Here is a 57,427-nt window from a genome sequence, read left to right as displayed (position 1 = left end):
GACGCTAAGAAAGTAGTAGTGAAGAAGAAGGATGGTAAGACTGATGAGTATCCACTTACGTCACTCCAGCGCACAAACGACTTCTCTGCGTTTGCACACCGTCCAGCGGTCGCGCTTGGTCAGAAGGTAAAGCGAGGCGACTTGCTTGCTGATACAACCTCAACTGACAATGGTCAGATTGCAGTAGGTCAGAATGCACTCGTGGCATTTATGTCATGGAATGGTGCTAACTACGAAGACGCGATTATTATTTCTGAGCGTCTCGTGAAGAAGGCAAAGTTCTCAACCATCCACATCGATGAACTCGAAGTGGCGGTGCGAGATACTAAGCTTGGCCCAGAAGTAACTACTCCAGATATCCCTAACGTATCTGAACTTAAGCTCCGCAATCTCGATGAAACCGGTGTTATCCGCATTGGTGCGGAAGTACGCCCCGGTGACATTTTGGTGGGTAAGGTAACTCCTAAGGGAGAAACCCAGCTTACACCAGAAGAGCGTCTTCTTCGCTCAATCTTCGGCGAAAAGGCAAAGGATGTGAAGGATACGTCACTTCGTCTTGAAGCTGGAAAGCGTGGTCGTGTGATTGGGGTAAAGATCTTCTCGCGCGAAAACGGTGATCAGCTTGAATCAGGCGTGATTAAGCGCATCCACATCACGATTGCTCAGGTACGTAACGTATCAGTCGGTGACAAGCTCGCTGGTCGTCACGGTAACAAGGGTGTGATCTCACGTATTCTTCCAGAGGAAGACATGCCGTACATGGAAGATGGTACGCCAATTGATGTACTGCTTACTCCGCTTGGTGTGCCATCACGTATGAACCTCGGTCAGATTCTTGAGCTTCACCTTGGTATGGCAGCAAGCACGCTTGGCTTCCAGGCTATTGTGCCACCATTTGCTGGTGCCAATGAAACTGACGTAAAGAACCAACTCACTGAAGCCGGTCTTCCAACCGACGGTAAGATTCAGCTTCGCGACGGTCTTACTGGCGAGCCATTTGCGCAGAAGACAGCGGTTGGATACATGTACATCTTGAAGCTGCACCACATGGTGGAAGACAAGATCCACATGCGTTCGATTGGTCCATACTCACTTATCACCCAGCAGCCGCTTGGCGGTAAGGCGCAGGTTGGTGGACAGCGTTTCGGAGAGATGGAAGTGTGGGCGCTCCTTGGTTATGGTGCGGCCTATACACTCCGAGAAATGCTTACTATCAAGTCAGACGACATTGTTGGACGTTCAGCAGCCTTTGATGCGATTGTGCGCGGTGAACAAATCAGTCACCCACACACGCCAGCTGCGTTCAACGTACTCCTCAATCAGCTTCGTGGCCTCGCTCTTGATGTGAAGCTCGATAAAGAAGAGACGCGTCGTAATTATGAGAACAACTAACGCTTCTGCCTATGTCTAACGAATCAACATTCAAGAAAACAGAATTCAAGAAGCCTGCACCAGTGCCAACCAATTACACTGGCGTAAGCCTCAAGCTGGCTTCTCCAGAACAGATCCTTGACTGGTCATGGGGAGAAGTGACCAAGCCAGAAACCATTAACTACCGAACGCAGCGTCCGGAAAAGCATGGTCTCTTCGACGAGCGTATCTTCGGCCCGGTCGAAGACTACGAGTGTTCGTGTAAGAAGTATCGCGGTATCCGTTACAAGGGTATTGTGTGTGAAAAGTGTGGGGTGGAAGTCACCCGCGCGATCGTTCGTCGTGAACGTATGGGTCACATCGATCTCTGTGTGCCGGTAGCACACATCTGGTTCCTTCGTGGCGTACCAAGTCGTATTGCGATGATTCTCGACATCACCGCATCATCAGTAGAAAAGGTGATTTACTTCGCTGGCTACATTGTGACGAAGGTGAGTGAACAGGATCGTACGCGCATCCTTGGTGAGCTCGATACTGAATTTAAGACGAAGCTTAAGGCACTTACGAACGAAGAAGCCCGTGACGCACTCAAGCTTCGCATGGATGAGGTAAAGAAGGAAGTAGAGGGTATTAAGCAAGGTGTAGTACTTGATGAAGCGAGCTTCCACAAGTTCTCAATCAAGTACTCAACGCTGTTTGAGGCTCGGATTGGTGCAGAAGCTATCTTCGAACTCTTTAAGAATCTTGATTTGCCAACGTTGGCAGATCAGCTCGAAGACCGCTACACCAAGGCTGGTGCTATGGAACGAGCTAAGCTCGATAAGCGTTTGGCGCTTATTCGCGGCATGATCAATGCTGGCGTGCGTCCAGAGTGGCTCTTCTTGACTCGTCTTCCAGTGGTACCACCAGCGATTCGTCCAATGGTGGCACTTGAAGGAGGACGTCACGCGTCTTCAGACCTCAACGACCTCTATCGTCGTGTAATCAACCGCAACAACCGTCTTAAGAAGCTGATTGATATCCAGGCTCCAGACGTAATTTTGCGTAACGAAAAGCGTATTCTCCAGGAGGCGGTTGACGCGCTCATCGACAACTCTATCCGTCACGGTGGTGGCGCGTACTCAGCTATGAGTGCTGCGCAGCGTCGTCCACTGAAGTCTCTCTCTGACTACCTAAAGAGCAAGCAGGGGTACTTCCGCCAGAACCTGCTCGGTAAGCGTGTAGACTACTCAGGACGTTCAGTGATTGTGATTGGTCCTGAGCTCGCGCTTGATCAGTGCGGTCTCCCGAAGCATATGGCACTTGAGCTCTTCCGTCCGTTTGTGATTGCTGAACTCTTGGAACAGGAGCTGGCGTACAACATTCGCGGTGCCGGCCGACTCATTGAAGACGGCGTACCAGAAGTATGGGCCATTCTCGAAGATATCATTAAGAGCAAGCACGTAATGCTCAACCGTGCGCCAACGCTGCACCGTCAGGGTATCCAGGCATTCCGCCCAGTACTGATTGAAGGTAATGCGATTCAGGTGCACCCACTCGTCTGTCGTGCGTTCAACGCCGACTTCGACGGTGACCAGATGGCGGTACACGTACCACTCTCTGAAGAAGCGCAGATGGAAGCTCGTACAATCATTTCTGCTAACAAGAATATTTTGAAGCCAGGTTCGTCTGAGCCGGTAGTGTCAGAAAAGTTGCTTGATATGGCACTCGGTGCATACTGGATGACGAAGGTGGTAGAAGGTGCGAAGGGTGAAGGAAAGTATTTTGCGTCACCAAACGACGCTATCAATGCCTACGACTACGGCGTGATTGATTTCCGCGCGAAGGTAAAGGTGCTTGCAACTGATACTCCTAAGTACCAGCAGTTTGAAGGAAAGATTTTCGAAACAACCGTTGGCCGCTTGCTCTTCAACTCAGTGTTGCCGAGTGATCACACGTTCATCAATGACGTGATTGTTCAGAAGACACTCTTCCAGGTAATTATCGACATCATTGATGATCGTGGGGCTGAAGCGGTACCGCCGATTGTAGACCGACTCAAGAAGTTTGGTTTCCGCTACGCGACACTCTCAGGTACGACTTGGGGTATTGATGAAGTGGTGGTTCCTGAGCAGAAGGCTGCGATTGTAGCAGCTGCTCGTGAGGAAGAGCGCGATATTATCGAACACTACGAAGAAGGTCTCCTGTCTCGTGATGAGCGTCGCCGTATGATTGTAGAAATCTGGCACCGCGCTAAGACTGAGATTGAAAAGGTGCTTCCTGAAACACTCTCAGATGATGGTTCTGCGTTTGAAATGTGGAAGTCTGGCGCTCGAGGTTCGCTCGGACAAATTGCGCAGATGGCCGGTATGAAGGGTCTGATTGTAAACACTCGTGGTGAAACATTGGAGACTCCAGTTATCTCATCAATGAAGGAAGGTCTCACACCGATTGAGTACTTCAACACCACTCACGGTTCACGTAAGGGTCTCGCCGACACGGCGCTCCAGACTGCAAAGGCTGGATATCTTACTCGTCGTCTCTTCGTAGTAGCGCAAGACGCTATCGTGACTGAGGCTGATTGTAAGACTAAGGCTGGTACAAAGATTAGCCGTATCTCAGCTTCAGGTATCGAAATCTCATTTGCGAAGGCAATCAAAGGTCGCATCTTGGCTGAAGATGCTGTCGACACGAAGGGTAACGTGATCTTCAAGAAGGGTCACTTGCTCTCACGTCGTGATGCAATTGCGACTGAAGAGTCTACGTGTGAACACGTAATCGTACGTTCACCAATGACCTGTAAGACGCTCCGCGGTGTGTGTCAGCACTGTTACGGTATCGACCTTACTACCAACGAACTCGTTGATATCGGTGAGGCAGTAGGTACGGTAGCAGCGCAAGCGATTGGTGAGCCGGGTACTCAGCTTACGATGAACACGAAGCACGCCGGAGGTGCGGCGTCAGCTGGTGGAGACGTAACACAGGGTCTTCCTCGCGTAGAAGAAGTCTTCGAAAAGCGTCAGCCAAAGATTCCAGCAGTCGTTGCAAAGCATACAGGTGTAGTAACCGAGATTCGTCGCGAAGGTCGCGAGCAAATCATCGTGGTGGCGCCAGATATGACGGCTCCAGGTGCACCAAAGAAGAAAGGTACCAACGACGAGTACGAAGTGCATTATCGTCGTACGGTGCTTGTCTCTAAGGGCGACACAGTGATGGCTGGTCAAATCCTCACTGACGGTTCAGCGCTCCTTCCAGAACTCTTTAAGTTCGGTGGACAGGAAGTAACCCAGGACTACATCATTTCTGAAGTAAACAAGATTTACGAACTCCAGGGTGTGACAATTGCGCGTAAGCACATCGAACTCATTGTGAAGCAGATGATGTCACGGCTTAAAATTACTTCACGAGGCGAAAGTCGCTTCACGGTTGGAGAAGTGGTAGAAGAATGGATTGTGGTAGAAGAGAATGAACGCCTGAAGGCAGAAGGAAAGGAGATTGCTAAGGGTGATCGTCTCATTCTCGGTATTACCGAAACGTCACTTTCACGTAAGTCATTCCTCTCAGCAGCGTCATTCCAAAACACGACTCGCGTGCTTATCAACGCGGCGGTAAAGGGAAGTCATGATAATCTTGCTGGTCTCATGGAAAACGTGATTATCGGTAAGCTTATCCCTGCTGGTTCTGGCTTCAAGGGAAGCAAGAAGTATCAGCGGATTGAAGAATTGCAGGCAGAGAAAGAGTAGTGTGTATCTGCAAAAAGACCCGTCAGGGTCTTTTTGCTTGGTGTTTGTGTTTGAAAAGGCCGGCCCTTTGGGCCGGCCTTTTCAAATGCGCATAAAAACACCCCGCGTGTGCGGGGTGTTTGTCAGCGCGGTATCAATCTGGCAACCGCTTGTTCTTGTAGTTTGCGTGCAATGACAATCAGCGCTTTCCGATAGATTTCGTTCGCCTTGTCTGAGTGTGTGAGTCGACCGTTATAGCGAACTTCGTCAACCGAGCCATCTTGCAGCTCGTCAGTTAGCTGCAGGCTTTCTATGCGTGTTTGATTATGCTCATCGATAAAGACCGATGTTACAGTGAGCGTGATGACTTTCTGACATAGATTGTTGGGCTCTTTGCAACTTGGACTGAGAACGACGTATTCAGTGCTTTCGATGAGCACTGTCAGCGGACTTCCTTCGTGCTGGTTTGCTTGTCCATAGACGTACGCACGGCTCTCATCTGCTGCAGCCGGTGTCTGTGATTGTAGCAAGATAGTGCATAAGGCAATCAAAGCGCGGAAGAAAATAGTACTCATGACAACCTCCTTCAGTTAGTCTGTGCTGCATACTACATTTTTGTAGGCAAACTGCAAGACTGTTTGTTACTCACTCGACTAGAAAAACGGCATGCTAAAATGTGAAGACTATGGAGATGTTAACTGAGTTTATTGATTCAGCGTTCTTTACATACTTTCTATCAGTATTAGTAGCAGCGCTTGTGGGAGGGATTATAGGTGTTGAGCGAGAGTTTCGTGATAAGAGTGCCGGGTTTCGCACAATGATACTGATTTCGGTTGGCTCGTGCTTATTTACTATTTTCTCGTTTATTATGGGTAAGCCGGATGGAGAGACGACGCGCATTGCGGCGGCAGTCGTGTCAGGGGTTGGCTTCTTGGGGGCGGGTGTGATTCTGAAAGATGGTATTACCATCCGCGGCCTCACGACTGCCGCCTCTATTTGGCTCGTAGCGTCTCTCGGGGTGGGGGCGGGTATTGGAGAGTATGAGCTTGTTGGTGCGGTGACAGTGCTGGTTATGTTAGTGCTCTTGCTTTTGCCCCCAATTGAGTATTGGCTTGACAGCTTACACGATTTTCCAGAATTTAAAATTACGATTAAAAATAGTGACAAGGCTGAGGACGAAATTCTCGATATTTTTGATGAGTTTGGAGTAAAGATTGTTCAGGTTAAGCGAACACGGGTAGAGAAGGGAGAGCGTATTTTGCACATCAAGGCGAAGATGAACACGACAACCCATGAAGAGCTTGGGGCGGTGCTGGTTTCTGAAAGCGTGGTTATTTCAGTCACTGAAGTTTAAGTATATTCTGTGCTATAACTTGCTGCGACACCGCAGGATATGGGTAGCTACTTTACCCTAATGCGGAAGAGAGGGTATACTACCTGCACTATATGAGCGATGCTGTCCAGCAGATTAAAGACCGATTGAATATTATTGATGTGGTTTCCCCGTACGTGGAGCTTCATAAAGCGGGTAAGAATTTTAAGGGAAAGTCACCTTTTTCGGCTGAAAAAACGCCGTCGTTTTATGTCTCACCTGATCGGGGGATGTACTACTGTTTTTCGACCTCGCAAGGGGGAGACATTTTTAATTTCATCCAGGTGATGGAAGGTGTGGATTTTAAAGAAGCGCTTAAGATTTTAGCTCAAAAAGCTGGGGTGGAGTTGGTGCCAGAAGATCCAAAACAGAAGGGAGAGCGCGATCAGCTCTATGCTGCGATGGAAGCGGCGACGGTCTTTTATCAAGACGCATTACTGAGAGAGTCTGAGGCGGTGGAATATGTAAAGCGTCGTGGCGTTAAGGAAGAGACGGTGGCGAAGTGGCGCATCGGGTTTGCTCCTGGTCCACCAAAGTCTGGCTGGCGTGAGGTGAAAGACGCACTCGAAGCGAAGAGTTTTTCGAAAGAAATTCTTCTTAAAGCCGGTCTCATTAAACATGCTGAGAGTGGCAAGGAGCCGTTTGATGTGTTTCGTGATCGAGTGATGTTTCCGATGAGTGACAGTAACGGTAAGGTGGTGGCATTCTCAGGGCGTATTCTACACCCAAATGATAAGGCTCCAAAGTACGTAAATTCACCTGAAACAGCACTATATAAAAAGTCCGAATTGCTTTTTGGGTATGACAAAGCTAAGAATGGGATTCGTAATCTCAAGTTTTCATTGATTGTAGAAGGGCAGTTTGATGTGGTGATGTGTCATCAGGCGGGGTATGCCAATGCGGTGGCGGTGTCTGGCACAGCCCTCACTATTCATCATGTACAGCTTTTGGAGCGACTTTCTGATAAGGTGGTGCTTTCCTTGGATGCTGACCGAGCGGGTATTTCGGCAATGAAGAAGGCGGCCGAGGTAATGCTTCGTCGCGGGCTTGATGTGAAGGTGGCTGAGCTGCCGCTCGGAAAGGACCCGGCAGATATGATTGTCGAGAATCCAGCTGAGTTTAAAAAGGTAATCGGTCACTCAGTACATGTGATTGAATTTTTGCTCCATGTACTGAGGCGTGAAATTGAAGATGAGCGATCATTTAAGCTTAAGGTAAGTGCTGAAGTGTTGCCGTTTATTTTGTTGCTTCCAAGCCGTATTGACCAAGAGCATTTCTTAGGTAAGGTAGCGGAAGCAATTAGTACGACTGTCGACTCGGTGCGCTATGAGCTTGATCGGTTGCGCGAGCAGCAGGCTCCGGCAGGAGTTATTAAAGCGCCACCCAACACGGCGGTAGCAGATAATCGTGCCCAAGCAAAGGTGAGTTCTGATATGGCACAGAAAGCATATGTGTATCTGCTGGCGGCTGCAGAGGTGTTGTCGCCTGACTTTGCTAAGAAGGTAGAGTTGGAAGTGGCTGCTATAAAAACAATTGGTGAGGTGGGGGATCCAGATGAATCTGAGCGGGCGGGTGTGCTTTTTACACTTGAGCAGCATTTCACAAATTTGCCAGAACTTGCGCTTCAGGAAGAGATTGTTGCAAAGCTAAATCAGTTTAAGACCGCACTTATCCGCAAGCATTTGGCTATGTGTCGGTCAGAGCTTGGTGCTGCCGAGGCTGCTGGTGATGATGCACGAATATTGCAAGTGCTTGAGGAGATTAAGAAGTATGAAACAAAACGTCGTGAGCTTGCGTATGATGTAGAGAGCTTCACAGCTTCGTAGTTTTGTATAACGAACAAAGGGACTAGACAAATTAAGGTTTTTCTGTATATTTGGAACATTATGGCTACCAAAAAGGCCACAAAAAAAGTAGCAAAAAAAGCGGTAAAAAAGACCGTTACAACAGTAAAAAAGACAGCCCTAAAGAAAGCTTCTACAACAAGTAAAAAAGCGGTGGGCGTAAAGAAAACTGCAACAAAGAAAGTCACCCCCAAAAAGGTGGCTAAAACTGCTGCAAAAAAAGTAGCGAAGAAGGCGACAGCAAAAAAAGTCGTGGTCAAAAAAGCTGCACCGAAAAAGACAGTGCCTAAGAAAGTGGCTGCTAAGCCAACTTCTCCAAAAGCTGTCGCACCTAAAAAGCTAACCAAAAGCGAACGAGTCCTTGAAGCAAAAGCGGCCGAGTTGATGCGGCTTGGGAAGGAGCGTGGGTATGTAACCTACGATGAGCTTTTGCGTGCGTTTCCTGAGGTTGAGAAAGATGTCAACTTTTTAGATACGCTTTACGAACGATTTTCTATTGCTGGGATTGATGTGCTGCAAAGTGGCGGTATGTTGGGCGAAGACCCTAGTGCTGAGGTATTGGCCCAAAAAAATGCGTTCAAGCGCAGCGACAGCGGTTACGATTCTATCCAGATGTATCTTCGCGAGATTGGTCAGTATCCACTCCTTAATGCGCACGAAGAGCGAGTGCTCGCGAAGCGTATTGTGGAAGGTGATGATGAAGCACGCAACTTGCTCGCTCGCGCCAACCTACGTCTCGTAGTTTCGATTGCGAAGAAGTATGTTGGTCGCTCACCAGACCTTACCTTGCTCGACTTGATTCAGGAAGGTAATCTTGGTCTCTTTAAGGCAGTAGACAAGTTTGACTTCACAAAAGGATTCAAGTTCTCTACCTACGCCACGTGGTGGATCCGTCAGGCCATCACACGTGCTTTGGCTGACCAGTCTCGTACCATTCGTATCCCCGTGCACATGGTAGAAACCATGGCGAAGTACAAGCAGGTATCACGTCGTTTAGCGCAAGACCTGGGTCGTGACCCAATGCCAGAAGAAATTGCGACTGAAATGCAGGTAGAGGTGGAAAAAATCTATCAGATTGAAAAGATTTCTCAGGACACCATTTCACTCGAACTTCCAGTTGGTGATGATGACGATCGTTCACGTCTCTCAGACTTTATTTCTGATGACAAGATTGTTTCACCAGACCAGGAAGTGGCACACAGTATTTTGACTGATCAAATCACTGAAATTCTCGATACGCTCTCTGAGAAGGAACGGAAAATTCTTGAGATGCGTCACGGACTTCTTGATGGTACGTACCATACACTTGAAGAAGTGGGTAAAGAGTTTGGCGTAACGCGTGAACGTATCCGTCAGATTGAAGCCAAGGCCCTTGAGAAGATCCGCCAGCACGAAAAAGCACGTCGTTTGAAGTCGTACTAGCGTATAATTGGCTTCCGCAAAAAACGCGCCAGAATGGCGCATTTTTTGTGTTACATATACATAATTTGGTCTTTTAGCCACATGATGGCATCAAATCCAGTAATCATAATCCAAAGCCAGACGGCTACCCAAGCAAAAGCGATGGGCACTTCGTAGATAATAAATTGTTTAAACGAAATATGGAGCGCTCCGTTAATGAGGGCGTAAATAGGACGAGTTAGTGTGATGAAGCGACCAAATAAGACAAATAGAAAAAGCCCGCGCGTTCTTAAGAACGCGCGGGCTTTTTCTGCGGCTGTAGACTGTAGTGTCTTCGCGACAACCTTGGTTGTGCCAAGATGTCGGCCAATGAAAAAGTTCAGCATGTTGCCGGTTAGTGTGCCGAGAAAGGCAAACCACGCAATTTCAGGTGCAGAGAGAATACTGTTGTTATACAACATCAGTATTGTCGCTGTAGTTGTTGCTCCGTACAGTAAATAACCGGTCAAAAAGAATATGTCCAAAATAGCTGCTGTAAATATACCGAGCGCGGCATAGTCAGATAGTGTGTGCAAGAGCTCTACCATAGAATAGCATCGCTATTCGTTCATGAATTTAGCCAGAATTTGCTTTAATCCTTGGCGAGAGATGATGCCAATCGGATGATTGTCTTCGTCCACTACTGGAATACGAGCACGCTCATGCGCAATTGCAGTGCTGGCAATGGCCATTAGGTTGTCTTTGAGGGTAAGGGGAGTGAAGTCGAAAGACATAAACTCACCAACCGGCAAACTGCGCGCCACATCGATAGAGGCGATAAACGCATCATCAGTTTTGAAGTGGTTAACCACTTCATCGCCAGATAGGGTGTCGGGTACAATGGCGTTTAGTAAGTCGGTGACCGTTACTTCGCCTGTAAGTTCACCGTCTTCATCGGTTACGAGTAATGTATTGGTGTGCTGCGTAGTCATTGCCTTGAGAGCGGTCTCAAAGGTGTCTGTCTCGGAAACGATTACCGCAGGCTTAACGATATCCTTGACTTGCATATGTCTATACTATACACCCGGCATTTTGGGTTGTCATTAGTCTTTGATGACGCCAAGTTCTTCTTTGAGGGTGATGTATAGTTTTGGTGTAATGAGCTCTTTCTTAAAGATTTCTTCGAGAACATTTTCTTCAATCGTATGTACACCATGACGAGCAAGCGAGATAGCAAGTTTATCTGCCGCTACTTGATTGTTGGCGCTGTGGTCCTGCAGCTTTTTTTCAGAGTTTTCGCGGAATTCGGTATACAGTTCGTATACGTGCGCAACAGCTTCATGGGTAAAGATGTTGCCTGAAACTTTTTCAAGCTGCGCTAGTTCCTTAAGGACCTTGCGAGAAATAATCGACTGCGCGCGGTAGTACATATACAGTTCAGGGAAAGAGTGTTTGGTGTCCTTAAAGCCAAACAGGTTTTTGATGGTGATGAAAAGTCGGTCAAAAATGTCACGACCGTCAGCGTGAATGGTGAGATCTGGCGAGAGGTTGCCACTTTCAATTGCTTCAAGCTGTAAGCGTAGTTTTCCGACAATGCGACGGTAGACACGTTCGGTGACTTCGTTATGAATGAAAAGAAGCTTGAGGTGACGCTTCTCAATACCGATAGCATAGATACGTAGTACGCGGAACGCAAGATCGTTACGTGTTTCGTTATTGAGGGTGCTGGCTTGCTTACAGGCGCGTTTAAAGGCGGCGTCATGCTCAGCACGAAGTTGCGAACCAATAGCAGCGTCTATGTAGCCACGACTTTCGTAGGTTTCGAGACGATTGGTTACTTGGTGGTGAATGAGTGCTTGCGCTTCCTGGTATTCAATTTCTTCTACCGCAGTGAAGCTGTCGAGCTTAAAGCGGCGCACAAAGTGTTTGATAGTAGTAGCTTTAACAAAGAGTGTTACAGCAATACAGCCAATTGTCAGTGAGAGGAGAAAGTCTCGTGGTGAGATGTCGAGGTTCCAGCCAGGAAGCGCGAGGTCCTCTGGGATTAGGAACACCATGGTGACGGCAAGCGCGCCGCGAAGTGAGCCCCAGGCGAGGAGGTGTTGCCATGTTTGTGGAATGCGGCGAGCTTTAGTTTGGAATAGGTTATACAGTCCTACGACAGGGTAGATTGAGATTGCGCGCGCTGAAGCAACAACAAGTACTGTAATGGCAATAGCGCTGAGCATGAGTGGGTCAAAGAGTGGGGTTTGGAACATGAGCACACCAATCAAGATGAAGATAAGTGAGTTGGCCATGAAGGCAAACTGTTCCCAGATATTGGTCACAATAGATTCGGCGTGCGGATTCATCTTGGTACGGCCGTAGTTGCCCATAAGGAGAGACGCAATAGTGGTGCTGATGATTGGAGAAATATGAATCTGGAATTCGCCAAACCAGTGCACTTCAGACACGACTTCGGCCAAAATGAAAGTGATGTGAGCAAGTACAATAGTGAGTGTAATGCTAGCTACTTCACTGTCGCGCGATTTGCCCACCAGGTAGGCAAAAATGCCACCAACTAAAATACCAAAAATAACACCAAAGACGAGCATTGAAAGGAAGGTGAAGCTCCCCGAAAGGGTGGTGAAGATAGTAACACCGCCGCTCTTAATGACTTCAAGTGTAATCAAGAACAGTGCCACTGCAGTCGCGTCATTAAAAAGACTCTCACCTTCAAAGATAAGTGAGAGTCGGCGGGGGACTCCGTACTCTTTAAAGAGTGCGAGTACGGCGACTGGGTCAGTGGCAGAAATGAGTGCACCAAAGAGAAGGGCAAGAGTAAATGGCATACTAATGCCAATAAAGCCTAGCCCGATGTGTAAGAGCCCGGCAATGAGAATGGTTGAAATTAAAAAGCTGCCAATCGCAAGAGAGAGTACCGCGGTGCTGTCAGCGACAAGCTTGCGAATATTCATATTGTAGGCAGATTCAAAGATGAGCGTAGGGAGGAGGAGGTAAAAGAGTAGCTCTGGCGTGAGCTGGAACTCTTCAATAAATGAGAACGGATCAAGGAGAGAGAGGAAGCCAAGACCAATGCCAATAAATACCAAGAATACGGTGTGAGGAATATTGAGACGCTTAGCCCAAAAAAGCGCGAGACTTGAGATGCCGAGCATTAAAAAAATGGCGAGTGTGGTGCCAATGGTTAACATACATGAGTTATTTATCCTGCAAAATCACAGGGCGCTACTATACAACGAAAAACCTTTATTTACAAGGTTTATTGTGGACACCTATCCCCCCCCCTCGCATAGCATATTTCTCACATGCGCTGATGTATGCCGAGCTCGTACAGCCTGTAATCCCCGCGGATGCTCGAAATATGCGTCTATCATTCTGCAGATTGTGGGTACTGAAACTCCTTAATTTTTTTGTTGTAGAGATGTGTAGGCGAAAACAGTTAAAAAGATAATGCCCTGCACGAAGACAATGGTTCCGCCTGTTTCGATATCGAAGTAGTAGCTGCTGTACGCTCCGACAAGTGAGCTAATAATGCTAATACTCACTGCAATTTGCAGCATGCTGGGAAATTGCTTGGTGAGTAGAAAGGCGGTCGATCCAGGTGTAATAAGCATCGCGATAACTAGAATGATGCCGACTGTCTGGATTGAGCCAGTAATGGTGATGCCTAGCAGCGCCAAGAATATGTAATTGATGAATGTGATAGGAAGTCCCACTGACTGAGCATGTGTAGGATCGAAGCAAAAGACCATAAAGACTCGTCGATAGATGAGTATGATAATTGATACGATGGCGAGTGTAACGGCGGTGTACCAGGCTGACTCGTCTGAAATACCGAGAACTTGACCAAAGAGCACATGAGTTAGGTCAACTGAGCTCGTTACTTTCGAAATCATCATCAGTCCTAAAGCAAACAAGGTGGTGAAAACGATACCCATGACAGCGTCCTCTTTAATCTTGCTGTTGCTTTTAATGAAGCCGATTAGAAAGACAGCAAGCATGGCAAACGCGAACGCACCGATGCCAAAAGGGATGCCGAGGAGATATGCGATGACCACGCCAGGTAACACAGCGTGTGAAATGGCGTCACCCAACAAAGACCAGCCCTTTAAGATAAGGAAACATGACAAAATCGCACAAGTAATGCCAACTACAACAGAGACAATGACAGCCTTTGTCATGAAGGCATATTGTAGCGGTTCAAAAATGAATGTGAGTATATCCATACTTAGTTGAAAGTAACATGGTGAAGCAAGCCATCGAATGTTTGTGAGACGAGCTCCTTAGTAAAGACTTCTTTGGTTGGGCCGTAGGCAATGATGCCGTATTTGACTAGTGCTACATGATCACAGGTGTCTGGTAGCGACAGTAGGTCGTGAGTAGCGAGGATGACTGTTTTCCCTTGCTCCTTAAGCTGTATGAGTAGCTCTATCAGTGAACGTTCGCTGGTGGCATCAAGACCAGCAAAAGGTTCGTCTAGAAGAAGGATGTCAGCACCTTGTGCGAGTGCTCGAGCGACGAATACGCGTTTCTTTTGACCCCCGGACAATTCACCAATTTGGCGATTAGCAAAGTCGGTCATTCGCACCTGTGCTAGTGCATTCATGACCTGTTCGCTGTCTGTAGTATTTCGCTTTAAAAACTGGTTTTGGTGTCCAATGCGACCCATCATCACTACATCGTAGACAGAAATAGGGAAATGCCAGTCAACCAATTCAGTTTGAGGTACATATGCGACGTGGCCGTGCTTCTGCGCCACGTCAGTTGGGTCGCTGCAAACACTCACGAAGCCGCTTTCTGGCTTAACTAACCCCATAATGACTTTAAATAATGTTGACTTGCCGGCGCCGTTCATGCCAATGACTCCAGTAAAGGTGTGGTAGGGGATTTTGATGGAAGCATCCGTAAGCGCTCGCTTGGTGCCATAGTTTACAGTGACACCACGTAGTTCAATAGCAATATTTTCCATAGTTGCAATTATTCAGTTTCGGTTAATCCATGCTTGATAGTGTCAGCGGTGTGCTTAAGTAAGTTAAGATAGGTAGATGCGGGTAAATCTGGAGTTGAAAGTGAGTCAACATACAGCGTGCCCCCGAGCCGTGCATTTGTTGCTGCTACTACTTCGCGTTGAATGTGTGGCTCAACGGTGCTTTCGCAGAATACAGCCGGAACCTGCTTCTCCTTCACAAGGTTGATGACCTTAGCAACCTGCTGTGGCGAACCCTGTGTGTCTGAATTAATGGCCCACAAATAGACTTCTTCAAGGTTGTAGTCATTCGTGAGGTAGCTAAAAGCGCCTTCGCAAGTGACCAAGATGCGGTTATTCTCTGGGAGAGAGTCGAGGGTAGTGTGTAAGTCTTGGTCAACCTGCATGATTTGCTGACTGTAGGTTTTAGCGTTAGCAGCGAAATAGTCCGCGTACTGTGGAGCGACCTCCGAAAGTGCTTGGCGAATATTTTCGACATATATCAGACCTTGTTTGGGCGACATCCACGCGTGCGGGTTTGGTTTGCCGGCATATGCATCTTCGGTGATGTACTGTACTTCGACATCTTTACTCACCGTGTAGGTGGGAACATCAGGAATGCCAGCTTTAAGCTTTTCGGTCCAAAGTTCGAGATTCATGCCGTTTTCAAAGATAATGTCAGCCCGTGAAGCTTGGACTAGATCGCTTGGTGTTGGCTGATAGCCATGGATTTCTGATCCGATTTTGGTGAGTGAAATCGAGTCAACTTTATCTCCACCGACATTAGCTACCATATCTGCAATGATGGTAAAAGTGCTTAGGGCAACAATTTTCTCGGGTGTGTCAGGAGTTGATTGAGGGCTCGAAAGTCTTAGTGCCGTTACTGTGATTGCTGCTATGAGCAAGATGAATACAAGAGTTTTTTTCATGTTGAATAAAATTTATTGGTGCTATTTTTACCAGCGGTTTGGTTTAGTAATCACTGTCCCGTGCGGGTCAGTGGTTGGGTGGTTTAGAAAAATTGCGAGACGTTTTATGACATCATCACTACATGCGTGTTCTAGTCTCTCTGCTTCAGCGTGAACCTGGCTTGCTGGAACTTGTAAGATTCTGTGTAGAAAAACTTCAATAATGCGGTGTTTGTAGGTGAGTTTCTCAGCACGGACGGTTCCGGCTTCGGTAAGTGTGACTCCTGCGTACGGGGCAGTGGAGGCTAGTCCGTCCGATACCAAATCTTGGACACGTTCAGAAACGGTTGATTTGCTTAGATGTAGACGCTCGGCGATTTTCGTTACGCCAACCGGTTTGTTGGTTTTTATATGGAGCAAGTAAATTGCCCGTAAGTAATCTTCTTTAGTTGAACTGAGTTTGGTTTCTTCGCGAAATGTTCGCATATACGAACTTTATCAAGATAGAACTATTTTGCAAGTATGCACCTAGCTGTTGCGTTGATAACTTGTTTTTTACTCGTTTGGTATACTGGCAGCTATGGAAAAGACTTCAGGTATGGCGGCGTTTAAAGAAGCGTACGCTTCTTTAAACGCCGCCCAGAAAAAAGCGGTGGATACAATAGAAGGGCCGGTGATGGTCATTGCTGGGCCCGGTACCGGCAAGACGCAGATTCTTACCCTGCGTATCGCCAATATTTTGCTCCAGACCGATGTAAATCCTTCTAATATACTGGCGATTACCTTTACCGACTCCGGCGCTAAAGCGATGCGTAATCGTCTGAAGTCACTCATTGGCGATGCTGCGTACGAAGTGACCATCACTACCTTCCATGCCTTTGCCGACAGTCTGGTGGGTCGCTATCCTGAAGCGTATGCCAAAATCATTGGCGGTAAAGCCGCATCAGAAATTGAGCGCGTTCAAATCATTGAGCAGATTCTTACCGACACGAGCTTCAAAGCAGTGCGACCATCGGGCGATCCGTCATACTACGTCCGTCCGCTGCTGCGAGCCATTCAAACGCTCAAGCAAGAAAATGTCACACCAGACGCTTTTGCACTGGCGATTGAAACCCAGGTGCAAGCGCTCGGCAGTATCGAGCAGTATCACCAAAAAGGCGCACATAAAGGCAAGGAGCGTGGTGAGTATAAAGATGCGGTAAAGCATCTAGAGCGCAATCAGGAGCTTTTGGCAGTCTATCGTCGCTATGAAGAACTGATGCGTGACCAGAGGCGCTACGACTTTGATGACATGATTCTTGAAACCGTTCACGCACTTGAGACGAATGAAGATATGCTGCGGGACCTGCAAGAGCAGTATCAGTATGTGCTCGCTGACGAGCACCAGGACGTAAACGGCGCGCAAAATAAAATTCTGGAGCTCTTGGTTAATTTCCATGACAGCCCCAACATATTTGTGGTGGGAGATGAGAAGCAGGCGATTTATCGTTTTCAGGGCGCGTCACTCGAAAACTTTCTCTATTTTGAAGAGGTGTTTCCAGAAGCTGAGCTTATTTCGCTCACTGAGAATTATCGGTCGGGCCAGCCGGTTCTTGATGCAGCACAGGCTGTTATCGCGACTGAGGATGAAACTCTCGCGAAGCTTCGTGTACCACTGACTGCCGCCGCAGTCGATACAGCAGCGGTAGAACTGGCGGAATTTCCGCATACCGCAGTGGAGAAAGATTGGCTGGTGGCAGCGGTGCGTAAGGATATAGAATCCGGCATAAAGCCAGAAGAAATTGCGCTCATTGTGCGCACTAATCGCGAAGTGGAGGAGTTTACCGCCGCACTGCGAAAGAAAGGGGTGTTGGTAGCACCGTCAGCTGATAGTGATATTCTCGAGCATCCATTGCTTCAGAGAGTTTTACGTCTTATGCGGTTGCTCGAAAATCCGTCTGATCGTGTGCTCCTGACTGAAATGTTACATGAACCATACTGGCAGATTCTGCCAAAAGATTTAGGACTTGTGCTGCAGGCGGTATCTCGCACAGTGCCGCTTGCTGAGCTTCTAGGTGAAGCTGAAAAACTAACGGCACTTGGGGTGAGTGAAGAGTCGCGTGTTCGTGCCATCATGCCGCTTTTCTTAGGACTTAAAAAGCGTGCAGTGACCACACCGCCACACCGACTCCTAGAGCTTCTGTTGGTAGAGAGTGGGTTAGTGCATCATGTATTGCAGGCCGACCCAGAGGAGGGTGTGCGTGTCTTGCGGCGACTGTATGACGAAGTGGAGGGAATGGTTGAGCGGCGCGAAGCAGTGACACTAAAAGAAGTGGCGGAGCGATTTAAGCTACATACCCAGTATGGCGTGCCACTGCCGGCGCCGTTTATTTCCTACGGTGGTAGTGCGGTGCAGGTTCTTACTGCGCATAAATCAAAAGGTCTTGAGTATGAAGTAGTGTACGTGCCGCATGCGACCGACAAGGCGTGGGGTGCAAAAACCGGACGAGAAATCTTTCAGTTGCCAATCATTAAGTTCGATACTAAAAATGCGGATGTGGCTGAAGAGGATGAGCGGCGACTCTTTTATGTGGCAATGACGCGCGCAAAGCGAAAATTGGTCTTTACCACATCGCAGACATCAGTAACTGGTAAGGAGCAGCTAGTATCTCGCTTTATTGGGCAGATGACAGCTGAGGAAATTGTTTCAGTAGATGTGGCAGATTTTATTGCTGCGTTTTCACCGCTCGATAGTCTTGCAGGTGTGTTGCCGGCTCCAGAAACTAAAACAATTATTATGTCGGTGCTTGATGGGCGTGGCTTCTCACCAACGGCCCTGAATAATTATCTGAAAAGTCCGTGGGAGTATTTCTTCCGGAATGTGCTCCATGTGCCGCAGATTAAGACGACGGAGTTGCAGTTCGGCACTGCCGTGCATGCTGTGCTTGACCAACTAGTACGCTTTCATTCTAGTGAGAGTCTGGATGAATGGCTCACTAAAGCGCCGCAGCTCCTCCGGCAGTCGCTCGAGAAGGAGGCAATTTCGGATGAGGAGTATGTCCGGCTCCATGAGCGCGGCATGAATGCTTTGGTGGCCTACTTACCACAGGTGCACGCTGAAGGGTTGAAGGAAAGTAAAACCGAGTATCACATTGAGGCGGTCCTAGAGACGGGGATTCCTGAATATCCAGAACTAAAGCTAAACGGTAATCTCGACCGGGTTGATTTTAAGGACGGACTAGTGACACAAGTGGTTGATTATAAAACAGGAAAGCCAAAGACGCGCAATCATATTGAAGGGAAGACGGCTGATAGTCACGGTGACTATAAGCGACAGTTGGTGTTTTATGCATTGTTGCTCTCACTCCAAAAAGACACTACGCTCCATAGTCGAACTGGAAAGCTTTCGTTTGTAGAAGCGGATAAGAATGGGGTAATTAAAGAAGAAGTGTTCGTAATTACTGATGAAGAAATTGCCGGGCTGAAGGCTGAGCTGATTAGAGTGACGAAGGAGATAGTCTCTGGCGAAGCACTTAAAAGCGCTTGTGATAGCGACATGTGTCACTACTGCGACTTGGTGTCGGTGTGGGTTGAATAAGGAATTACAAAAGGCCGGCCCCGAAGGGGCCGGCCTTTTGTAATTCCTTATTCAAGAATCGGTGCACCGTATTCGTTGGTTGGAACCTGTGTTTCAACTGTTTCTGTTTCAGGGTCGAATGTCCCATCCAGTTGGTCTACCAAGTTTTTCACAATGCCTTTTACGACATCATATGGCTGAGCACCGTTGATGACGGCCTGTTGGTTACCAACAATAAGTACGGTGAACGGTGTGCCACGAGCGCCAGAGTTGAAGCCATCGGTGATTTGTAGTTTCACTTCTTCTTCCATTTCGCTGTCATCCATACATTCAAAATATGCCGAACGCGAAACCCCTGCTTCTTCAGCAAACTCTGGAAGCTTAGTTACGTTGGTTGCTTCATCAACATCACGCGAGTCAAAGACCGTTTTAGTGAATTTCCAAAATGCGTCATTTTTACCTATTTTACCAACACAAAGTGCAGCTTTAGAAATCATTGGTGAGTTTGGGTGAAGTTGTGCGAGAGGAAACTGTCGATACACCCACGCAACTTGCCCTGTGATGCCGTACTCATCCATGATTTGGTGCAAGGTGGTGTGATATTGTTTACAGAATGGACAGTCGTAGTCAGAGTACTCAACCATGACAATTGGGGCATTGGGATTTCCAAGAATGTAGTCATTTTTGGACACTGCCCGCGGCGTACTATTTGTTGTCTGTGTAGTCGGCGTGGCTGAAGTGTCTTCAGTATCTTTGTGGCTGCTCGTAAAAAAGATTGCTATTGCGATCATCGCAAAGCCGCAGATAATTGCAATTGGTACAGCTGGAGATGATGGCTGTGGGCTTGGTTCCATACAACGCTCAATGTTATTCGTAATATGAAAAGTATAGCATAGGCAGTTACGTGCTATACTCTGTGTCATATGAATTGGGTGGATGTGATTGTGCTAGGCTTAGTGCAAGGTATTACTGAATTTTTGCCGGTGTCATCAAGCGGACATCTGATTTTATTTGAAAGCTGGCTTGGCGTGCAAGGAATCAATGGCTTGGCATTTGATGTCGTGCTCCATTTTGCCACTATTGGTGCGGTTATTACCTATTTCCGAGCTGATATCTGGGTCCTCATTCAGGTTGCGTTGCGTAAGTTGGGGAGACTCCCGGTAAATCAGCGAGATATCACGCTACTATACGCATTGCTCATTGGTACGATTCCAGCCGGGTTACTCGGTCTCTTACTTGAATCATATATTTCTGACCATCTACGAAACCCGCTCTTTGTAGCCGGCATCCTCTTTTGCGCATCGGTATTTTTTATGTATGCAGAATGGCGGTATTACTTAAACCCAAAGCAGGAAGAACTAACTGTTAAAACCGGCCTTATGATAGGGCTCTACCAAGCTTTGGCGCTCATGCCGGGAATGTCTCGCTCAGGCTCAACAATCGCTGGTGGTATGTTGCTTGGTCTTTCGCGCTATGAAGCATCTAGGTTTTCATTCTTACTGGCAATCCCGATTATTATTGGTGCTGGCCTTAAAGGGTTGACTGATTTACTCAAAGAAACCGGCACAGTTGACTGGCTTAAGATTGGTGTCGGTTCTCTCATTGCGTATGTTACTGCGCTGATTGTGATTCACTACTTCTTACGTTTCATCAGGAAGTACACACTCTGGCCATTTGTGTGGTATGGGATTATTTTGGCGGGGATGGTTGGCTACGTGCATTTCTTCACGTAAACATTGACTTCTGCTTTTTGATTCGGCAGAATTAATGTAGGTCCTACAGATGGGGGAACTGCTATGAAACAGCTTTTCTCTGGAGTCTTTGTGTTTTTCTGTGTCGTTGGTACGGCGAGCGCGTATATCGCTGATTCAGGAGTGGCACGAATCGATTTTGAGCAAAGCAGATCAAATGCCATCGAGCATGAAGTGGTGCTCATTTTGTACAAATGGCAGCCGGTTGTGCGCTTCACGTGCGAAAACTTCGACTTTCTCGTGCTCATCAGTCCGGATCGACAGCGTTACGTTGCTGCGTATTCGATCGATGATGATGTCTTTGCATTTGTCGAGTTTCTGGTTGTCACTAAGGAGCGTATTCGCTCAGCTGTGCGCACTCAGTACAAATGGTGGGTGGACGACGGCCACAAGAAGATGGAGTTTGTCAGTCGCCTTAGCGAGTCTGCTGCGCTGCAAGGGTATAGCAGCAGTCGTATTGCTCTCTGTATCAGTCCTTGAATAGTAAACCGCCTGACGTACACGTCAGGCGGTTCTTGCTAAATACGTTCGTTTGTTGCACTATCAAAAAGGAATAGTTTGAGGAGGTTGTCATGAAACATGTTTACATGTTATTGATTCTGTATCTTGCATTGGTGCATGGTGCATGGTGCATGGGCTGCAGGCGCTCACTCATTGAATGATTATCAAGCTGAGCGACAAGTAGCTGAGTTGTCGCGTGACTGGGTTATGGAGCACAGAACTCAGTGTGGTGATGTACTGGTAATCGCGTATGTATCACCTTATCAGCAAACGTCGACTGCAATTGCGTATGTTTATGAGGGTGCTATTGTTGCTTTCGATTTGGTTACACCTGGGCGTGATCAATTCACTGCAGCGGTGCGACATGCTCAGGGTTGGTGGTACAGCGAATCAGCAACCACTAAGGAGTATCAAGACCAGCTGATTGAAGTGATCGACGGTAACGGACTCTCAAAATGGTTTTTGTATCTTTGTGCTTTCCCGGTATATGCAAAGTACAGATAAAGCGCTCGGCTATGCCGAGCGCTTTCTTAAAAGAGAAGTGAATGAGTAAGAGCAACGTCTTCTTTTTCTTCCCAGTGCTTGGTGTCGAGAGGAAGTTCTCGATTGCGCGTACCGTCCTTAAATTTTACAAAACCATTTTTACGCGCAAACTCAAAAACTTCCTTGGTAACTCGAACGTCCTGTTCGCAGTACTTCATGATGTCTTTTACATTACCTTCCTTCCACCAGCGTACTGCTTGAAGGCCGTCAGCAGACTTCTTGGCGCCTACAGTAGCCTGAGCAACGCTATCAAGGCGAAGACGGCGACCAAGTGAAAGCTTGATGTCTTCCAGAAGATCGATGCTTTTGATTTGCGTAAGGTCACCCGGGTAGTATTTATTCAGGAGCGGAATATCAAAGTGGTTGCTGTTGTAGCCAACCAACGCGTCAGCTTGTTCGATAATTGGCCAGAGCTGTTCGATCTCATCAATGGTGACGGTGGTGTACTTGTCGGTTTCGCTATCATAGACAGTAGCGACTGATATATCGAGGGCGGTAGGATCGCTGGAGCCGACCTCTTGGAAAATGTTTTGAGTTTCTAGGTCAAAGACAATGTATCGCATGGGGGAGATTGTAGCATATTTAGCTATGCTCAAAAAAGCCCCCATTTAGTTCCACTAAATGGGGGCTTTTCTATAGGGAGGAGGTTTCCTCTCCTGTTTCTAAATTCTTAAAGGTAAGCTGGTCAGAAGTCATTTCGTTTTCGCCAATCACGGTCACAAATTTTGCGCCTTTGGCAGCAGCACGGCTAATCTTGTCACCGACTTTTTTGGTACTGATGTCAGTTGATGCTGATTTGCCTAATCGTCTAATGTGTTCAGCAGCAATCTGTGCATAGAGGTTTTGATCTGCGGTCATCGGAATTACTACTACGTCCGCTGTGGTTGAATGAACGTCCTTAGGGAGCAGATTGTGGGTTTCAAGGAAGTCGCGCATGGTGACATCGCCCATGCCAAAGCCTACGCCAGAAATCGGCTCGTTGCTAAACATCTGCGCGAGGTTGTCGTACCGTCCGCCACCAAGCATGGCGCGACCTACCTTATTACCTTGTGCGTCGGTCTCAAAGACTTCAAAAATAGTACCAGTGTAGTAATCAAAACCACGAGCAAGATCAATGTCCAGCTCGGTTTCGATGTTCATTTGCTTTAGTCCAGCCCCAATTTTCACGAGATATTCAAATTCAGGCAACTTCTTTGAGTAGGCAGCCACTTTTTCTGATGAAAGTTGCTCGAGTAGCGCTTCATTTTTTTCTGGACCAACAATTTCACCAAAACGTTCATTGAACTCAATATCCTGTAGTTTTCCTCTTCTGTCATTAAGTCGAATGATGTCGCGAATTTGAAGATCAGAAAGCTTAATGCCAATTTCAAGTGCTGATCCAGCAATTGCTTTCACGAGTAGTTCTCGATGGTTGATAAAGGTGGTGAAGTTTTTTTGGTCAGCGCCAAATGCGGTAAAGATTTTGTTTGCTAGGAGAATAATTTCAATATCAGCGGTGTAATGGTCGACACCAAAGATATCGCAGTTGAGCTGCCAGTGTTCACGCAGACGGCCACGTTGTGGACGTTCATAGCGGAAAAGATTAGGAATTGAGTACCACCGCAGCGGGAATTGTAACTCGCGACGACGTCCGGCTACCATACGGGCGACAGTCGGCGTCATTTCTGGGCGAAGTGTCACCTCGCGGTCGCCGCGGTCAGTGAAAGTGTAGGTTTGTTCGTTTACCATCTCTTCATTTTCAGCACCCTTAGCTTTGTAGAGGTCGGAGGGTTCGAGGATGGACGCGTCGTAGCGCTCAAAGCCAAAGCTTTCAGCGGTCTTGGCCCAAGTATCAAAAATATAGCGTTCTACCGCCATGTCTTCTGGGTAAAAGTCGCGCACGCCCTTGTATGCGTCGGTGGATAGTTTGTTCTCTGACATGTTGGTGATTGTAGGGGAGATGGATAGTAAGTGCAATAGGAATAAAAGAAAAAGCCTGCGCGGACGCAGGCTTTTGAGCTAGAGATGTTTGATTAGGATAAAGATAATCCCACCGATAATAAGAACGCCACGCATCTTTCTGAATCCCGTAGATTTTTATGCTGAAAGATGTCTCCTTGTCGCACTCTATCTTTTTTAAGCGAGGTTTGCAAATGATTTTCTATTCAGAATGAAAATAGAGGTCTTTGAGTCGTTCGTCCATCGCCTTTTGAATGAGCGCTTGAAGTCCGCGTGGGTCAGGTAGACCTGGGGTTTTGAAGTTGTTGCCTGACTCTCCAGCAGTTTGAGCACGAATGGTGCCAAAATTGAGTAAGGTGGGAATAATTCCTTTCACAATAAACTCGATGTCTTGCAGGCGTTCAAGGCGGAACATGCTGACGTTTCGGTTGAAGAAGCGAACTTGATCAACCACGATAATGCGTCGATCGGTGATGATCCAGAGGTCAAGATAGTAGTGGGTCCAGGTGGCAAAGCCTGCCATTAAAACCATGATGCTCCAGGCGGCAATACCAAAGGCAATAAGAGTGGTGAAGTGTTCAATGCCGATGTCTACATTTAAGAGTGTTTTTGGGAAAAGAGCCGCGATAAACAGCATGAAAAACGGAAAGAGCAAAATCAGAAAAGTGCCGACTAATTCGGTGGCAATTACAAACCAATGCTTCCGTACGACCTTAAGCACCTCTTCATTTGGTTCGAGTTCAATTTTTTCGTACAACATAACTTATATTTTCAAGGTCAAAATACCCATCACCAAAACGAGCGGCAAGGTAAGCAAGAAGTAACTGATAAGTGTATAGTTGGTGACCCTAGTGTCCGACCCATACGCTTTCCAGTGATAGTAGAAGATAGCGGTAAAAATGGTGTAGCCAGCCAGAACCAGATAAAACGTAAAAAGAACCAGGTCATGTACAGGAATGGTAGCGATTTCGATTTGAGTCAGGTCGTACATAGGGTTTATTGTAGCACTAGAATAGAGTAGCGTTCGACGCCGTACTGGTCTTTGTGGGTTGTGGCGGTGAAGTGATGCTTGGCTGCTTGTTTGGCAATTGCTTCAGACTGTTCTGGCTCATGTTCAATCCAGAGTTGACCGCCGGGCTGAAGGTGGGCGGGGGCGTCGGTAATGAGTTGGGCAATAATCTCCAGACCATCAATGCCACCAAAGAGCGCAACGTATGGTTCGTGTTCGCGGACTCCACGGTCGGTACGATGTAGTGTTTCGTCAATGTAGGGCGGGTTACTAAAAATAAAATCGTAACTTCCTGGAGTGTTTGAAAATAGGTTGGAGTGGATTGCGCGTGTGCGTTTCTGCTCGATGTTGTTCTCTTTAATATTTTTCTCGATAGTAAAGAGGTGTTTACTATCGAGCTCGGCAAAGTCAACCAGGCACTCTGGCAAAGCTTTTGCCACCGCTACGCCAATGCAGCCGCTGCCCGCACAGAGATCGAGGATTTTGAGCGGTTTAGTCTCGACGAGTCCAAGCGGTAGAGTGGCACTGTTCTTGATAACTTTAATCGCTTCAGCCACCCAAAACTCAGTCTCAGGGCGGGGGATGAGTGGCTTAGTATCGAGGTACATTTTCGTGTCAAGAAACGGCGCCCAGCCGATCAGGTAGGCGAGTGGTTCGCCGAGCGACAGACGTTTGCAGTCGGCGAAAAAAGCTTCGCTTTTTTCGCCGCTATATTTCTCCCTCAGCAACCATTCAATTTCTTGACTTTGAGCCATATATCAGTACTATCCAATACGGAGTATTTAAAGTCAACTATTTTAGGAGAGCGAGATGGATACCGTCTCTGAGTCTGATTTTCAAACAGGAAGCTTTCGAGTTCAGAAGTTGTTATTTCTTGAATATCGTATTAACTCGCTCGCTCTGCGGGTGAAGTTTCTCGATGCGGTCAGTCGGTGGCTTTGCGAACAATCTTCAATTGATTCGTGGGTTTTCAGAGATCAGCTGTCACAGGTAGTCACGGTGTCAGACGATCGAATCGAAGATCTTGAAGAGTGTATTGGCATGCCTGGTGCAATCAAGATGTGGCTGAAAGGTGAGGCTATACCGGCAGAAAAACCAGGTAAGCACATCTTGCTTTGTCTTGTGATGGAGCTCATGAGTCAGTTGCAGGATGAGTCCGCCGAATGTGAAGCAGATAAGAGTCAGTTGCAGGCGTGTCTTACGGCGACTGACAATTTTGACCCGGACATCGAGGTGTCGCCAGGAGCTTGATTCCTTGAGTGGCCAAAAGCCGGCGCGCTAGCGCGCCGGCTTTTTTCTTTGTCTTTGGTATACTAAGGAAACTTATGAATACACCAATGTTGGAAATTAAGAATTTAGTAAAGATTTACGGTAGAGGGAAAGACGCTACTTGCGCGGTCGAGCATATTTCGCTGTCGATCAAGAAAGGAAGCTTTTTTGGTTTGCTTGGGCCAAACGGTGCAGGTAAGAGTACAACAATTCATTGTATCACTGGGATTGCACAGCCGACTTCCGGGCAAATATTGATTGACGGCATCGATGTGGTCGAAGACTACAAGAAGGCACGCACCAAGGTTGGTCTTTCGCCACAGGAGTTTAATGTTGATATTTTCGCGACGCCGCGCCAGCTCATGAGTTATATGGGGGGATACTATGGCATCCCGCGAGAGGTGCGCAGTGCTCGTATTGACGAACTCATTACGCAATTCGACTTGGAAAAACACCAAAATATGAAGTTCCAGAAACTGTCAGGTGGACTTAAGCGTCGTGCCATGCTTGGGCGCGCCTTGGTGCATACGCCAGATTTACTCATTCTCGATGAGCCAACTGCTGGTGTAGATGTCGAGCAGCGGCACGACCTGTGGCGGTATCTCAAAGAACTAAATGAGGCTGGAAAGACAATCATTCTCACCTCCCACTATTTGGAAGAGATCCAGTATCTTTGCAATGAAATTGCGATTATTAATCACGGCAAGATTGTGGCTGAAGGGACAAAGGAGGAATTTATGAAAGACGGCAAGAGTATCGAAGAGCGGTACTTAGAAATTACTCGCGAAACTAAAAAAGTGTAAGTATGGTGAACTGGATTGGTCTATGTACAATGTTTGAGCGGGAGGTGCGTCGTACCTTCCGGGTGGTGACGCAGACACTGATTGCGCCGGTGGTGTCAGCTGCGTTGTATCTTTTTATTTTTGGTACCGTAATCGGAACAAAGATTGAAGATTTTGCTGGTGTGCCGTATATCAGCTTCGTGTTTCCGGGTGTGCTAATGCTTTCACTCATCAATGCGTCGTTTGCGAGTGCGTCATCGTCCCTCTACTTTATGCGCTTTACGCGTGGCATTGAGGAAATGTTGATTGCACCCTTTTCATATTTGGAAATGCTCATTGGCTTGGTCGGTAGTGCGGTAGTTCGGTCTATTATGGTGGCGTTCCTTATTTTGGCAGTTGGAGTAATCTACGGAGCAGTTTCGCTCGTTAATCCGCTCGGTTTTGTTTTGTATGTGGTCATGATTGCGGCAATTTTTGCGATGCTGGGTATTTTGGTTGCACTCTGGGCGGAGAGTTTTGAGCAGTTGCAAATTCTAAATACTTTTGTCATTACACCGCTAACGTACTTAGGTGGCATCTTTTACTCGGTGACTTTTTTGCCGCCTTTGGCTGCAACGATTACGCATTTTAATCCATTCTTCTATTTCGCAGACGGCATTAGAAGCAGCATGATAGGGTACAGCGAAGCGGATACAGGAACAGGTTTGGTCGTGATTATCGGGTTGGTGGTGGCGCTGGCTATTCTGGTTGTGACTCTCTTTAAAAACGGTTGGAAGATTCGGTCGTAGAGTTGCCCACAGAAGGGCGGCCCCTTTGGGGCCGCCCTTTGTTACACTTTATATAGTATGAAAAAGAACACTAAATTATATGAGATTGCAGCAGCGCTCATGGAGCCAGGTAAGGGGATTTTGGCAGCTGATGAAAGCGATGGAACAGCGGGCAAGCGTCTAGATATGGTGCACTTGCCGAACGAACCAGAAAACCGACAAATTTTCCGCGAATTATTATTCACCGCGCCAGACATCGAGAAGTATCTCTCAGGTGTCATTATGTACGACTCATCATTACGTAACTCCACGCGTGATGGTATTCCGTTTGCCGATGTGCTCACCGCCCGTGGTATTATTCCTGGTATTAAGGTAGATCTTGGGGTGAAGGATTTACAAGGCTTTAAAGGCGAGGTGGTTACTCAAGGGCTGGATGACCTCGACCAGCGTTTTGCTGAGTACTACGATATGGGTGCGCGCTTTGCAAAATGGCGAGCGGTGATTTCGATCGATGAAGATGAAACTCCTACTGACGCATCAATTAAAATGAATGCCGTCATGCTCGCACGCTATGCACAAATGGCGCAGGAGGCGGGAATTGTACCAATTGTAGAACCTGAGGTGATCCATGCTGGTGATCATTCGCTCGAAAAGGCAGAAATGGTTACAACGCGCACGCTGCAAATCCTCTTCCAGACACTTATGGAATATAAAGTGGATATGGCTGGGCTTATTCTTAAGTCATCTATGGTTCTGGCGGGAGATGCATATTCTGAGCAGACTAGCCCCGAAGAAGTAGCTACTGCGACACTTCGCACTTTTCATATGAGTGTGCCACATGATGTTGCTGGTATTGTGTTTCTTTCAGGCGGTCAGTCGCCGGAGCGTTCGACTGATAATCTCAATGCTATCGCTAAGCTTGGTGAGCAGCCATGGCCAATTACGTTTTCATTCTCTCGCGCAATCGAAGAGCCGATGCTTCGCGCCTGGGATGGAAAGCGGGAAAATGAACAGAAAGCGATGGATGTTTTACGAGATGTGTGTAAGCGAAATAGCGAAGCAAGTTTAGGTAGATTGTAGGAGAAAAGGGCCAGCACCTGAAAGGTGCTGGCCCTTTTTATCAGTTACTACAAGTGCTTAATCTGGAATTGGCCGCAGGATTACGTGGTTGATGTAGAACAAGGTAAACAAAAAGCCCTTGCGGGCTCATGTTTACTTCTTCTGCTTGTAGACGGTGTGCTTTTTGGCAACCGGGTTGAACTTTACTGTTTCGTACTTCTTGCTCGGGTCCTTCTTGTTTTTATTATTGAAGCGAGTGTAGTACACGTGACCTTTCCCAACGCCTTTTTCGTCGCCTTGAGATACGAGTTTTACTAACAAATCCTGTGACATAGTGGCGAGATTTTAGCAGAAGAGTCGAAAAAGGTCAATCTGTTAAACAAACAGTTGCTAGTCAACAGTTTATACACCTCCCAAAGTCGGCGATTAAAAAGCGGGCGTGGTACTATGGGGTCAGCTATAGCTAAGTGGTGCAGTAGGCATAGCGTGCATTAGCCATGAGAGTACTTACCTTTGGTTGGGAATTTCCGCCGGCCAAGAACGGGGGCCTCGGAGTCGCCTGTTACGGTCTAACTCGAGAACTTCTACAAAGCGGTGTAGAAGTTATTTTCGTGCTCCCTAAGACACAAGACACGCGTGGTGACGCGCGTTTTTTATTTGCTGATCAGGAACGTCTGGTGAAAGTACGTCATGCTGATGTCTCGCTGCTTCCGTATCACCAAGCCGACAGCATGGTACAAGTGATTGTTGGCTATGATAAGCATGGTAAGCCAATCTACAAGTCGCGCACTATTCTTGAGGAAGCGCATCGATTTGCACACCAAGCCTCAATCATTGCACGCGAAGAGGAGTTTGATGTGATCCATGCTCATGACTGGACCTCGTATTTAGCCGGCGTGGCTGCCAAGAAAGCAAGCGGGAAGCCACTCGTACTCCACGTACATGCAACATCGTTTGATCAAGCAGCTGGCAACAATGTTGATCCATCGATTTACCAAATTGAATACGAAGCATTTGCAGCGGCGGATAAAGTAGTGACCGTGAGTGGCTACACTAAGGAGATTGTGGTCAAGAAACATCACGTACCTGCCGCTAAGGTAGAGGTGGTGCATAATGGCTGTGATTCACATGAGCCCCCTCGGCTCGAGCCAACACTCAAAGAGCTTAAAGCACAGGGCAAGAAAGTGGTTTTGTATCACGGGCGCATTAGTATTCAAAAAGGCGTCGACAAGTTTGTGGAAGCGGCAAGACGCGTAGTAGATGTTGATCCGAACGTCATCTTTGTGATTTCTGGTTGGGGTGACATGACCAATCAAATTATCAATCAGGTCGGCGCACTTGGTCTTTCTAAACACGTTCGCTTTGCCGGGCCGCTCTGGGATGAAGAACGTGACCGTATGTACCAAAGTGCCGACCTTATCGTGATGCCGTCTGTTTCAGAGCCGTTTGGTCTGGTGCCACTTGAAGCTATTCAGCACGGTACGCCTGCTATTATTTCCAAGCAGTCTGGCGTGGCTGAGGTGCTTACGCATGCGCTTAAGGTGGATTTTTGGGATATCGATGAGCTTGCGAATAAGATATTAGCTGGCTTGCGATATCCAGTGATGCGTCAGCAGTTGGTTAAAGAAGGTAAGTGGCAGTTGCGCGATATCTCATGGAAGAAGGCGGCAGATAAAATTCGAGACATGTATCGCCATCTGGTACAATACGTAACACCATAGTCTATGCTTACTGTTTGTCCCTATTTTCACGTTCATCAACCATTTCGAGTAAAGAAATATCGTGTTTTTGACATCGGTAATGACGCCGAATATTTTAATGACGAAAGCGGCACCGACCTCGACAATCGCTTCATTGTTGAAAAGGTAGCAAACAAGTCGTATCGACCGACCAATAAAGTGCTTAAAGAGCTTTTAGATCGACATCCTGAGTTTCGTTTTAATCTCTCTTTTTCAGGTACGGCTCTAGATCAATTTGAAGCGTATGCACCAGACGTGCTGGAGTCTTTCCAAGAGCTGGTGGCAACTGGCCGAGTGGAAATTTTGGCTGACACCTATCATCACTCACTGGCATTTTTCTATTCAGTGCCAGAGTTTGAACGACAAGTGAAACAGCATGAGAAGCGCATCAAGCAGCTCTTTGGTGTAAAACCACGCGTGTTTCGCAACACTGAATTGTCGTACCGCAACGATTTAGCAAAGTGGTGCGAAGACAATGGCTACTTGGGCATTATGGCTGAGGGATGGGATAAGTACCTCGGGTGGCGTAGTCCGAATTATCTCTACCGTCCAGCGGGTTGTTCCAAGATTAAGGTGCTTCTTAAGAATTATAAACTCTCCGATGATATTGCGTTTCGATTTGGAAATAAGGCTTGGGAAAGCTGGCCGCTTTCAGCCGATACGTACGCTAACTGGATTCATGCGCACCATGGTGACGGGCAAACCGTCAATCTGTTCATGGACTACGAAAGCTTCGGTGAACATCAATGGGAAGATACGGGTATATTTGATTTCTTACGTGCCATGCCAGAAATGGTCATGCGGCACCCTGATACAAGCTTCAAAACGGCAACTGAGACGGTCGAAGCATATGATGCAGCCGGTGAATATGATGTACCAGATGTGTTGACTTGGGCAGACACTGATCGCGACCTTACTGCGTGGAACGGTAATGATATCCAACGAGATGCAATTGCTGCCACCTATGGCATGGAAGATGCAGTGATGAGGACCAAGGATAAAAAAATCATTGAAACCTGGCGCAAACTCCAAACGTCAGATCACTTTTATTATATGTGCACCAAGTGGGCGAATGACGGCGACGTGCATGCGTACTTCAGTCCGTACAAATCCCCATATGATGCGTATATTGCTTTTATGAACGCGCTCAGTGATTTACAATTAAGGGTAAGCCATGTGGTGGCGAAACGTGAAGCAAAGGAGAAGCTAAAACAAGCGGTATCTGTCGAACGGGAAGAGGTAACTTTACGGCCAGAGCTACTTGTTGAAGAGTCAGCTCCAATAGCGGTGCGTGAGGTTAGTGAGCCTACACTTGGTTCACTCCTTGGACACTGGTGGAGCAAACTTCGCAGCAAACTTCCGTTTCTTAATAATCTCTCCTAGTTTGGAGATAAGTTCTTAATGTACATGACAACAAAAAAGACAACTAAAGCAGCGTCAAAAAAAGAGGCTGTGAAGAAGTCAGTCACTAAGTCGGCGCCAAAGAAAAAGGTGGCAGCAAAAAAGACTGTGCCCAAAAAGACTGCAAAACAGTCTAAGAAAGAATTAGTATATGCCGATAATGAGCGCTCATTCTGGGTTAGTGACGGTCAAGTTTTAAATAGTCTCATTGCACTCCGTGATGCGCTTGATGCAATGGAAAAGGAGGTCTACGGTTTTCATGCTGGCCCAGTGCAAAACGACTTTGCAATTTGGGTTGAGCAAGTGCTCTGTGATGCTGATTGTGCCAAGGACCTCGGCAAGGCAAAGACAAAAAAGTCTGCCAAGACTGCAGTGGTGAAGCATCTTAAATTCTACGCTGTGTAATTAGTATGGCTCGCGCGGTCACTATTGGTAATGGAAAAGTGTTGGTCGGACTTGATACGAAAGGTCAGGTGCGTGATTTGTACTACCCATATGTTGGTGAAGCCAATCATGTTAGTGGTGCGAGCGGTAATTATGTGCACCGCATTGGCGTGTATGTCGATGATCGAATTTCCTGGCTTGATGACTCCGATTGGAAAGTGACGGCTGGCTTTGAGGCCGAGACTTGCATTGGTTCGCTCTTTGCTGAAAATGAATCTCTCGGTATTTCAATATCAAGTCGTGATGCGGTGCATAATGAGCACGATGTTTTTCTGCGTCACTTCACCATTCATAACCACCGGAAAGAAACGCGCACTATCAAGCTGTTTATTTCGCAGCAATTTCGTATCTTTGAATCGCGGCGCGGCGACACTGGCTTTTTTGATCCGCGGGTGAATGCCATTGTCCACTACAAGGGAGACACGACTATTTTGGTAAATGCTATGAGTGGTGGTCAGCCGTTCCAAGAGTACAACATTGGCTTATTTGGCATTGAGGGCAAGGAAGGTACCTACTTTGATGCCGTCGATGGAGTGTTGGAGCGAAATCCGATTGAGCACGGCTCGGTTGATTCGGTGATTGGTCTTGCTTTTTCAGTGGCGGGGCATGCTTCAAATGATGCGTATTACTGGATTGTGTGCGCGCCATCAATTGCTGAGGCACATGTGCTGGATGAGCTGGTATTAAGCGAGGGTGCTGACCGACTCATCGCGTCGACTGACGCGTATTGGCACGCCTGGCTTGAGAAGGAGAGGACCGATCTTTCGCTGCTTTCCGAAGAACTGCAAACTCTATACAAACGTTCGCTCATGGTCATGCGTGTGCATACGGATAATCGTGGTGGCATTATTGCGTCGAGTGATACTGATATGTTGCATCATGGTCGCGATACCTACAGTTACGTATGGCCGCGTGATGCTGCGTTTATCGCCGAGGCGTTGGGGAAAGCAGGGTATCGTGATGTGTCGACTCGTTTCTTTGAGTTTGTGGCCGATCGACTTGATCCGAGCGGTTATCTGATGCACAAGTATCGATCTGATGGGGTGCTTGGTAGTTCGTGGCATCCATGGATTATAAATGGTGAGCCTCGCTTACCGATTCAGGAAGACGAGACGGCAACAATCGTGTTTACGCTGTGGGAACACTACGAGCGATACCGAGATATCGAGTTTGTAGAATCAATGTACAATCGCTTTATCGAGCCAGCGGCTGAATTCATGTGTCAGTACACCGAGTCCTTGACTGGTTTGCCGCAAGCATCTTTTGATTTGTGGGAAGAAAAGTACGGAACATCAACCTACACTGCGGCGTCAGTTTATGGTGGTCTGATGGCGGCGGCAAAGTTTGCCAACTTACTCGGGAAAGACGAGCCGTCACGCACATATCAAGCAGTAGCACAGCGTATGCGTAGCGCGATTGAAAAAGTGTTGTTTGATGAAGAGCGAGGAATTTTTGTGAAGCATGTGGTGCACACTGCGGATAGCGAGCTTGTTTTTGATAAAACAGTCGACACAAGTAGTCTGTACGGCTTATTGGTGTTTCGAGTGTTTGATGTTGAGGACGAGAAGATTACGCGTATGATGCAGGCGGTAGAGTCTTGTTTGGCAGTGTCGGGAAACAGTAAGGGGTATGTGCGCTACGAAGGTGATCAGTACTATCGCATGCGTGAGGCAGCATCACCAAACCCGTGGGTAATTACGACCCTGTGGGTGGCACGGTATCATATTTTGAAAGCGGAAAAATTAAAGGATTTGAAGCCAGTCTTGGAGCTCTTGGAGTGGACTGCTTCACATGCAACAGCTGGCGGAGTGTTGGCTGAGCAGATGCATCCGGATACGCGTGAGCAACTCTCAACTGCGCCTTTGGTGTGGAGTCATGCGGAGTTTGTATTGGCGGTTCAGGCGTACTTGGAAAAAGCCGGGGAGCTGAAAGAGAAGTAGGTACTAAAAGCGGCGGACCCTTTGGGTCCGCCCGCTTTAGTGCTGCGTGGTCCAGTTTTTAGTGGTGGTATCAAACGTGCCGATTTTGGTACGGTGAATGCGCCAGGCGAGACTGCAGCTGCCGAGTTTTTCTCCGATGAGCTCGGCGAGTGAACGCATGTAGGTGCCCGAAGACGCAATGCAGCGTAAATGGGCGATAAGGTATGAATCAGGGAGGGGGACTGGGCCGAAATTGCCAGAGGCAATTTCGGCCCAGTCCTTTCGTACATCAACGCGCCTAAAATCATTGCCAAGTGCTTTGCGTAGGTCGGTCACTGGGGGGATGGTATCGATTTTTGCTCGCGCTTCCGCAGCCACCACTTCGCGCGTTTTGGTTTCGGTGCCGACCAGTTCCAGTTCGTAGATTTCAGAAGCTTGGGTTGGAATAGTGATTTCATTAAGTCGGCCTTCTAAGGTCCACATATGCAGTGGTTTGCCTTGGACGGTTTTGGCTGAGAAGTGTGGGTAGGGGAGTTCGATGGGGCCAATCAGAGTTGCAATTTCTTTTTGTAGTGCACTGACAATCGAATCCTCATCCTGTGCGCTCCGGGGCGCTAGCCCGAGTCCTACACAGTCCGATGATTGATTGTCAGTGCTGTCGAAGGTACAAGTTGAGAGTCGCCCCAACACATCCTGCGTATCTGACGCAATACCAAACAGCACCGAAAACTCATACTCTTTATCGAGTCCGTGGTAGTTTGTTTGGTTTTTACATTCGTCACCAAGGAGTACAAGTAGCTTACCCGAAGCCATCGGGTCTAGGCGACCGGCGTATGCCATTGGCACACCAATAAGCTCAGGGCGTGTCGCACGGTACGCTTCGGTACAAGAAAGTGGCGTTTCGCCAACGGCTTTATCAAGAATGATATACTTAGGTATCTTCATGTCTCAAAAAGTACCACAAAAACCAAAAGTCGCCATTTACTATGATGGTAATTGTGGCTTCTGTCGTCGAGGTGTAGAACTCATAGTGCGGTATTTCTTAGTGCACACTTCACACACTGGTCCAGCACAAGCAGACAGTGGAATGTACGCAATTATGCAAAAGTATGATTCGTGGGTGGTGGTAAATGAAAAAGGCGAAACATTTACGACATTTCAAGCTGGGGTAGAGGTGGCACGGCACTCATCGATACTATGGATACTGGTGCCGTTAGCGCGCCCAAGGTTTATGCAGCGCTTTGGTGAATGGTTTTATCGTCTGATTGCTCGAAACCGCAGTCGCATTTGGCTCCCATGATTAGCCAAGCGGATTGCCGCCGAAGTATGAGTTGATGATTGCAAGTAGGATAAAACCTAGAATCGCCATGATAACGTATTGCATGTCTTTTAGTATAGCAGAGTCACGTTTGACAGCTGTCACTTTTCTCGTGTTATCAAGGTCGTTTGCTTGACTGCATAAAACAAAGTAGTAGTATGCAGTCGCAAGACCGGTCGGAGTTTCGACCACCTCCTTGGTAGACGTTTTGCAGCCTCGCAAACAGGTGCTCTGTTTGCTTTATATAAGTTTTATCGCTTTTTATTTTATGACTGCGTTTAATGAAGTTATGACTGCTGAGCAGGAAGCTGAGCAAGCAATCCAGACAGCAAAAGAGACCGTAGCGGCTGCGGTAGCAGAAGCTGAAGCTGCACGCAAAACTGCGGTAGCAGAAGCTGAAGCTGCACTTACCGCTAAGGCTGAAGCCGAAATGGCGGCGCATCAAAAGAGTCTTGAAGCGGCGGCAGAAAAGATTGCTGCAGCGGCTACGACCGAAGTGGCTGCAGTAGAAAAGCAGTTTGCATCAAAAAAAGCAGAGGCTGTGAAGATTCTAAAAGAACGTTTTTAATTTCTTAATATTTCGATATGGCAGTTATTCCAATGCAAAAGGTGCGTTTGATGGTCCACGAACATGACGTGGATGCCGCACTTGATGTAGTGCAGCGTGCTGGTGCACTGGAATTTCGTGAAACTAAGCTGGAGAATGCCGCTGCAGCTGATTTATCATTCCCGCATGCAGCACTCTTGCCTCGTGTACAGCACGCTATTCAGTGGCTTGCGCCATATGCGCCTGAAGTCGGTCTTTGGAAGACGCTTCGTGAAGGATCTCTAACCTCGCTTACCGAGGCTGATGTAGCAAAGCAGCTTAAAGATACTGATGTAGTTTCTTCTGTGGTAGATGACCTAGAAAAGCTACAGGTGGAATTTGCTGAAGTGACTGAAAAGTCTGAAGAGTTGCAGGCTAAACATGATTTGTTGGTGGAATGGAGCGCGCTTCCAATCAAGCTTAGTGAGCTCAGTACTAAGCGAACACAGACTTTTTTAATAAAAGGACATCAGGCAACCGACGCGCATACTATTGAAGCTGAGCTCCTTACTGCGCTTAGTGAGTCTGGCTTGTCTGCAGTTGTTACGGTAGTGTCAGTGCAGACCGCTGCGCTTACGGTAGCTAATGACGAAGTAAGTATTAATGAAGCTAAGAAGCTGATTGAATCAGTTGATGGTGAAGTGGTCTCATTGCCAATCGGCACAGAAACAGCTGATATTGAAGTGGTCGCAGTGGCTGAGCAGCTTGCGGCCGTTAAGAGCGAACTAGCACTTTTGCACGACCAAGCAGAACACTTTGCGATTACGCACTACAAGAAGCTGCAGATCGCTTCTGAAATTTTGTCATGGCAGCGAGATCGTTTTGCAGTGACCGCTTCGGCGGTAGCGACTAAATACTCAGTGGTATTTGATGGTTGGCTTAAGGCTGAAAGTCGTCCGACGATTGAAGCTTCCTTCAAAGAGAAGGGGCTTGCCGCAGTTATTGCAGAAGCACCGCTTGAGGAAGGTGAAGAGCCGCCAGTTGATGTGGTTAACTCCAAGTTTGTACAGCCATTTGAAGCAGTGACTCGTCTCTATGGTATGCCTGGGTACAAAGACCTAGATCCAACCGCCTACCTCGCAGGATTCTTCTTCCTGTACTTTGGTTTGTGTCTGACTGACGTAGGGTACGGTCTGGCGTTAGTAATCGCGTCTTCATTTATTTTGCTGTTCTGTAAGGTAAAGGCAGCTACTCGCTCATTTGCTAAGCTGCTTTTGTATATTGGTTTTGCGACAGTGCTTGTGGGCGCACTCTTTGGTGGATACTTTGGAATTGCGGTTGATCAGCTTCCCGCACCTCTGCAAGCGATGCAAAAATTTGACCCGATTGGCAACCCGCTTCCAGTGTTCTACTTAGCGCTTTCTCTTGGTGTGTTCCAGGTGATGGTAGGTATGATTCTTAAGATCTACAGCGACGCACGCAATGGTCAGTTGATGAATGGTGTGCTTGATCAGGGGCCGTGGCTCTTTACTTTTGGTGTCGGTATTCTCTATGTGCTTACGGCAATTGGCTGGGTAGATGTGGTTTCGGTTGATGTAATTGGAAAACTTGGCTACCTCGGTGCCGCACTGATTGTGCTCTCAAGCGGCCGTAACGGAAATGGTATTGTCGGGAAAATTATCTCAGCGGCGGCTGGTCTCTACGCTGGCGTTGGTTATTTCTCAGACGTGCTTTCATACTCACGTCTCCTTGCGCTTGGACTAGCGACTTCAGCGCTCGCGTTTGCGGTAAATCTTATCGCGAGCATGCTCATTGATGTGCCGTATATCGGATTCATCCTTTCAGCCATTATTCTCTTTGTAGGGCATATGTTTACCCTCGCCATCAATACACTTGGTGCCTTCGTACATAGTGCTCGTCTCCAATTTGTGGAATTCTTCGGTAAATTTATTGCCGGCACTGGTAAAGATTTCTCTCCTCTCGCTCGATCAGAAGATTACGTTACGATTAATGATGATTGATCGTAATGAATAAATGATTATTTATTAGCAACAATTAAAGTAATTACAATTTTATGGAAACATTAACAGGTATCGTATTGGTATTTATCGGCGCAGCGATTACTGCGATTCTCGGCTTTCTCGGCTCAGTAGTGGGTATGGGATACGCTGGTCAGGCAGCTGCTGGAGTAGTAGGTGAGAAGCCAACACTCTTTGGTAAGATGCTTCTTATGCAGGCACTTCCTGGTTCACAGGGTATTTACGGTCTCGTAGGAGCCTTCCTTATTCTTAACTTCTCAGGCGTTCTTGGTGGTGGTGCGGATCTCGTTATCAACACAAGCACAGGACTTCAGTACCTCGTCGCAGGTCTTCCAATCGCTATTTCTGGTCTTCTTTCAGGAATTTACCAGGGTATCGTAGCGGCAGCAGGTATTTCACTTATTGCAAAGGACGAAGCAAACACTGGTCGCGCCGTAACTCTCGCCGCGATGGTGGAAACATGGGCTATCTTCGGTGTGCTCATCAGCTTCATCTTGCTCATCTCAATTAACGGGTAATTATTCGTAACAAATCCACTATGTCGGAAAACACGCTGGTTGAAAAAATCAAACAAGAAGCGGCTGCGACAGTAGCTGATATTCAAGCTGCTGGCGAAGCGAAGGTTGAAGCGATCAAGCGTGAGACCGACGCTGCGGTAACAGCGCTTACTACTACTAAAGAAGCGGAACTTGCCAAGCGCAAGGCGCATCTTGAGTTGGTGACACTCGCTAAAGCGAAACAAGCTGGGAAGATTGCTGTGCAGGAAGCAAAGCGTACGCAAGTTGATGCGGTCTTTGCTGAAGTTACAGCAGAAATTCTCGCTCTTGACGCGGCTGCATATACAGCATTCTTTGCTAAGCAAGTTGCAGCGATTGTTGGTAAAGATGTCGAGGTAGTGTCAGTTGAGGCGCCGGCTACTCGCGTAGCAGAAACCGAAGCTATTCTTAAAGAGGCCGGACTTGCTGGCGATATTGTAGAAAATGCAAAACTGCAAGCTGGACTTGTGGTGATGGCTAAGGATGGCGTGTACGACGTAACACTCGGACGTCTTATGAGTGATGTTCGTGCTGAAGTCGAGATGGAAATTACTCGCAAAGTAATGGCGTAATTATAATCATGCAAACCGCTTATATTTACAGTGTCAGTCGAGTTAATGCCTTAGCGCAGTTTCTCCTTTCAAAGACAGACATCGAGCGTTTGCTGGTGGCTGAGCCTGGTGCCGACTTGCAGTCAGCGCTTAAGGAAACGTACCTTGCGCCATACGTACTTCGTGTACCAAACGAAGACCTTGGTCTCGCAATCGAGCAGACTTTGATTGATGCAAAAAAGCTCATTCACAGTATTGCGCCTGACGGCGATATGCTTCGCGTGTTGTGGGTGCAGTATGACATTCATAATCTTCGTGCTTTTGCTAAAGGTTTGGCGACCGGGCTCTCGTATGAGGAGTGTACACCGTTCCTTTCAGGCCGCGGTATCTACGAGCCTGAGCAGCTGCATAAGCATGTGGCCGAACGTTCGCTCTCATCATTGCAGGCAGGATGGCAAGAAGCCTTCGCTGCGGCAGCGGCGCTCGTAGAAGCCGGTGAACTAAGTAAAGTGGACGCTGTTTTTGACGAGCTCTACTTTAAGACGAGTACACGGATTGTAGATGCGGGTGATGCTTTTATGAAGCAGTACCTCGGTGTCTTGATTGATCTCTATAATCTCAAGAGTCGACTCCGTCGCCTCAAGAATGAGTCGGTTGAGCTCGAACCAGCATTTGTATCTGGTGGTACGTTTGGAGCGCACCAAATCGAAACCATGGCCGATGTTGAGGCAATCTTCGCGCGCTTTGGTGGTGAGGCTTTCTGGAAGGATGCGCTTACCTACTTTGCTGAAGAAGGAAACTTCACACGCATTGATGCGGCATCGGCCGACTATCTGCTTCGAGTCGCTAAGGAGGGGAGTACAGACATGTTCTCATCAGCTTCACTCGTCTTCTATTACTTAAAGTGTCGTCAGGCTGCGGCCAATGTTCGTGCAATTGTGGTTGGACGAAACAACGGACTTGCACTTGAAGATATCCGCGCTAATCTCCGCATGGCTTATGTCAACAACTAACGAATACAAAATTGCCATTGTTGGCCCAGCCGACACGGTGTCTGGGTTCAAAGCTTTGGGAGTTGAACCATTTGCAGCCAATACTGCAGATGAAGCGCTTGAGCAGCTCCGGCAGATTAGACAGCAAACACTCGACCCGGTATCAGAAAAGAAGTACGCCATTGTGTGTATTATCGAAGATTTGGTCACTATGGTTGATCAAGCCGAATACGCCAAGGTAGTAGAGGGGGCATTGCCAGCAGTAGTGTTGTTACCAGGTCCAGAGGGAAGCAGCGGCTTCGCCATCGAGCGACTCCGTCGATTGGCCGAACAGGCAGTAGGATCAGCAATCATTTAAATCATTTATTCATTCACTATTAGTATTTATTAAAATCATCATGACGAAATCACAGGAAACAACCACACAAGGTGACATCAAGGCTGGTGTTATTCTCCGTGTGACTGGACCACTCGTGCGCGCCAACGGTATGAAGGAGGCGAAGCTCTACGAGGTGGTAAAGGTGTCTGAGGAAAAGCTCCTCGGCGAAATCATCGAGCTCCATGGCGACGTGGCAGCGATTCAGGTGTATGAAGAAACAGCGGGTGTTGGCCCAGGTGACGTGGTGTACCGTACTGGTCGCACGATGTCAGTAGCGCTTGCTCCAGGACTTCTTGAATCTATTTATGACGGTGTGCAGCGACCGCTCCACAAGATTGAAGCGGCAGCAGGAAACTGTTTCATTAAGCGAGGTATCGAAGCGGAAGCAATCGACACCAGTAAGAAGTGGAAGTTCACTCCAGTAGTTAAGGAGGGTGCGACGGTTGTAGAAGGTGATGTGCTTGGTGAAGTGCAAGAGACTTCACTTATCGTGCATAAAGTCATGGTGCCACCAGGAGAGGGTGGAGTAGTAGCGTCTATCAAGAGCGGTGAATTTACCGTGACTGAAGAAGTAGCTACACTCACTCGCGCTGATGGAACAATAGCAAGCATTGCAATGCTTCAGCACTGGCCAATTCGTCAGGCTCGCCCAAAGGCATCAAAGATCTTCCCAACGCAGCCACTTCGTACCGGTGGACGTTCCATCGACACCTTCTTCCCAATTGCCAAGGGAGGAGCTGGGTGTATTCCTGGCCCATTTGGTGCTGGTAAGACGGTAACGCAGCAGGGTATTGCAAAGTACTGTGACGCGGAAATCATCGTGTACATCGGTTGTGGTGAGCGTGGTAACGAGATGACTGAAGTGCTTTCAGAATTCCCGCACCTCATCGACCCAAATACTGGCGAGCCGCTCATGAAGCGAACCATTCTCATTGCGAACACGTCAAACATGCCAGTAGCCGCGCGTGAAGCGTCGGTCTATACCGGTATCACCATTGCTGAGTACTACCGTGACATGGGCTACAACGTAGCGCTCATGGCAGACTCAACCTCACGTTGGGCAGAAGCGATGCGTGAAATTTCTGGTCGTCTTGAAGAAATGCCAGGTGAAGAAGGATATCCTGCGTATCTTTCATCACGTACTGCTGAGTTCTACGAACGAGCCGGTATCGTAAAGACGCTTGGTAGCGAAGGACGTACTGGGTCACTTACGGTGATTGGTGCGGTGTCGCCTCCAGGTGGAGACCTTTCAGAGCCGGTATCACAGGCAACACTTCGTGTAACCAAGACGTTCTGGTCACTCGACTCAGACTTGGCGTACAAGAAGCACTTCCCATCAATCAACTGGCTCGTATCATACTCACTCTACGCACCAAACTTCGAAAAGTTCTGGAAGGAAGAAGTGGCAGAAGACTTTGTGGATGTGCGAAAGACAGCCATGACCCTTCTTGAAAAGGAATCAAAGTTGCTCGAAATTGTTCGTCTCGTAGGTATGGAATCACTTTCAAACGGAGACCGACTTATCCTCGAAGTGGCTCGCATGATTCGTGAAGACTTCCTCTTCCAGGATGCCTTCTCAAAGGATGATGCCTACACACCACTCGAACGTCAGTACGGTATGCTTAAGTCAATTATTACATTCTTCGACGCTGGTCAGGAAGTGGTGAATCAGCCAGAGTTTGAATTTGCAGCTTTCACAGCCATTCCGTCATACGCACAGGTAGCTACCCTTAAGGATCAGCTTACGTGGAAGAAGGAGGATTATCAGAAGTTCCAGGATACCGTTCGCGCTGAAGTGAGCGCCTTGGCAGCTAACTAAGTTTCGTATCATGAGTCAAAAAGAATATACAGACATTGCTTCAATTGCTGGACCACTAATGGTGGTAGAAGGAGTTGAAGGTGCTAAGTACGAAGAACTTGTTGAGGTAAACGTACCAGGAGAGTCAAAGCCGCGCTTTGGTAAGGTGCTTGATGTGTCTAAGGACAAGGCAGTGGTGCAGATGTTTGATGCGACGAGTGGTATGACTGCCGACGGTACGCGTGCGCGTTTCCGTGGCGAAACGCTCAAGCTTGGTGTGTCAGAAGACATGCTTGGTCGTGTGTTCAATGGTGCTGGTCAGGTAGCTGATGGTGGTCCGGAACTCGTGCCAGAACAACGTCGCGACATTGCCGGCGAGCCAATCAATCCATTCTCACGTGAATTCCCAAACGACTTCATTCAGACTGGTATTGGTTCAATCGACGTAATGAACACACTCGTGCGCGGACAGAAGCTGCCGATTTTCTCGGGTGCTGGTCTTCCACACTCACGCCTCGCAGCACAGATTGCGCGTCAAGCATCGGTAAAGGACGGTAGTGACTTCGCGATTGTTTTTGCGACACTCGGTGTGTCATTTGAAGAAGCAGAATACTTCCGTCGTGAATTCGAAGAGGCAGGTGCGCTTGAGCGTTCTGTACTCTTCATCAACACAGCGGCTGACCCAGTGGTAGAGCGTGTATCAACTCCGCGCATGGCCCTCACTACCGCTGAGTACTTGGCGTTTGAAAAGGGAATGCACGTACTTGTAATTCTCACTGACCTTACCAACTACTGTGAAGCGCTTCGCGAAGTGTCTTCAGCGCGTAAGGAAGTGCCGGGACGTCGTGGGTATCCAGGATATCTCTACACTGACCTCTCAACTATTTATGAACGCGCTGGTCGCGTAAAAGGCAAGAAGGGTACGATTACCCAGATTCCAATTCTCACGATGCCAGACGACGACAAGACTCACCCAGTGCCAGACCTTACGGGGTACATTACTGAAGGTCAGTTCGTGATTTCTCGTGAACTTTACCGCAAGGGTGTATTTCCACCGGTGGACGTACAAGGTTCACTGTCTCGACTCTGGTCAGCTGGTGTAGGTGAAGGGAAGACTCGTGAGGATCACAAGAATCTCAAGGATCAGCTCTTCGCATCATATGCGACAGGTCGTGAAGTGCGTGAGCTCGCGGTGGTGCTTGGTGAAGCATCACTCGACGATACCGACAAGGCACACCTTCGCTTCGCTGATGCGTTCGAACGAGAGTTCGTTGGTCAGGGAGAATTTGAAAACCGTTCGGTAGAAGAATCACTTGATATTGGTTGGAAGTTGCTTGCTATGCTGCCGCGCACATCACTGAAGCGTGTTAAGCCAGCTGAAATCGATAAATGGATGCCAACGGTAGCTGCATAATTTCTTCTGAATTATGGCTATATTAAAAGTTAACCCCACTCGCATTGCGCTCCTTTCACTCAAGAAGGAACTCAAGACTGCGAAGAAGGGACATAAGCTACTCAAAGATAAGCGCGATGGTCTCGTGAAGAAATTCATGGCGATTATCTATGAGGCAAAGGCGAAGCGTGAGTCGGTTGAGGCGCGTCTTGGCTCAGCGTTTGATTCATACGCTCGGGCGAGTGGTATGACTTCTGCAGCTGCGCTCAACACTGCCTTCATGGTGCCAAACGCCAAGATTGATCTTGGCGTGAGGGTAAACAGCGTGATGTCAGTGAAGATTCCTGAGTTTACCATCGAGAAGCACGGCTCTGCATTTGCCTACGGCATGCTCGAAACCACTGGTGATCTCGACAATGCCATGGTGAAATTTGATGCGGTGATTGTCGATATCCTGAAGCTCGCTGAGCTTGAGAAGACAGCGGAAAACCTAGCGCAGGAAATCGAAAAGACGCGCCGTCGCGTGTCAGCGCTCGAGAACGTGCGTATTCCAAATCTCAATGACACGATTAAGTTCATCACGATGCAGCTCGATGAACGCAATCGCGACGCGGTGGTATCAACCATGCGCGTAAAAGCGATGATTATGGCGAAAGAGGAAAGTGGTGAATAGGTAACTATTTTTACAAAAGAAACAGCGGCGCGGACCTTCGGTCCGCGCCGCTTTTGCAATATTGCTAATCTATGACATAGTAGCGATTGGTGCGATTGAATCGCCGAAAAATTGTTCTTTCTACTTTTGTCACAAGGAGATTGTCATGTTGAAAAATGATGATGTTGTCGCACAATTTGTTCGAGGGTTTGAATCAATGCTTCGAACACTGGTGCTAACCCCTGCACAGCTGCGTGGTCTCAGCTACGCCATCGCAGATCCGAGAGCGATGAGCGGACATGCAGAGTCTGTGGTTGGCAGATATGATCACATGACCGGATTCGATGTTGAAGTTACGGGTGTCTATAGTGCTGCAGCGCAGTACTTGGCAGCTTTCAGGAGAGCGGTTGCAGAAGGGTGTGTCACCCCTCTCGACCCTTTAGTATTTAAACTCATTGAACTGGGGGAGGTGAATGGTACCGCATGTTTCTCCCAGTTGTATTTAATGGAAACGGTAGACCTGTGTGGTGGGGTTGCGACGATTCCGCTGGTTCGAAACGGTCTGCAGTCGCATCAGCTTTCAGAGTGTTCTCTCGACATCGTGTTCACGGTTGTGTTGCACTATGGAGATAAGCTTCCGCTGGGTCGAGAAGTAATCTTTTTCATGAAGCCGGTGCTTGTACACGGCCGGCGATTTGTGCTCGGTGTTACGCGTACTGGGCAAAATTTGTCGCTGCAGCTTCACAGTACTGAGGTGATACCCGACGGTGATCATGTTTGGGCAGCCATTCATCTTCCCGATATGAAATAAACATTCAATAAAACTCAGGCGAAAGCCTGAGTTTTTTTTACGTAAAGTTTGTTGTTTGCCAGAGCTGACTTGTTTCTGGATTGAAGCGTGCAATACTGAAGTGTTCCTCGTGGGCAAGCTTTACTAATTCAGTTTCATGCAAGAGAAGAGCTGTGGTGGCAAAGGCGTCGGCATCTCGTGCTGAAGAAGCTTTCACAAACGAGGCAACTTTTGGTGCGGTGTGATTGGTGATGATGTGTGTGAAGGTTTGGTCGGCTGATTTCCAGATACGTTTAAAGGGACTAGATGCTGCGAAGCCTTGGTTGTGTAGTAGGGTGGTGTGGATATACTTTTTTGGAGCAGTCGGGTGTTCGAGATAGATTTCAACTGGCTTATTACAGTTACTACTCACGAACATGTCACCGCCGCCATTGATTAAAAAGTAGGGCAGCAAGAATTCTTCTTGAAGAATTCTTGCCAGTTCATCAATCAAGTATCCTTTGCCGTATCCGCCAATGTCAACCTTCCCATGAGCGAGAGTGATTTTTTCTAATGTAATTTGTAAGTCGGTTATAGGGTTTCCGGCTGTTTCTCGTTCAGGGTTGGATGGTGTGAATGTGTAGTCAGCGTTATAGCCGCGGGCTTCAAGAATGTTTCCGGTCAAAAGATTGAAGTTGGTGTTTGTGCGTAGGTAAAGGCCTTTGCCGAACTCAAGAAGGGTGCGGAATGCCTCATCTGGCGCTTCAAATTTCCGTTGGGTATTAAGTTTGCTGATGAGTGAGTCAGTACGAAATCGTGAGTAGCGCATTTCGTATTCACGTGTAAAACGCTCGAGGCGGCCAAAGGCCGCCTCGAGCGTTTCCTTCGAAGCGTCGCCAAAGATGGTAATCCACCACTTGGTGCCGAGCGCCTCGAATTCATGAGTCATGTGCTAACTTTATGCTTCAGATCGAATCTTGGCAAGCGCTTCGTTGAAGGCTGCGCTAGTGAGTGAGGCTCCGCCAACGCGTGATACTTCAAGGTCAGAAATTGATTGGCCAATAACAACCTCTTTGTATGCCGCTTCAAAGCGTTGTGCATTCGGGTCCTTTTCTGCTCCTTGGCTATATGCCACGTTCGCGTCAGTGATTATCCCGTTTTCGGTGATGAGTGTTACGTCCAGCAAATACTCGTTGCGTGCTGGTGTGAAATAGGTAACTGATGTGCTGTGTGTGCCGTCTGTAATCGTGGCAACAGCATCGCCAGACGTTTCTCTGGTGACCGTTTCGGAGGTAGCAACCTCTGTTTGACTCGGTGGTATATCACCGTTCCTCGTAAGGGTGAATCCAATCGCGACAACAGCTATGACGATAATACCAATAATGTACGACATACGTGGTAATGGTTTAAAAATTAAACTAACAACACTAGTATAGTAATACATTCGTAAGAAAAACCAAATCTGTACCTAGAGGATAGCTTGTGCCCTGATACTGTCGATTGCTACGTTAAAGGCGTTTGTTGTTAGTGAAGCGCCACCAACTCGAGCGAGGTCAACGTTTTCAAGGTCTTTCCCAACAACGCCACCTTCATAACTCTTTAAAAAGCGCTTGGTGTAGCTATCGCGAGCTGCTTTGCCACTAAAGGAAATGTCTACAGCGGTAACTGTATCGTTGCTGACTGTCAGGCTCACATCCATGCTGTAGTTTCCATCTGGTGTGCGATAACTGCGGGTAGCATTGTAGGTACCGTTTGCATATGTATACGTAATAGCTGGTGTACTTGGGGTGGGTGCTGCAGGGGCCGGCGTACTCGGTGTGGTCGCAGTGTTTGGTTCTATGGTGTTGGTTTGGGGTGTCGTTTGTGTAGAAGTTATTTCAGTCTTGGCTACTACGGTGGCAGTATTTTCTGTTTCGATAACAACCTCGGTTTCAATCGGTGTTTCTGGTGCTTCAGTTAACTCATCATCAATTGAGACGAGGTTTGGAATAGTTTCTTCGGTAGCAGCTACCGTCGCTTCCGTGTTTTGAGTGACAGCTATGTCAGTCTGATTGTGTGAAAGAGCAAAACCTACACCAACAACTGCTAGGGCTAATACGGCAATTATGTACGGCATTGTAAATGAAATTAAATCAGTAAAACGGTGTAGTAGTATACTGAAACTATTATCACCGTTAAGTACTACACTGCATGATGCACATTATTACAAAGCCATATCGCTCACTACAGCACTTCGTTGATGGAATTGGTATGTACCGCTTGGTGCTCGGTTCATTGGTTGCGTTGGCGTTTTGTTCCATTGTAGCTGGGTTCAGTGGCTTTTTAGCGTACAGTGGACTCGGTCAACTGTTTGCATTATTGCTGGCATTGCTGGTGGCACTGTCACTTAACTGGATTATTGCTCTTGTCACCAACATTCCCGTCAATCATGAATCTGCGGTGATTACAGCCTTTATACTTTTCTTCCTTACCATCCCTGAGGAAGATGTTCTTTCAAATTGGCCGCTGGTGGCAGCAGTGACGATTGCGATTCTGTCAAAGTTCATTTTTGTATACCGGCGGCAACACTTTATGAATCCAGCGGCCGTTGGCGCTGCAGCACTTAGTGTGACAGGCGTGTACACGTTTAGTTGGTGGGTAGCTAATCCGGCGCTGTTTGTTCCGCTCATAATTACTGGTGTTTTGGTGGTGATGAAGGTGCGTAAGTGGGTGCCGGTAATAGCGTTTGTGTTAGTGAGTGTAGTCATTTATGTGGCTGAGGGGTACAGCTATGGTTTGCTGATTCCAGATGCACTACGTACTTTTTTCTTGTCATGGCCGACGCTTTTCCTGGCCTTTTACATGCTTACTGAGCCGTTTACGATGCCGGCGACAAAGGGGCCACAGACGCTCTACGGAGGTCTTGTTGGTTTTCTTTCAAACAGCTCATTGGTTAGTTTTTCGCCAGAGTTGGCGCTCATTATCGGCAACATTTTTATGCTGCCAGCCAGGTTGCGTCGTAAGCTCTATCTTGAGTTTGAATCAAAAGAACGTATCGCCGCCAACACATATGAATTTGTATTCAAGAAACCAGCTGGTTTTACGTTTAAAGCCGGTCAGTATCTAGAGTGGATGTTTCCCCATGAAAAATCAGACAGTAAGGGTATTCGCCGTTACTTTACAATTGCAGCTGCTCCGACAGAAAGCAAAGTGCGCATGGCTTTCAAAATAACGGAAAACGGCAGTTCGTATAAACGTGAGCTGCTCAAGCTGGACGTTGGTGAAAAAATCATTGCCAGTCAATTAGCAGGAGATTTTTTATTACCGAAAGATTCAACGGAAAAATTAGCGTTTGTCGCTGGTGGTATTGGCGTGACCCCATTTCGTAGTCATTTACAATACTTGGCAGACGCTGATCAACCCCGTGATGTGGCGCTGTACTATTGCGTAAATATGATGAATGAACTGGCGTATTCACAGGTGTTTGGACGTGTGATGCGTACGGTACAGCTCGAGCTTATCCCTGTGGTGGCGAAAGAAGAGGTCTCTCAGCCATACGAATCTGGGTATCTAACGGAGGAAATGGTAAAGCGTCGTACGCCTGATTATCTTGAACGCACGTGGTATCTCTCTGGTCCTCCAGGTATGGTAGATGCTTACACAAAGCTTTTGCGTGGTATGGGTGTGGCAAAAAGCCGAATTGTTCGTGATTTTTTCCCTGGTGTGGCCTAGCGCTGTACCCACTTTCTTCGGCACGATTTACTGTACTTGGTACAATAGGAGAGATGAAGGTTGTTAACTCGCTTCTTGCGTTGGTTGTTGTGTTTGTGGGACTGGTGTCGCCAGTTTTTGCTGATGCTGATGAATCAACTGACAGTCTTTTTTGTACGGCTTTCGGGTGGGTAGTGCGTCCACTTGGTTTTTGCCAGACTACTGTTCGAGTTGAGGTGGTAACTAGTGATGCAGAAGTGCTTGATGTAGTAGTGCGTCCGCCGGTAGTCACTAGCCCAGTTTCAGATGAATTACCCGCAGCAACATCGTCGTATCCCGTGGTGAATGAAACTCTCGAGAGCCAGCAGCTGGTAGTGTCGTACGCTGGTGTTACAGAAGCGCGTCTCAATGAGAGAATCACACAGGTGTTGATGTATATTAACTCTTTGCCGCACCAAGCAGCTGTTCCGTTATCTGTGAAAGGCTCTGCCGGAGGTGCTGATCGAGATTATGTTATTAAATCAGTAGATAAAATCTACGATACTGTTGGTAATCGATTTGATTCGGTTTTGTCTGACGGAGATTTTTCAAGTCCACAGCTCACTGATGCAATTTTAGGGGGAACAACGTATACAACTGGCTGGCTCGGAGTTGGCACCTCTAGCCCGTCTGACGTACTGGCTGTGGCAGGTGCGCTTTATTTAGGAGCGACTGCACCAACAAGCGTGGCTAATCGATTGTACAACGTAAACGGCGATTTATATTGGAATGGGCAAGCCCTCTCTAGCTCTACTGCAAGCACTTGGCAAGGCAATGGCACTGATGTATTTCGGTCAACTGGTAGCGTTGGGATTGGCACAACCACTCCGTCAGCTACTTTGACCGTAGCTGGTACTATTTTGGCAGGTACCACGACTGCACGCATTGTTGATCTTGGTGGTGAGGTGTGTAACGTGGAGGCATATGGCGCTGTCGGAGATAATTCCACTATCAATGACGCGGCGATTGCTGCCGCAATCGCCGCCTGTGGCGACGGTGGCACCGTGTTTTTTCCGATGGGGCAATATCGTATTTCAAGTCCAATCATACTTGATCGGCCAGTGACGCTCCGCGGTGCATATTCGCCGCGTTGGTCATACTCAAGTACCCCGCGCAGCTCAATTCGTGCAGATTTCGGCAGCTTCTCAGGAGTGGCCATGATTCATGTGCGCGATAAAGCAATTTCCGGCGAAGTCAACAATAACAACGGTGGGCGCTTAGAGTATCTGAGTCTCGATGGTGGGTCGGCCAGTACGGACGTGGATGGTGTTTACTTTGAAGGCTTGGTGCGTGATTGGAAACTGACTGATGTCGATATTTCTCAAGTGACCGGTAATGGTTTTGAATCAGCGGTGGGTGCCGGTAGCGGTAATCCACGCGGATTTACGATTCGCGGACTTTCTATCTACAGTGCTGATGGGCATGGTTTTCGTGCTACTGCACTCAATGACTCATACATTGAAGACTTGCTTTCTGTCGGTAATGCGCTACGCGGTATCTATCTTTCATCAATGGGTGAAACAAAGATCAACAACTCTCGTGCAGTGTTTAATGGTCTGACTGGCTTGTACATTGATGGCTCATCTGCCAATGGGGGACTCATGTTTACTGACTTTTCAACCGACCGCAACGACCGTCATGGAGTACGCATCTCGCTTACTGGTACTACTACTGTAACCTTTAATGGTCTTTTGACCCGTCGTGACGGCGCCAATCTCAGTGGCGGCACCGAGACTCCATATGCTGGTGTGGCAATTATTGGTACGACATCAGAGAAGGTGGCGCCCGTCTTTATTAATGGCCTCTCGCAGATTATTGGTGTGGATGATAGTGGCAACCCGCCGCTTGCACCGCTGACAGGTGTGCGCGTGACAAATGCTTCATACGTAAAAGTAGATGGGCAACTATGGGGAGTAAATGAAGCGTATCGCGATGATGGTGGTAACGATCACTTCATTATCGAAGAAGATTCCATTATCAAGGTTGGCAACGACGGTGTTACAGAAAGTATCGCCCCTCTCTTTAATGACAAGTGGATTGCGTCAAGTACGGTTGGCGGCCTACGTTACGATGGGCGGATCAGTATCGGCAGTAGCACTGATAGCCGACTGCTTAACATTGTGGCGCCGTCAGGAGCTGGTGCACGGTTCCGTGATACTACCAACAATGTTATTTTCGATATGCGCGCAGAGGACTACCAAGGATTTTTTGGTACCTTTTCAAATCATCAACTTCGTTTCCAGACCAATAACACTTCGCGACTCACCATCGATACCAATGGTTATGTGGGAATTGGAACGACTTCTCCTGACCAGGCACTCGATGTGATTGGCACAGTGCAATCTTCCGTGTTGCTCGGTGGTGCAACTACGCTGGCTACTGATGCAAACGGTAATATTATTCGCAATCCGTCTGATCGTCGATTAAAGCAAAATATTGAGAGCCTCGATGGAGCTTTAGAGAAACTACTTCAGCTTCGTGGCGTACGCTATGAGTGGAAAGATCACGAACGATTTGGTGATCAAGAAGAAATCGGATTTATTGCACAAGAGGTAGATGAAGTGGTGCCTGAAGTGGTACGTAAAGGAGGTGACTATTGGTCACTCAATACTGCCAACTTACTCGCCGTTGTGGTGGAGGCAGTGAAAGAAATATGGCAGACCGTGACTGGCAATCAGCAGAAGATTGCTGAACTTGAAGTGCGTGTGTCGTCGTTGGAAGCTGCAATTAACGCTTCGAATGATTCAGACAGTGAAGCTGATTCAGCGTCGATAGGTGCTTCTTCTAATACTGATACTCAGCATGCTGAGGAAGAGAGTGTGACTGCTACTACGAGTGTTGAAAGAGTGTTGGATGATGTGTTTGAATCAGCATCAAGTTCGGTATCGGTAGCCGAGGAGACGGCGCAAGAAGTTGGCGCGGGTGCTGTCGAAATGCTTGGGGAGGAAGATTCTTTTGATGCTAAGGCTGATACGTATGAACAAATGGAAGAGACGGTCCCATCTGCCACTGTAGAGCCAGAACCTCCAGTAGAGACCGCCGAAGTCGAAGCTTCAGCAGATAATTGACTAAGTCGATAATTAGTTGTATTGTAATCTAGTAAAAATAGCTTGTAATGAGCTGTTTGTTTGTTCTTTACAACTTATATGACTGTCTTCATGGAGGAATGTCATGAAAAAGCTACTGGTAGCACTCTTTGCTGCGCTGCTTTTGTTTCCGCTTTTTGCGGAGGCGAGTGTGCCGCGGCCGTGTTTGGCAAAAGATAGTGCATGGACTTCCACTGAGCATATCAAGCGCATGGAAGAACTGGGTATCAAGTGTGCCACGGTCTACTACAACTTGCTCTCAGATGTTAATCGGAGAGCACCGCTGTCGTGGGTAAAAGCAAAGTATCTCGATGCAGGATATGATCTCATCTTGGTGCTTATCATCGACGATAAACAGGGCGAGGGATTGCTTCGTCGGATTGCGCAAGGGAGGTTTGATCCTGATCTTAACAATCTGGCGGCGGCTATCAGTCGCGCGGACAAGCAGATTGTACTTCGACCACTGCATGAGGTAGATGCCTCTTGGCATCCGTGGGGAATGTACGCAAAAGGCAACACGCCCGAAGAGGCAATTGCAGCATTGCGTCACATTCACAGTCTCTTTGATCACGCTCACAGCGGTGTGCTCTTTGAGGTGAACTTCAATCGTGCTGATGGTAAAGGGCAGGTATTGGGAGAAGCAGGACGTTACATGTCGGCGCTCGATAAATTTGTCGATCAGTACTCAATCTCCAGCTACAACCGCTGTGGAACGGCGCCAAAGTATCGTCCCGAATCTGGTAGTAATGATTCTGTCTCGGAGTACGAGCAGCCGTTCATTGCAGGATTTGCTCCGGCATACGATCGGGCGGCCGCATTTACAAAACGGCCTATCAACGTTGCTGAGACATCCACCTCAGGATTGTGCGCGCCGAAGTTGCCATGGTTTGAACAAATGTTCCTCGATCTCGAGGCGCCAGAGTTTGACCAGGTAGACACGGTGACCTTTTTCTTCGGAAAACGGAAACCAGGCACTGTTTCAAATGATGTGGCGATTGACTGGGATATTGCTCCAGAAGATCGTGCGTCGTTCGCGGGCACGATGAGGCTGTACTGGCCGCAACGTGATCGTGTCGACAATATTCTCAAGGAAGGTGTCGTTCTCACAAGTTTTGACGCGCCGTGGAGTGTCTTCGTGACATTGAGTAAGTCCTTTGCGGGGGAGGTGCCAAATCAAGCCATCAACCCCGTGTCGGGTCAGCCGTTTGGCGAAGATGATTTTGTGCTTCGTGGGTACGTAAACCAGCGTATTCTTTTTCCGACGGCTGGATCATTCAAGCATGGGCCAGGTGTACAGATTGGTTTCGTGGAATCACCAAATGACGAAAAGTGGTGGAATAACCAAATTTCGCTCACGGCGAGCTACGGTCTGTATGCTGAGCTACAACCAGGAGTGCAGTGGGGTAGAAAGTTTGCTGAAGTGTATCTCGAGCACCGAATCTATACAGTGCCGGTGCCGAGTCGCTTCGACGGACGCAGTGAAACGCGAGCCGGCATTCGTGTTGGCGTCACATTTGGTGGTGACTGGACCAAGGGCTACAGGAGGTGAAAGGTGGGTCAAACATACATCGACCTCTATATTCGTCACGAAGTAACGCTGTTCGTAGTCTTATTTTTCATTGCAACGATGATTATGTTGCCGCGGCAGCTACTTGGTGTGTACTTTCATCACCAGATTCGACGCGGAAAGCTGTTCATGCAGCATCCGCTCACTCGAGCTACTGGCGTGACACTCTTCGAACCAATATACCTGGAGGATCCTGAAGTCTTACACGAGGCGCTCGCAGCCTTGCGGGCGTCGCTTGAAAAATGGGCAGACAAGTACGCCATCATATGTATTGTCGACGCGGCCGACGTGTATCCGAAAGAAGGAGGCGCCTTGGCTGAAATCGCCGAGCAATATGGTGCACACGTCTTCATGACCAATGCGCGCAGTAAGCGAAAAAATCTGCGCAATGCAGTGGAGTGGGCCAAGAAGCATGGAGTGCTGTATGAATTTTCTGCCTTCCATGACTCTGATACGGTGCCGACCACGCCAGACCACAATATCATTGGCGAACTGCTTCGGCCGTTTGTCGATGAAAGAGTGGGTGGGGTGACGACTGCGCAACGTATTCGCAACCCCAATCATTGGCTGCTGCGCATTCTTGACTGGCTTGAGGATGCTCGCATCGGTGGATCAATGGCGGCTGGTAGTCTGTTTGGTCAGGTCGGGTGTTTGCCGGGGCGCCTGTATATGGTCCGCTCCTGTATCATCGCTGACTGGATGGACGAGCTGGTCGAAGAGTACTGGAAGGTGCCGACATATTCATTCAAGTGGCCATTTGTTTCAATCGCTCGCGTGCAAGCGCATGCGGGTGACGATCGGCGAATGACCCTGCGAGTGGAAGAGTTGGGGTATCGGACAGTGATGAATCCGCGGGCGACCGTGGAAACAACGCTTCCGAAAAAACTCCGGCAGATAAACCGCATATTCCGGCGCTGGGCAACCTCCAGTCAGTGGTTGACCTTCAGGTATACCGGCAAAAGCTGGTTTTGGCGGCTCGGGTTTGTGATGTATCAGTACTACACAGACCTATTGCTAACCCTTATCTCGGTATTTTTGGTAGTCAGGATGGGATATCTGGCTATCTGGGGAGAAGCGGGTCTGGCAATGCCGCTGTGGATGCTTCTAGCGTACTCGGTGGCAGGAGTGTTGCTCACGTTCACGGTTCGTCAGTTGTGGCACTTACTGCGATACCCATCGCGACTGCTGCTACTGCCGGTCTTTGTGGTTTTGGTGACCTTCTGGCAATTCATTCGTTTCCAAGCGTTGTTTACGCCCGGGCGCATCAGCGTGTGGGGTTCGCGCAAAGGAGCTGATCTGGAAAAAGGCAAGGTTTGGTTCCGTCCATTTGAAAAGTTCCGCAAGTCTACTTGACAAAATAAGTGGGTCTGGCAAACTGTAATTAGTCAACCACGGAAGGAAGGAGATTATCATGCAAGCAACTGCAAAGCAATTTGTTCTTCCGACGTTCGGCGCTGGACTGGTGAAGGCTATCAAGGCTTTCGCACATCACATCGGTCTGCTCGTGGCGCTGCGCAAGCGGCGTTACGATGAAGGTCTCGAGCTGGTGCTCGAAAAAGGTGTGCGTGTGCCTCTGGCACACGGCGTCCGTATCGACGGTACGACCTTCGTGGTCATGCTGCCGAGTGGCAAAGAACGTCGGGTTCCCGGCTCGAAGATCGTCGAGATCGCGAGCAAGGAATATTACCAGGGCTAATAAGCTCTGGTTCACACACAAAGCGATGTCTTCGGACATCGCTTTTTTCTTTGAATCTGTGCCACTTTGACAACGTTTCAATTTATGAGACACTGGCGCCAGAAATGTTCTTTCAAGGAGAAGTTATGTCAGGCGCACAGAGAAAAACTGGTTGGAGGTCTTGGTGGGCTCGGTTTCGTTGCTGGTCAAGCGGCGAGCAAGTCTGGATTGAGCACTACAAGTACCTGAAAGAACAAGGCCCGAAGAGAGCACCCATGGTTATTCTCTTTGACGAAGAGTCGTGGCCAATACTTGTGCAGTCGGCTCCTGATGAGCCTGGTGGAGAATGGCTCTTGGCCGACGGCCGACGAGTGAAATATGAAGACATCCAGCAGCTTGACGCAGCCGATGTGCTTCTCGGGTATGTCTGAGCAGATGTTTTAAAGCGACGCGGTAGCGTCGCTTTTCTTTTACCAGTTAATCGGAGCTTCTTCGTGTTCGGTGAGATAGTTGTTTGCTTTGCTAAAATGCTTGCAGCCAAAGAAGCCGCTGTGTGCGGAGAAGGGAGATGGGTGGGGTGCTTCAAGTACGAGGTGTTTTTCTGTATCAATGAGCGCTGCTTTGGAGCGGGCAAAGTTTCCCCAAAGCAGAAAGACAATATGTTCTTTTTCGTGAGAGATTTTCTTAATAACCGCATCAGTAAACTGTTCCCACCCCAGGCCTTGGTGTGAGCCAGCCTTTCCAGCTTCGACAGTTAAGGTCGCGTTGAGTAGCAGTACACCTTCCGTGGCCCAGCGCTCTAGGTTTCCGCTTTCAGGTATTTCTATACCAAGGTCTGCTTTAATTTCTTTGTATATATTTTGAAGTGACGGTGGAGTTTTGATACCTTCAGGTACCGAAAAAGAAAGCCCGTGTGCTTGTCCAATGCCATGGTAGGGATCTTGTCCCAGAATAACCACTTTAACCTGATTAAATGGACAAAGCGTAAATGCATTAAAGATGTTCTTGGGAGCAGGGAAGATTGTTTGTGAAAGGTATGAGTGTCGTACTGTCTTTGCCAGATCTTTAAAATATGGTTGCTCAAACTCGTCAGCAAGCATTTGTTTCCAAGATGATTCGATAGCGACTTCCATACGTGAGACATTATAACAACTATTTTTGACAGCTAGGACAGTAGTGGGTGCCACGTCCAGCGCAACGAATCTTTTTTATTATGCTGCCACAACGTGAGCAGGAGGCGCCTTGCTTGCCGAATACTTTAAGGTAGTCGGTGAAGTTGCCGTTATCGCCGCCGGTGTCGACGAAGTGTTGGAAGGTGGTGCCGCCGACTCTTATAGACTCGCGCATCACCTCGCCGGCGGCGGTGGCGAGGAGAGCTGCTTCAGCTTTAGTGACTTTGTCCGCCCGTCTGGTGGGTCGTATTTTGGCGCGCCAGAGTGCTTCGTCTACGTAAATATTACCAAGGCCAGCGACGAATGATTGGTCGAGCAAGGCTGCCTTTACTGGCGTCTTTCTCATGCGCAGTTTTTTGGTAAACCATTCTATATCAAAGTCTGGGTCGATTGGTTCGGGTCCAAAGCCGCTGCGTGCTTTTTCTACTTCGGCTTTGGTGGCGAGTTTAGTGTAACCGAAAAGACGCATGTCGTTGAAAAAGAGCGTGGAATGGTCGGTAAAGTGAAATGCGACTCGCGTGTGGCGACCTAGGTCGCGGTCGGCGGTCATGGAATGACCGCCGCCGACCGCTTCGCCACCTTCCGCGACAAAAAAGAATTGCCCGGTCATCTTCAGGTGTGCAAGGAGAAAGAGATTGTCTTCGTCAACAAACGAAAATATCATCAGCTTACCGATGCGGTCGATGTGAGCGATAGTCTTCCCAATGAGCGCGTCTTCGACGTGCTCATCATGCGCCACTGTCTTCGCATGAAATACCTCCACTGAGGCAATGGTTTTTCCAAGCACTTTTCGCAAGAGCTGCAGGCGGACAGTCTCTACTTCTGGTAGTTCTGGCATAGCTACATAGTAGCCATATTCACTGCTTCGGCAAGTAGGGAAGCGGGCTCCTAGTAGTGTGTCATTTTAAATCCAACCCAAATCCCCAAGAGGGCACCAAGGCCATTAAAAATAATGGTCGATATGCTAAAGCCACCGGCGCCCCAGAGTGTCGGTATATATCCACCAATCCATCCGCCAATTC

57 protein-coding genes (2 of these 57 only partly in view) are annotated in these 57,427 nt (G+C 48.0%); 34 read left to right on the top strand and 23 right to left on the bottom strand.

The annotated features are described in order from the left end of the window. Both H6780_00575 and rpoC read left to right on the top strand, forming a co-directional pair. Nucleotides 1–1,392: the 3' end of a DNA-directed RNA polymerase subunit beta gene (locus tag H6780_00575; protein ID USN88906.1), read on the top strand. It extends 1,821 nt beyond the left edge of the window; only the last 1,392 of its 3,213 coding nucleotides appear in the window; its start codon lies beyond the left edge, outside the window; the stop codon is at nt 1,390–1,392. Nucleotides 1,393–1,403: 11 nt separating this feature from the next. Beyond that, entirely contained in the window at nt 1,404–5,093 is a 3,690-nt protein-coding gene (rpoC, locus tag H6780_00570; GenBank protein USN88905.1) for a DNA-directed RNA polymerase subunit beta', read from the top strand. Between the two features lie 122 nt (nt 5,094–5,215). On the opposite strand, the gene H6780_00565 is transcribed toward rpoC, so the two are convergent. After that, on the bottom strand, nt 5,216–5,647 hold the full coding sequence (locus tag H6780_00565) for a hypothetical protein (GenBank protein ID USN88904.1): 432 nt from the start codon (nt 5,645–5,647) through the stop codon (nt 5,216–5,218). 110 nt (nt 5,648–5,757) lie between these two features. Between H6780_00565 and H6780_00560 the strand changes: the two genes are divergently transcribed. The 3 genes from H6780_00560 (at nt 5,758) to H6780_00550 (ending at nt 9,710) form a co-directional block, all read left to right on the top strand. Continuing rightward, nucleotides 5,758–6,426, top strand: coding sequence for an MgtC/SapB family protein (locus H6780_00560; protein ID USN88903.1), 669 nt, complete (start codon nt 5,758–5,760; stop codon nt 6,424–6,426). 92 nt (nt 6,427–6,518) lie between these two features. After that, entirely contained in the window at nt 6,519–8,270 is a 1,752-nt protein-coding gene (gene dnaG / locus H6780_00555; protein USN88902.1) for a DNA primase, read from the top strand. Between the two features lie 60 nt (nt 8,271–8,330). Beyond that, nucleotides 8,331–9,710: a sigma-70 family RNA polymerase sigma factor gene (locus H6780_00550; protein ID USN88901.1), complete on the top strand. Its 1,380-nt coding sequence runs from the start codon at nt 8,331–8,333 to the stop codon at nt 9,708–9,710. 50 nt (nt 9,711–9,760) lie between these two features. On the opposite strand, the gene H6780_00545 is transcribed toward H6780_00550, so the two are convergent. The 7 genes from H6780_00545 to H6780_00515 all read right to left on the bottom strand — a co-directional run bounded on the left by H6780_00545 (nt 9,761) and on the right by H6780_00515 (nt 16,031). Next, nucleotides 9,761–10,276, bottom strand: a complete 516-nt coding sequence (locus H6780_00545) for a VTT domain-containing protein (protein USN88900.1) — start codon at nt 10,274–10,276, stop codon at nt 9,761–9,763. A 12-nt stretch (nt 10,277–10,288) separates the two neighbouring features. Continuing rightward, a complete protein-coding gene (locus H6780_00540) occupies nt 10,289–10,735 on the bottom strand; it encodes a CBS domain-containing protein (protein ID USN88899.1) in 447 nt (148 codons plus the stop codon). Between the two features lie 36 nt (nt 10,736–10,771). After that, a complete protein-coding gene (locus H6780_00535; protein USN88898.1) occupies nt 10,772–12,862 on the bottom strand; it encodes a sodium:proton antiporter in 2,091 nt (696 codons plus the stop codon). A gap of 210 nt (nt 12,863–13,072) precedes the next feature. Continuing rightward, a complete protein-coding gene (locus H6780_00530) occupies nt 13,073–13,897 on the bottom strand; it encodes a metal ABC transporter permease (GenBank protein USN88897.1) in 825 nt (274 codons plus the stop codon). Nucleotides 13,898–13,899: 2 nt separating this feature from the next. After that, a complete protein-coding gene (locus tag H6780_00525; protein ID USN88896.1) occupies nt 13,900–14,640 on the bottom strand; it encodes a metal ABC transporter ATP-binding protein in 741 nt (246 codons plus the stop codon). A gap of 8 nt (nt 14,641–14,648) precedes the next feature. Continuing rightward, on the bottom strand, nt 14,649–15,566 hold the full coding sequence (locus tag H6780_00520) for a metal ABC transporter substrate-binding protein (protein ID USN88895.1): 918 nt from the start codon (nt 15,564–15,566) through the stop codon (nt 14,649–14,651). A 27-nt stretch (nt 15,567–15,593) separates the two neighbouring features. After that, nucleotides 15,594–16,031 carry a metal-dependent transcriptional regulator gene (locus H6780_00515; protein USN88894.1) on the bottom strand — a complete coding sequence of 146 codons (438 nt, stop codon included), beginning with the start codon at nt 16,029–16,031 and terminating at the stop codon, nt 15,594–15,596. 94 nt (nt 16,032–16,125) lie between these two features. Between H6780_00515 and H6780_00510 the strand changes: the two genes are divergently transcribed. Further along, a complete protein-coding gene (locus H6780_00510; GenBank protein USN88893.1) occupies nt 16,126–19,122 on the top strand; it encodes an ATP-dependent helicase in 2,997 nt (998 codons plus the stop codon). 47 nt (nt 19,123–19,169) lie between these two features. Here H6780_00510 and H6780_00505 read toward each other — a convergent pair whose 3' ends face one another. Then, on the bottom strand, nt 19,170–19,955 hold the full coding sequence (locus H6780_00505) for a thioredoxin domain-containing protein (GenBank protein ID USN88892.1): 786 nt from the start codon (nt 19,953–19,955) through the stop codon (nt 19,170–19,172). Nucleotides 19,956–20,024: 69 nt separating this feature from the next. Between H6780_00505 and uppP the strand changes: the two genes are divergently transcribed. The 3 genes from uppP to H6780_00490 all read left to right on the top strand — a co-directional run bounded on the left by uppP (nt 20,025) and on the right by H6780_00490 (nt 21,857). After that, a complete protein-coding gene (gene uppP, locus H6780_00500; protein USN88891.1) occupies nt 20,025–20,834 on the top strand; it encodes an undecaprenyl-diphosphatase UppP in 810 nt (269 codons plus the stop codon). Between the two features lie 63 nt (nt 20,835–20,897). Beyond that, on the top strand, nt 20,898–21,332 hold the full coding sequence (locus H6780_00495) for a hypothetical protein (GenBank protein USN88890.1): 435 nt from the start codon (nt 20,898–20,900) through the stop codon (nt 21,330–21,332). Between the two features lie 138 nt (nt 21,333–21,470). After that, on the top strand, nt 21,471–21,857 hold the full coding sequence (locus H6780_00490; GenBank protein ID USN88889.1) for a hypothetical protein: 387 nt from the start codon (nt 21,471–21,473) through the stop codon (nt 21,855–21,857). A 26-nt stretch (nt 21,858–21,883) separates the two neighbouring features. Here the strand turns inward: H6780_00490 and H6780_00485 are convergent, their stop codons facing one another. From H6780_00485 to H6780_00465, 5 genes are all read right to left on the bottom strand, one after another. Further along, nucleotides 21,884–22,459 carry a ribonuclease H-like domain-containing protein gene (locus tag H6780_00485; protein USN88888.1) on the bottom strand — a complete coding sequence of 192 codons (576 nt, stop codon included), beginning with the start codon at nt 22,457–22,459 and terminating at the stop codon, nt 21,884–21,886. Between the two features lie 70 nt (nt 22,460–22,529). Then, nucleotides 22,530–23,816 carry a histidine--tRNA ligase gene (gene hisS, locus H6780_00480; GenBank protein USN88887.1) on the bottom strand — a complete coding sequence of 429 codons (1,287 nt, stop codon included), beginning with the start codon at nt 23,814–23,816 and terminating at the stop codon, nt 22,530–22,532. A gap of 220 nt (nt 23,817–24,036) precedes the next feature. Beyond that, entirely contained in the window at nt 24,037–24,594 is a 558-nt protein-coding gene (locus H6780_00475; GenBank protein USN88886.1) for a PH domain-containing protein, read from the bottom strand. 3 nt (nt 24,595–24,597) lie between these two features. Then, nucleotides 24,598–24,825 carry a hypothetical protein gene (locus H6780_00470; GenBank protein ID USN88885.1) on the bottom strand — a complete coding sequence of 76 codons (228 nt, stop codon included), beginning with the start codon at nt 24,823–24,825 and terminating at the stop codon, nt 24,598–24,600. 5 nt (nt 24,826–24,830) lie between these two features. Beyond that, nucleotides 24,831–25,598 (bottom strand): peptide chain release factor N(5)-glutamine methyltransferase, encoded by a 768-nt coding sequence (locus H6780_00465; protein USN88884.1) that lies wholly within the window; start codon nt 25,596–25,598, stop codon nt 24,831–24,833. A 55-nt stretch (nt 25,599–25,653) separates the two neighbouring features. Here H6780_00465 and H6780_00460 point away from each other — a divergent pair, with 55 nt between their 5' ends. From H6780_00460 to H6780_00445, 4 genes are all read left to right on the top strand, one after another. Further along, nucleotides 25,654–26,094 carry a hypothetical protein gene (locus H6780_00460; protein USN88883.1) on the top strand — a complete coding sequence of 147 codons (441 nt, stop codon included), beginning with the start codon at nt 25,654–25,656 and terminating at the stop codon, nt 26,092–26,094. Between the two features lie 74 nt (nt 26,095–26,168). Next, the gene (locus tag H6780_00455) at nt 26,169–26,915 is read left to right on the top strand and encodes an ABC transporter ATP-binding protein (GenBank protein USN88882.1); all 747 of its coding nucleotides are present in this window, start codon (nt 26,169–26,171) and stop codon (nt 26,913–26,915) included. A gap of 2 nt (nt 26,916–26,917) precedes the next feature. After that, on the top strand, nt 26,918–27,682 hold the full coding sequence (locus H6780_00450) for an ABC transporter permease (protein ID USN88881.1): 765 nt from the start codon (nt 26,918–26,920) through the stop codon (nt 27,680–27,682). Between the two features lie 57 nt (nt 27,683–27,739). After that, on the top strand, nt 27,740–28,741 hold the full coding sequence (locus H6780_00445) for a fructose-bisphosphate aldolase class I (protein ID USN88880.1): 1,002 nt from the start codon (nt 27,740–27,742) through the stop codon (nt 28,739–28,741). A 132-nt stretch (nt 28,742–28,873) separates the two neighbouring features. Here H6780_00445 and rpmG read toward each other — a convergent pair whose 3' ends face one another. Beyond that, a complete protein-coding gene (rpmG, locus tag H6780_00440) occupies nt 28,874–29,053 on the bottom strand; it encodes a 50S ribosomal protein L33 (protein USN88879.1) in 180 nt (59 codons plus the stop codon). A 164-nt stretch (nt 29,054–29,217) separates the two neighbouring features. Between rpmG and H6780_00435 the strand changes: the two genes are divergently transcribed. Genes H6780_00435 through H6780_00420 form a run of 4 tightly spaced genes read left to right on the top strand, consistent with a single transcriptional unit; the run spans nt 29,218 to nt 34,244 of the window. Next, a complete protein-coding gene (locus H6780_00435; GenBank protein ID USN88878.1) occupies nt 29,218–30,441 on the top strand; it encodes a glycosyltransferase family 4 protein in 1,224 nt (407 codons plus the stop codon). Nucleotides 30,442–30,444: 3 nt separating this feature from the next. Then, nucleotides 30,445–31,842, top strand: a complete 1,398-nt coding sequence (locus H6780_00430; GenBank protein ID USN88877.1) for a polysaccharide deacetylase family protein — start codon at nt 30,445–30,447, stop codon at nt 31,840–31,842. A gap of 24 nt (nt 31,843–31,866) precedes the next feature. Beyond that, complete coding sequence (locus H6780_00425) at nt 31,867–32,265, top strand: hypothetical protein (protein ID USN88876.1); 399 nt, start codon at nt 31,867–31,869, stop codon at nt 32,263–32,265. A gap of 5 nt (nt 32,266–32,270) precedes the next feature. Beyond that, nucleotides 32,271–34,244: a glycoside hydrolase family 15 protein gene (locus H6780_00420; GenBank protein ID USN88875.1), complete on the top strand. Its 1,974-nt coding sequence runs from the start codon at nt 32,271–32,273 to the stop codon at nt 34,242–34,244. A gap of 36 nt (nt 34,245–34,280) precedes the next feature. Here H6780_00420 and H6780_00415 read toward each other — a convergent pair whose 3' ends face one another. Then, nucleotides 34,281–35,168: a hypothetical protein gene (locus H6780_00415; GenBank protein USN88874.1), complete on the bottom strand. Its 888-nt coding sequence runs from the start codon at nt 35,166–35,168 to the stop codon at nt 34,281–34,283. Here H6780_00415 and H6780_00410 point away from each other — a divergent pair. Continuing rightward, on the top strand, nt 35,167–35,523 hold the full coding sequence (locus tag H6780_00410) for a DUF393 domain-containing protein (GenBank protein ID USN88873.1): 357 nt from the start codon (nt 35,167–35,169) through the stop codon (nt 35,521–35,523). The genes H6780_00415 and H6780_00410 overlap by 2 nt on opposite strands. On the opposite strand, the gene H6780_00405 is transcribed toward H6780_00410, so the two are convergent. Beyond that, on the bottom strand, nt 35,524–35,763 hold the full coding sequence (locus tag H6780_00405; protein USN88872.1) for a hypothetical protein: 240 nt from the start codon (nt 35,761–35,763) through the stop codon (nt 35,524–35,526). 67 nt (nt 35,764–35,830) lie between these two features. On the opposite strand from H6780_00405, the gene H6780_00400 reads away from it, so the two are divergent. The 10 genes from H6780_00400 (at nt 35,831) to H6780_00355 (ending at nt 45,218) form a co-directional block, all read left to right on the top strand. Next, nucleotides 35,831–36,109 carry a hypothetical protein gene (locus tag H6780_00400; GenBank protein USN88871.1) on the top strand — a complete coding sequence of 93 codons (279 nt, stop codon included), beginning with the start codon at nt 35,831–35,833 and terminating at the stop codon, nt 36,107–36,109. A gap of 17 nt (nt 36,110–36,126) precedes the next feature. Then, nucleotides 36,127–38,088, top strand: coding sequence for a hypothetical protein (locus tag H6780_00395; protein ID USN88870.1), 1,962 nt, complete (start codon nt 36,127–36,129; stop codon nt 38,086–38,088). Nucleotides 38,089–38,141: 53 nt separating this feature from the next. Then, complete coding sequence (locus tag H6780_00390) at nt 38,142–38,624, top strand: V-type ATP synthase subunit K (GenBank protein USN88869.1); 483 nt, start codon at nt 38,142–38,144, stop codon at nt 38,622–38,624. Between the two features lie 20 nt (nt 38,625–38,644). Next, entirely contained in the window at nt 38,645–39,214 is a 570-nt protein-coding gene (locus tag H6780_00385; GenBank protein ID USN88868.1) for a hypothetical protein, read from the top strand. Nucleotides 39,215–39,222: 8 nt separating this feature from the next. After that, complete coding sequence (locus H6780_00380) at nt 39,223–40,206, top strand: V-type ATPase subunit (protein ID USN88867.1); 984 nt, start codon at nt 39,223–39,225, stop codon at nt 40,204–40,206. Further along, entirely contained in the window at nt 40,193–40,543 is a 351-nt protein-coding gene (locus H6780_00375; protein ID USN88866.1) for a hypothetical protein, read from the top strand. The genes H6780_00380 and H6780_00375 overlap by 14 nt, the downstream gene beginning before the upstream one ends. Before the next feature lie 76 nt (nt 40,544–40,619). Then, on the top strand, nt 40,620–42,383 hold the full coding sequence (locus H6780_00370; GenBank protein ID USN89250.1) for a V-type ATP synthase subunit A: 1,764 nt from the start codon (nt 40,620–40,622) through the stop codon (nt 42,381–42,383). Between the two features lie 10 nt (nt 42,384–42,393). Continuing rightward, nucleotides 42,394–43,776, top strand: coding sequence for a V-type ATP synthase subunit B (locus H6780_00365; GenBank protein USN88865.1), 1,383 nt, complete (start codon nt 42,394–42,396; stop codon nt 43,774–43,776). A gap of 13 nt (nt 43,777–43,789) precedes the next feature. After that, complete coding sequence (locus H6780_00360) at nt 43,790–44,428, top strand: V-type ATP synthase subunit D (protein ID USN88864.1); 639 nt, start codon at nt 43,790–43,792, stop codon at nt 44,426–44,428. A 145-nt stretch (nt 44,429–44,573) separates the two neighbouring features. Continuing rightward, on the top strand, nt 44,574–45,218 hold the full coding sequence (locus H6780_00355) for a hypothetical protein (GenBank protein USN88863.1): 645 nt from the start codon (nt 44,574–44,576) through the stop codon (nt 45,216–45,218). A gap of 37 nt (nt 45,219–45,255) precedes the next feature. On the opposite strand, the gene H6780_00350 is transcribed toward H6780_00355, so the two are convergent. The 3 genes from H6780_00350 to H6780_00340 form a co-directional block, all read right to left on the bottom strand. Further along, the gene (locus H6780_00350) at nt 45,256–46,125 is read right to left on the bottom strand and encodes an FAD:protein FMN transferase (GenBank protein USN88862.1); all 870 of its coding nucleotides are present in this window, start codon (nt 46,123–46,125) and stop codon (nt 45,256–45,258) included. Nucleotides 46,126–46,134: 9 nt separating this feature from the next. After that, nucleotides 46,135–46,569: a hypothetical protein gene (locus H6780_00345; protein USN88861.1), complete on the bottom strand. Its 435-nt coding sequence runs from the start codon at nt 46,567–46,569 to the stop codon at nt 46,135–46,137. Between the two features lie 75 nt (nt 46,570–46,644). Beyond that, nucleotides 46,645–47,292, bottom strand: coding sequence for a hypothetical protein (locus tag H6780_00340; protein USN88860.1), 648 nt, complete (start codon nt 47,290–47,292; stop codon nt 46,645–46,647). Between the two features lie 77 nt (nt 47,293–47,369). Between H6780_00340 and H6780_00335 the strand changes: the two genes are divergently transcribed. The 6 genes from H6780_00335 (at nt 47,370) to H6780_00310 (ending at nt 55,664) form a co-directional block, all read left to right on the top strand. Next, nucleotides 47,370–48,887 carry a hypothetical protein gene (locus H6780_00335; protein USN88859.1) on the top strand — a complete coding sequence of 506 codons (1,518 nt, stop codon included), beginning with the start codon at nt 47,370–47,372 and terminating at the stop codon, nt 48,885–48,887. Nucleotides 48,888–48,940: 53 nt separating this feature from the next. After that, nucleotides 48,941–51,973: a tail fiber domain-containing protein gene (locus tag H6780_00330; GenBank protein USN88858.1), complete on the top strand. Its 3,033-nt coding sequence runs from the start codon at nt 48,941–48,943 to the stop codon at nt 51,971–51,973. A gap of 103 nt (nt 51,974–52,076) precedes the next feature. Continuing rightward, complete coding sequence (locus H6780_00325; GenBank protein USN88857.1) at nt 52,077–53,540, top strand: hypothetical protein; 1,464 nt, start codon at nt 52,077–52,079, stop codon at nt 53,538–53,540. Nucleotides 53,541–53,543: 3 nt separating this feature from the next. Next, entirely contained in the window at nt 53,544–54,911 is a 1,368-nt protein-coding gene (locus H6780_00320; protein ID USN88856.1) for a glycosyltransferase, read from the top strand. Nucleotides 54,912–54,969: 58 nt separating this feature from the next. Beyond that, the gene (locus H6780_00315) at nt 54,970–55,254 is read left to right on the top strand and encodes a hypothetical protein (protein ID USN88855.1); all 285 of its coding nucleotides are present in this window, start codon (nt 54,970–54,972) and stop codon (nt 55,252–55,254) included. A gap of 254 nt (nt 55,255–55,508) precedes the next feature. After that, on the top strand, nt 55,509–55,664 hold the full coding sequence (locus tag H6780_00310; GenBank protein USN88854.1) for a hypothetical protein: 156 nt from the start codon (nt 55,509–55,511) through the stop codon (nt 55,662–55,664). A gap of 39 nt (nt 55,665–55,703) precedes the next feature. Here the strand turns inward: H6780_00310 and ung are convergent, their stop codons facing one another. The 3 genes in view from ung to H6780_00295 are tightly spaced (at most 50 nt apart) and all read right to left on the bottom strand, a layout consistent with a single transcriptional unit that may run on beyond the window. Next, nucleotides 55,704–56,366, bottom strand: coding sequence for a uracil-DNA glycosylase (gene ung / locus H6780_00305; protein USN88853.1), 663 nt, complete (start codon nt 56,364–56,366; stop codon nt 55,704–55,706). A 19-nt stretch (nt 56,367–56,385) separates the two neighbouring features. Then, a complete protein-coding gene (mutM, locus tag H6780_00300; protein ID USN88852.1) occupies nt 56,386–57,243 on the bottom strand; it encodes a bifunctional DNA-formamidopyrimidine glycosylase/DNA-(apurinic or apyrimidinic site) lyase in 858 nt (285 codons plus the stop codon). 50 nt (nt 57,244–57,293) lie between these two features. Next, on the bottom strand, nt 57,294–57,427 hold the 3' portion of the coding sequence (locus tag H6780_00295; GenBank protein USN88851.1) for a hypothetical protein. The gene runs 31 nt beyond the window's last position; 134 of the gene's 165 nt are visible here — the last part of the coding sequence; its start codon lies beyond the right edge, outside the window — the gene reads right to left on this strand; it ends in the stop codon at nt 57,294–57,296.

This window comes from Candidatus Nomurabacteria bacterium, assembly GCA_023898565.1.
In the GTDB taxonomy this organism is placed as follows: Bacteria; Patescibacteriota; Minisyncoccia; order Phycocordibacterales; family UBA918; genus OLB19.
The sequence above is the reverse complement of the archived record's forward strand: the minus strand, read 5'-3'. Positions and strand labels throughout refer to the sequence as shown.

Excerpts from the sequence above, each read along its gene's own strand:
- rpoC (USN88905.1), top strand. The coding sequence starts at position 1,404 with ATGTCTAACGAATCAACATTCAAGAAAACAGAATTCAAGAAGCCTGCA.
- H6780_00565 (USN88904.1), bottom strand. The coding sequence starts at position 5,647 with ATGAGTACTATTTTCTTCCGCGCTTTGATTGCCTTATGCACTATCTTG.
- H6780_00560 (USN88903.1), top strand. The coding sequence starts at position 5,758 with ATGGAGATGTTAACTGAGTTTATTGATTCAGCGTTCTTTACATACTTT.
- dnaG (USN88902.1), top strand. The coding sequence starts at position 6,519 with ATGAGCGATGCTGTCCAGCAGATTAAAGACCGATTGAATATTATTGAT.
- H6780_00550 (USN88901.1), top strand. The coding sequence starts at position 8,331 with ATGGCTACCAAAAAGGCCACAAAAAAAGTAGCAAAAAAAGCGGTAAAA.
- H6780_00545 (USN88900.1), bottom strand. The coding sequence starts at position 10,276 with ATGGTAGAGCTCTTGCACACACTATCTGACTATGCCGCGCTCGGTATA.
- H6780_00540 (USN88899.1), bottom strand. The coding sequence starts at position 10,735 with ATGCAAGTCAAGGATATCGTTAAGCCTGCGGTAATCGTTTCCGAGACA.
- H6780_00535 (USN88898.1), bottom strand. The coding sequence starts at position 12,862 with ATGTTAACCATTGGCACCACACTCGCCATTTTTTTAATGCTCGGCATC.
- H6780_00530 (USN88897.1), bottom strand. The coding sequence starts at position 13,897 with ATGGATATACTCACATTCATTTTTGAACCGCTACAATATGCCTTCATG.
- H6780_00525 (USN88896.1), bottom strand. The coding sequence starts at position 14,640 with ATGGAAAATATTGCTATTGAACTACGTGGTGTCACTGTAAACTATGGC.
- H6780_00520 (USN88895.1), bottom strand. The coding sequence starts at position 15,566 with ATGAAAAAAACTCTTGTATTCATCTTGCTCATAGCAGCAATCACAGTA.
- H6780_00515 (USN88894.1), bottom strand. The coding sequence starts at position 16,031 with ATGCGAACATTTCGCGAAGAAACCAAACTCAGTTCAACTAAAGAAGAT.
- H6780_00510 (USN88893.1), top strand. The coding sequence starts at position 16,126 with ATGGAAAAGACTTCAGGTATGGCGGCGTTTAAAGAAGCGTACGCTTCT.
- H6780_00505 (USN88892.1), bottom strand. The coding sequence starts at position 19,955 with ATGGAACCAAGCCCACAGCCATCATCTCCAGCTGTACCAATTGCAATT.
- uppP (USN88891.1), top strand. The coding sequence starts at position 20,025 with ATGAATTGGGTGGATGTGATTGTGCTAGGCTTAGTGCAAGGTATTACT.
- H6780_00495 (USN88890.1), top strand. The coding sequence starts at position 20,898 with ATGAAACAGCTTTTCTCTGGAGTCTTTGTGTTTTTCTGTGTCGTTGGT.
- H6780_00490 (USN88889.1), top strand. The coding sequence starts at position 21,471 with ATGGTGCATGGTGCATGGGCTGCAGGCGCTCACTCATTGAATGATTAT.
- H6780_00485 (USN88888.1), bottom strand. The coding sequence starts at position 22,459 with ATGCGATACATTGTCTTTGACCTAGAAACTCAAAACATTTTCCAAGAG.
- hisS (USN88887.1), bottom strand. The coding sequence starts at position 23,816 with ATGTCAGAGAACAAACTATCCACCGACGCATACAAGGGCGTGCGCGAC.
- H6780_00475 (USN88886.1), bottom strand. The coding sequence starts at position 24,594 with ATGTTGTACGAAAAAATTGAACTCGAACCAAATGAAGAGGTGCTTAAG.
- H6780_00470 (USN88885.1), bottom strand. The coding sequence starts at position 24,825 with ATGTACGACCTGACTCAAATCGAAATCGCTACCATTCCTGTACATGAC.
- H6780_00465 (USN88884.1), bottom strand. The coding sequence starts at position 25,598 with ATGGCTCAAAGTCAAGAAATTGAATGGTTGCTGAGGGAGAAATATAGC.
- H6780_00460 (USN88883.1), top strand. The coding sequence starts at position 25,654 with ATGGATACCGTCTCTGAGTCTGATTTTCAAACAGGAAGCTTTCGAGTT.
- H6780_00455 (USN88882.1), top strand. The coding sequence starts at position 26,169 with ATGAATACACCAATGTTGGAAATTAAGAATTTAGTAAAGATTTACGGT.
- H6780_00450 (USN88881.1), top strand. The coding sequence starts at position 26,918 with ATGGTGAACTGGATTGGTCTATGTACAATGTTTGAGCGGGAGGTGCGT.
- H6780_00445 (USN88880.1), top strand. The coding sequence starts at position 27,740 with ATGAAAAAGAACACTAAATTATATGAGATTGCAGCAGCGCTCATGGAG.
- rpmG (USN88879.1), bottom strand. The coding sequence starts at position 29,053 with ATGTCACAGGATTTGTTAGTAAAACTCGTATCTCAAGGCGACGAAAAA.
- H6780_00435 (USN88878.1), top strand. The coding sequence starts at position 29,218 with ATGAGAGTACTTACCTTTGGTTGGGAATTTCCGCCGGCCAAGAACGGG.
- H6780_00430 (USN88877.1), top strand. The coding sequence starts at position 30,445 with ATGCTTACTGTTTGTCCCTATTTTCACGTTCATCAACCATTTCGAGTA.
- H6780_00425 (USN88876.1), top strand. The coding sequence starts at position 31,867 with ATGACAACAAAAAAGACAACTAAAGCAGCGTCAAAAAAAGAGGCTGTG.
- H6780_00420 (USN88875.1), top strand. The coding sequence starts at position 32,271 with ATGGCTCGCGCGGTCACTATTGGTAATGGAAAAGTGTTGGTCGGACTT.
- H6780_00410 (USN88873.1), top strand. The coding sequence starts at position 35,167 with ATGTCTCAAAAAGTACCACAAAAACCAAAAGTCGCCATTTACTATGAT.
- H6780_00415 (USN88874.1), bottom strand. The coding sequence starts at position 35,168 with ATGAAGATACCTAAGTATATCATTCTTGATAAAGCCGTTGGCGAAACG.
- H6780_00400 (USN88871.1), top strand. The coding sequence starts at position 35,831 with ATGACTGCTGAGCAGGAAGCTGAGCAAGCAATCCAGACAGCAAAAGAG.
- H6780_00395 (USN88870.1), top strand. The coding sequence starts at position 36,127 with ATGGCAGTTATTCCAATGCAAAAGGTGCGTTTGATGGTCCACGAACAT.
- H6780_00390 (USN88869.1), top strand. The coding sequence starts at position 38,142 with ATGGAAACATTAACAGGTATCGTATTGGTATTTATCGGCGCAGCGATT.
- H6780_00385 (USN88868.1), top strand. The coding sequence starts at position 38,645 with ATGTCGGAAAACACGCTGGTTGAAAAAATCAAACAAGAAGCGGCTGCG.
- H6780_00380 (USN88867.1), top strand. The coding sequence starts at position 39,223 with ATGCAAACCGCTTATATTTACAGTGTCAGTCGAGTTAATGCCTTAGCG.
- H6780_00375 (USN88866.1), top strand. The coding sequence starts at position 40,193 with ATGTCAACAACTAACGAATACAAAATTGCCATTGTTGGCCCAGCCGAC.
- H6780_00365 (USN88865.1), top strand. The coding sequence starts at position 42,394 with ATGAGTCAAAAAGAATATACAGACATTGCTTCAATTGCTGGACCACTA.
- H6780_00360 (USN88864.1), top strand. The coding sequence starts at position 43,790 with ATGGCTATATTAAAAGTTAACCCCACTCGCATTGCGCTCCTTTCACTC.
- H6780_00355 (USN88863.1), top strand. The coding sequence starts at position 44,574 with ATGTTGAAAAATGATGATGTTGTCGCACAATTTGTTCGAGGGTTTGAA.
- H6780_00350 (USN88862.1), bottom strand. The coding sequence starts at position 46,125 with ATGACTCATGAATTCGAGGCGCTCGGCACCAAGTGGTGGATTACCATC.
- H6780_00345 (USN88861.1), bottom strand. The coding sequence starts at position 46,569 with ATGTCGTACATTATTGGTATTATCGTCATAGCTGTTGTCGCGATTGGA.
- H6780_00340 (USN88860.1), bottom strand. The coding sequence starts at position 47,292 with ATGCCGTACATAATTGCCGTATTAGCCCTAGCAGTTGTTGGTGTAGGT.
- H6780_00335 (USN88859.1), top strand. The coding sequence starts at position 47,370 with ATGCACATTATTACAAAGCCATATCGCTCACTACAGCACTTCGTTGAT.
- H6780_00330 (USN88858.1), top strand. The coding sequence starts at position 48,941 with ATGAAGGTTGTTAACTCGCTTCTTGCGTTGGTTGTTGTGTTTGTGGGA.
- H6780_00325 (USN88857.1), top strand. The coding sequence starts at position 52,077 with ATGAAAAAGCTACTGGTAGCACTCTTTGCTGCGCTGCTTTTGTTTCCG.
- H6780_00315 (USN88855.1), top strand. The coding sequence starts at position 54,970 with ATGCAAGCAACTGCAAAGCAATTTGTTCTTCCGACGTTCGGCGCTGGA.
- H6780_00310 (USN88854.1), top strand. The coding sequence starts at position 55,509 with ATGGTTATTCTCTTTGACGAAGAGTCGTGGCCAATACTTGTGCAGTCG.
- ung (USN88853.1), bottom strand. The coding sequence starts at position 56,366 with ATGGAAGTCGCTATCGAATCATCTTGGAAACAAATGCTTGCTGACGAG.
- mutM (USN88852.1), bottom strand. The coding sequence starts at position 57,243 with ATGCCAGAACTACCAGAAGTAGAGACTGTCCGCCTGCAGCTCTTGCGA.